Below are 56,445 nucleotides of genomic sequence, written 5' to 3'. Positions count from 1 at the left end.
GGACATGGTTTCCCCCGATTCGGCACTCCGGACGGCTGACTGGCGCCGTCGCATGTTCGACATATACGCCCAGGTGAGGCAGGCCGCAGAGGTCGGATCGCCGTCGTCGGCCCATGATCTTTGGCGCCGGGAACGCGATGAACTGTTCGGGTCCCACCCCGCCTCTCCGCTAAGCGACGAGGCTAAACGCCGGTTCAGCAGGCTCACGGTTGCACCCTACGATCCTGAGCTGCGCTGCGAAGCGGATATTGACGACGACGGCGCCGGGCAGCAGCTCGAGGTCCCCACCGGCACGGATGGGACTGTCTACTTCGAACGCCTCGGAACCGTTTCGACGCCGGTAGGCCGGCTGGCGCTGTGGCGCCTGGCCACATACGGAGGTGGATTGTTCCTCCCGCTGCGGGATGGGCTGGCCGGCAGGCCGGACGGCACCTACGGCGGCGGGCGGTACCTCCTGGACACGATCAAGGGCGCGCATCTCGGGGAAGGGCCGGGCGATTCCCTGATTCTGGATTTCAACTTTCTCTACAACCCCTCGTGCGCTTATGACGAAGCCTGGGCCTGTCCCCTGCCTGGTCCGGACAACCGGGTATCCGAACCCGTCTTTGCCGGAGAACTGTATGCCGAGTACTAGCTAGGGCTCCGGAGGCCACCTGTGCAGACCTTCCTTCCCTACGAAAGCTTCCGGCGCAGCGCCGAGGTGCTCGATTCTCCACGGCTGGGCAAGCAGCGCGTCGAGACCCTGCAGATTCTGAGGGCCCTGGTTCTTCCCGACTACGGCTGGCGAAACCACCCCGTCACCCGGATGTGGATGGGCTACGTTCCCGCGCTGGTGACCTACGGCCTGGCGATGACCGATGCGTGGACCGGCCGCGGATATGCCGATACAGTGCGCGGGCAGCTGGTCGAGTTCGCGCCGGACACCGACGGCGGTGACGCGCCTCCGCCTCCTTGGCTCGGCAATGAACGTCTTCACGAGAGCCACCGTTCGAACCTGCTGGCCAAGGATCCTGCGTTCTACGCAGATTTGTTCCCCGGCACTCCCCCGGGCCTGCCGTATGTGTGGCCGGATCCCGAGAAGCTGCTTCTGCCCGCTGAACCCGAAGCGGATTCCCTGTGGGTCGCGCGGACTGTTCCCGGGGATGACGGTCCCGTGATTGAGCTGCCCATGCTGTCCGCAGGCGGTAAGCCCGTGACGGGGAAGAAAGCCCGCCAGCTTGAGCGCTTCCTGGACGAAATGAACGACGGCGATGAAGTTGCCTTGCTGGGTCCGGACCGGACTGTTCTGGAGCTCGGGACCGTTGGGGAAGTTTCCCTCACAAATGACACTGCCCTCCGAACGGTCCAGGTATCCGGGCGCCTGCGCCGGTCCGATTTCGCTTATCCGGCCCTGCTGCAAGATCCCCGGACATTGTTCTCTGTGCCTCGGCCGGATGTTCCTGGGCACTAGCCCGGCCATCCCGTCAGCACGGCAGTATCCACGTACCAGCCGTCTCCGGTGAATGTTGCTTCCAGCAGCATGTGTCTGGAGTGGAGGTTCCCGGCAACCACGTCCGCTGATTTCCCTGCGCTGTCCCGGAAGACCATGACTTTCTGCCTAACCGACATTGTTGCCTGGCGGCGGTTTTCCGGGGTGAGGACAAAGGCTGACTCGAGCTTCTCCATCTCAACGAGTCCGCCTTCCACCCATCCCCCATTGGCGTATGTTTCCGGAATTCTCCCGTACATACCGCCGCAGACATCGCACTCAGGCGTCGTCACGGTCTTGAGCGGTGCGGCGTCTCCGGTTTGGTACGTATAGTCAACAAGCTCGAACCAATACTCGGCGAATGCCAGCAGCCCTTCCTTCGTATCCTGACGTGCCATCGCTGGAAACACCGGAAGCTCTACATTGGCTGCCGGACCCGCGCCGGAAGCCTGGCTGTAGGACGGAGTTGGTGTCGGCGTCGGGCTTGGTACTGCTGTTTCAGAGGCTGAGGCGCTGGCGTTCGGTGTTTCGGTTTCACCCGCCGCAGGCTGGAAGCTTGCCATAGAGCACCCACTCAACAAAGCCGTAAGCACGACGGCCCCACAGATTCGAAGGGCGGCCCTTCTGGATCCTCGACTGCGGTTTCGAATCCGCGCATTCTCCATAGCCATCTCCTGTAGTCCGTCCGCTGTTGTGGACTGAGGCTACGGCCACATCAGCAGGTGATTCGTCTTATCCACAGGGAGAATTCAGGAAAGTCAGCAGCCAATTCCGGCTGGGTTTACAAGGCAGTTGTCGGCGACACTGCGCGATTCCGACCGCCAGACACTGAGACCCTGGGCCGGAGACTCAACTTCCGCGCGTCCGTCCATCGGAATCATGGGTCCGCCGTTGACTGAGTATTCACCGGAGAAGAATGTCGTCACGCTCACGGGGAAATCGCCGGTCTGGGAATACATGTGGCTCGTCGCGGTCTGCTCACCCCAGCGCGCTTCTGGCAGAGGTCCGCCGGGAGTCGACACCGGACCATAGCTTGTGCCGTCGCCGTAGTTGAACGTGTACTCCGTCGGCTCCACCTCGATGCGGATGGACTGTCCCAGGAGTTCCATCTCGAAAACCTGGCTTGATGCTTCAACGTAGACGTTTGTGTGCGCGCCGATGAGCGTGTGGGGACTGGGCTGGACGCTCATGGTTCCCGGGGCGATTGGGGCTTCCTGGAAAGCCCTGAGGATCTCGCCCCGGAGTCGCTCCTGAAAGGCAGCTGGGTCTTCCGAGTAGATGCAGCTGGGGTTGGCTCCTAGGCGTGGCCAAGTAGTCGGGTCAGTAACTCTCAATCCGGAAAACCACCACACCAGTCGACCATCAGCGGCTGCTGTGCATGTTGCTGCCTGACTGAGGCATTCCAAGTCCCCGGAATTCCTGTCATCGAAGCATGCAGGTTCGAACCTATAACCATTGGGGTCTTCCGGAAGACCGACCTCAAGATTCGTCCACACCCCTGACTCATGCTGATGCCACTCACCTACTACGTTGCCATCATGGAAGGACGAGCCTCCTCCAGTCTTGTCCTCGCTAGAGTGAGCCGGCGTGGCCCAGGCCGAAACTACGAGTAGCGAAAAAATCAGCCCCAAGACAAAAATTCGATCGACCATTGCCGTGGGCCTTACATACTCGACAGCTGATCAACAGTCCACGCCTTATCCTGAAAGCTAGCTTCCAGGATTTGTACAACAGGTGCTTCGCTCCCAGGGTCTACCCCATATTCCTCCCCGTCGGGACCGAAGAACTCGATCGGTTCCTGTGTGAACTGAATAAGCACCTGATACAGATTATTTGGAGTAAGTACGTAGTCGCTGTGAACACTCCTGAAGTCGATCATGGCGCCGGCTATCCAATCATCATCGCGGTAACCACGCTCGACGACGTCGAAGTATCGGTTGCAGTCCGTACACGAGTCGCCGCTCACAGCCTTTATTGGTTCCAGATCCCCCGTCTCATACCCGTAATTCACAAGCTCATACCAATACCGCGCGAAAGCGATAAGCCCTTCCTTGGACTCGACCTTCGCCTCCTCGGGCATCACAGGCAACGGAACATTCTCCGCAGGACCCTCAGCAGAAGCAGGCTTGTACGTCGCAGAAGGCGTGGGAGTCGGACTCGGAGAAGCGCTAGGCGAACTGGAACTACTCGGAGACTGGGCAGCATCCGCATCAGGATCATCAGAGCCGGAACACGCAGACAGAGCCACAAGGGAGCCGGCAAGAACCAAAGAAACCGCAGCAAACCGGCGTCGAACACCAAGACTGGACATCAAAACCCCCGTGGTAGGCAAGGCAGCGTGCGGTAGATGCTACCCAAACTGCCGCAAAGCATACGGACTTATCCACAGCACGCCACAGCAAAAGGGCAAGAAGCCCAAAAAACTCAATCGGAACTGCGCAGGGACACCAGCATCCTTTTCACATCACGGAACTCATCAGAACCGGCATACGCCGCAGCCTTCTCCAAATGGGCCGAAACACCCGAACCCGCATCAGGAGGGACCACACCGGAAAACCGGCCACCGCTGGACTCAGTCAGCGTGAAGAAATCAAACAAACCACATGAAGCCTGCTCAGCAGTCGGAGGCGGAGCACTGACAACCGCATAGGTAACCATGGCTTCACCAGCTGACGGAGCAACAGAGTGGTACACAAAACGCTGGGAAGTGCCCTGGGCTGACTTCAGCTCCGGCATCGGCTGGGAATCGTACTCCGTATACGTGACAGGCTCCTGCATGCCCATACATACCTGATCGGTAATAATTCCGGTGTCGAGCCAGGCCATCAAATCGCCGTCGGCGTCGTAAACATGGTAGGAAACGCCGCCGGCAGGATCATTCGCCAACGCAGCAACTTCACGAACTGACCAGTCAGGAGGGTATTCAAACTCAAGGGAAGCCGAGTCAATTTTCTGGACAGACCAGGCCGGATCCGACGGCTGGGGAACAGCACAGGACTGAACAGCCAAGGCCGCCATTACAGCGCCTGCGAACAGGGTGTTACGGTATCTCACATCGGCTCCCGGAGGTTTCCGCGTGCTAAGCATCAATGCTACGCAGCCCCGCCAGCGCCGCCCATAGCACCCCGCGGTTTCCAAGCTCCGGCACGGCCCCAAACCGGCCCGGAAACACCAACGGTCCAGCTACCGTGCAGCGTCGCACGCTTCCCCTTTTTCCGCGCCTAAATGGCCCGACCCCTCGGAGGCTCCAATTACCGACATCACCGCAGAGCACGACGTCTACTTCGGCACACCGGAAGAAGGCACAGAGGCCGAAGACCTCCAGACAGCATCCCTGGCCGTCATTGAACGCGTTGAACACAGACCCAACGTTCGCAAGATCAAGGGCCGGCTGACCCTCATGGACACGGGCCTGACACCGCACCAGGCCATGGTGGAGGACCTGCTGTTCATCCGCCGGGTCCTGGACGACGCAGGAATCGACTACCTCCTGGTCCGCGGCAACGACCAGCGGCCGGTGATCGCAATCGACCTGCGCCTGCGGGACGACCTGCGCCGCGCCCTCGTGGAAGCCTGCAGGGACGAACCGTTCTACTCACGCAGCGTGGACACCGAAAAGTCCCGGACCGTGCTGGTGGCCGACGGCGAGCTGTCACCGCACGGGAAAACACGCATCATCCGGCTGTTCCGCCCGCGCGGCACCAGCGGAACCAACCTCGTCTTCGGCCCGTCCGCAGGTGTCCAGGTGGAGCTCTGGGAACTCGGCGAAAAGGAAATCACCCTCCCGGTAGAAAACTCCCTGACCCGGCGCACCCTGCCGGCCTCCGAAGTGGTGCGCGGAAGCGTAGACAAGCACGGCCTGGTCTGGCCGACCATCGAGAACATGTTCGCCGACCACGCCACGGACATCAGGTTCGACGTCGATCTGGTCTTCTCCTGGGTGGACGGAAGTTCCCCCGAATACCGGGCCCGGCGCGCTGCGCTGATGCAGGACGCAGTGGTCGGCGAAGGCGACGACCATGAAGCCCGCTACCGCCAGATCAACGAACTGAAGTACGCCCTGCGCTCGGTCTACATGTTCGCGCCGTGGATCCGCCGCATCTTCATCGCCTCGGACTCCCCCCGCCCTGACTGGCTGGCAGACCACCCCTCCGTCACGTTCGTACCGGCAACCGAGCATTTCCGCGACCCGTCCGTACTGCCCACCTTCAATTCACAGGCAGTCGAGTCCCAGCTCCAGCACATTCCCGGGCTGTCCGAACACTTCCTGTACTCCAACGACGACATGTTCTTCGGCCGCCCGGTAGGACCTGACCTGTTCTTCTCTCCCGGCGGAATCACCAAGTTCATCGAGGCCAGCACTCGCATCGGCCTCGGCGCCAACGATCCCGAACGCAGCGGCTTCGAAAACGCAGCACGGGTAAACCGCAGGCTGCTATGGGAGCGCTTCGGCCGGATCACCACCCGCCACCTCGAACACACCGCAGCACCCCTGCGTAAGAGTGTCCTGGTGGAAATGGAAGCAGTGTTCCCCGACGAGTTCGCCGCCACGGCAGCCAGCAAGTTCCGTGCCAAGGACAACATCTCCGTCACGAACTCGCTCTACCACTACTACGCGCTGCTCACGGGACGCGCCGTGACGCAGGAAACCGCCAAGGTGAAGTACGTGGACACCACGTCCTACCGGGGCCTGAAATCGATGGACCGGCTGCTGGCCAAGCGGAACAAGGACCTCTTCTGCCTCAACGACGGGTCCTTCCCCGAAGTCTCCACCGAAGAACGCACCGACCGGGTCACTGACTTCCTGGAGAAGTACTTCCCGATCAAGGCGCCCTGGGAGAACTAACAGGCAATAAAGTACGACGGCGGCACCAGGGTTTGGCTCGAAGACCCGGGTGCCGCCGTCGTGCGTTGGGCGCTACCCCAAAAAGCCCCGCAGCAGCCGCTCGGTGCCTTCCAGATGGGCGACGGCCGCAGCCTCGGCGGCATCCGCATCCCCGCGCAGCACGGCATCAACCAGTTCCCGGTGCTGTGCCTGGGAATGGTCCAGGTTGGCCTGCAGCAGCGGGATCCGGTCCAGCAGGTCACTGGCCTGGGCACGCACCTCGGCAACGGCAGCTACCAGCCGGGAAGACCCCGACAGCTCCGCAACAGCAATGTGGAACCGGGCATCCTTGGGACGGAACGTATCGGTGGCAGCGTGGTCCACTTCCTCCAGCGCGGCCAGCAGATGCCCACGGGCTGCGGGCGTCAGCGTGGCCTCAGCCGCGAGCCGTGCAGCAGCAGACTCCACCACCCTGCGGAACAGCAGTACGTCCTCCAAATCCCCCGCATCCCCCTGATTCGCAGGCACCGGCCGCTCCGGAAGAACCTCGGCGGCGAAGGTTCCGCCGTACCGTCCGCGCCGTGACACCAGATATCCCGCAGCCTGCAGATCTGCGAGCGCCTCGCGCAGAGTGGCCCGGGAGACACCCAGCTGGGCTGCCAGCTCGCGCTCGGGGGGAAGCCTGGTCCCGGCGCCGTAGATCCCGAGCTTGAGGTTCTCCAGGACCCGCTCCACGGTTTCTTCGAACGCGTTGCCGCGGCGCACCGGCCGCATGGGCAGCGCCCCGGCGTCGAACTGCGGCATATCCATGCGGGAAGTCTAAGGCCAAAGCCCTCAAATCAGGCCAATAAAAAACCTGCTGCAGCTCTTGACGTGCCCCCATATCCAGCGCCAGACTCTTCACCAACCTTCATGGACTGAAATCAGTCCATTGCGCCAAGTGCGCCTGCGTCTGGCTACACCAGCTTTTGCTCCACGTGGATTGTTCCTGCACCGTCCAATTCCAACGCACGAGGAAAACCGAGGAACCGGCATGGCAAAATCCCGGGTCGACTACACGAAAGTCGGCGCTAACTACATGAGCCAGCGGCAGCTCAAGCGCGGCGCGGCAGGCTGGATCCTGCTGGCAGGCCTGGGCGTCGCCTACGTGATTTCCGGAGACTTCTCCGGCTGGAACCTCGGCCTGGCACAGGGAGGCTGGGGCGGACTGCTCATCGCCTTCGTCCTGATGGGCATCATGTACACGTGCATGGTCTTCGGGCTGGCAGAGCTCTCCTCCACACTGCCAACCGCCGGGGCAGGCTACGGCTTCGCGCGGCGGGCGCTGGGACCGCTGGGCGGCTTCGCCACGGGCATGGCCGTGCTGATCGAATACGCCGTGGCCCCGGCTGCCATCGCCACCTTCATCGGCGGGTACATAGAAGCGCTGGGCCTGTTTGGTCTCACCAACTCCTGGCCGGTCTACCTTGTCACCTACGCGATCTTCATCGGCATCCATCTGCGCGGCGTGGGCGAAGCACTCAAGCTGATGTTCGTCATCACCGCCATCGCCGTCCTGGCGCTGGTCGCCACCGTGGTGGGCCTTGTACCCAAGTTCGACGCCGCCAATCTGTTCGACATTGTCCCCTCCGACGCCGCAGGCGCGAGTTCCTTCCTCCCCATGGGTATTGCCGGTGCCCTGGCCGCACTGGTCTACGGCATCTGGTTCTTCCTCGCCGTGGAGGGCGTCCCGCTGGCCGCCGAGGAGACTGAAGACCCCAAGCGGAACATGCCCCGCGGCATCATCGCAGCCATGGCAATCCTTCTGGTCTTCGGCGCACTCATGCTGGTGCTGGTTCCGGGAGCGGCAGGAGCCGAGGCCATGAGCACCTCGGATAATCCGCTTCCTGAAGCCCTGCGCATCGCCTACGGAGGCAACACCTTCCTGGCCGACTTCGTGAACTACGCAGGGCTGGCAGGTTTGGTGGCCAGCTTCTTCTCCATCATGTACGCCTACTCCCGGCAGCTTTTCGCGCTCTCCCGTGCCGGCTACCTGCCGCGCTGGATGTCCCTGACCACCCGCTGGCGCACCCCGTACATGGCGCTGATCGTCCCGGGCACCATCGGCTTCCTGCTCGCTGCGCTTACCGGTGACGGCGGTCTGCTGATCAATATCGCTGTCTTCGGCGCAACGGTGTCCTACGTGCTGCTGAACCTCTCCCACATTGTGCTCCGCCGGCGTGAACCCGACCTGCCCCGCGGCTACCGCACCCCGGGCGGAGTGGTCACCACCGGCGTCGCGCTGTTCCTGGCGGTAGTGGCCGTGGTGGCGACCTTCGTGGTGGATGTGCTGGCAGCGTCGATTACCGCGGGCATTTTCGTAGCCGCACTGGCCTACTTCTGGTTCTATAGCCGCCATCATCTGGTCGCCAGTGCCCCGGAGGAGGAATTCGCCCAGATCACCGAGGCCGAATCGGAAATCCGTTAGGAAACAACGTGGGAAGTGGACAGAGCATGAAGCAGCAGGAGCAGAAACTACCGCCCAACGGGCTGGACATCGAAGAACTGCGCGAACGCACCGAAGCGGGCACCATCGACACCGTGATCGTCGCCATCACCGACCATCTGGGCAGGCTGCAGGGCAAACGCTGCGGTGCGAAGTCCTTCCTGGAAGACGTCTACCCGCACGGAGCCGAGGGCTGCAACTACCTGCTCGCCGTGGATGTGGACATGAACACCATCGACGGCTACGAATCCTCCTCGTGGGAGAACGGCTATGGAGACCTGGTGATGCGCCCCGACATGGAAACGCTGCGCCTGGTGCCCTGGCTGCCCGGAACCGCCATTGTCCAGTGCGACGTGCTGCACACCGACGGCACTCCCCTGGCCCCGTCGCCGCGGCAGATCCTGCGCCGCCAACTGGACCGGCTGGAGGAACTTGGCTACCGGGCCTACATCGGCACCGAACTGGAGTTCATCCTCTTCGATGACAGCTACTCCTCCGCATGGGACCGCGAGTACACCGGCATGCAGGCCGCCAGCCGGTACAACGTGGACTATTCGCTGCTGGCCACTTCCCGGCTGGAACCGGTGCTGCGCGCCATCCGCACCGGCATGGAAGGCGCCGGCATGGTGGTTGAATCCTCCAAGGGCGAATGCAACTACGGGCAGCAGGAAGTCACCTTCCGCTTCGACGAAGCCATGCGCACCTGCGACAACCACGCGTTCTACAAGACCGGTGCCAAGGAAATCGCAGACCAGCAGGGCAAGAGCGTCACCTTTATGGCAAAATTCAACGAACGCGAAGGCAATTCCTGCCACATCCACTTCAGCCTCCGGGACCTCGACGGCGAACCGGTGTTTCCCGGCGACGGCGAGCACGGCTTCAGTCCCGTCATGGAACACTTCCTCGCCGGACAGCTGGCAGCACTGAAGGAACTGACCTACTTCCTGGCGCCGAACGTGAACTCCTACAAGCGGTTCGTGGAAGGCAGCTTCGCGCCCACCGCCATCGCATGGGGCCTGGACAACCGCAGCTGCGCGCTCCGAGTGGTGGGCCACGGTTCCGGAATGCGCAGCGAAAACCGGGTGGGCGGCGGGGACCTGAACCCCTATCTGGCAGCGGCAGCGCTAGTGGCAGCAGCCATCCACGGCCTTGAAAACCGGCTTCCGCTGGAACCGGTCACCGCCGGCAACGCCTACACCACCGGAGCCGACCGGCTGCCGACGACGCTGCGCGCCGCCCGTGATCTGCTGGCCCGCAGTGAGATGGCCCGCAAGGCCTTCGGCGACGACGTCGTCGCCCACTACGTGCACGCGGCCGACGTCGAGCTGGCCGCCTTCGAATCCGCCGTCACCGACTGGGAGCGCAAGCGTGGTTTTGAGCGGCTCTGAGGATCCCACGACCGACGACGGAGCGCGGCCGCTGATCGGAATCACCACCTACTACCAGGAAGCGGCCTGGGGCGTCTGGAGAGGTCCAGCAGCGCTGATTCCGGGAACCTATGTGGAGGCGGTCGCAGCAGCGGGCGGCGTCCCGGTGCTGCTGCCTCCGGTGGCAACGGACGTGCGCGTACTGGACCGGCTGGACGGGCTAATCACCGCCGGCGGCACCGACGTGGACCCGGCCGAGTACGGGCACGAGCGGCACCGGCTGACCGTCAGCCAGCCGCAGCGCGATGCCCATGATCTGGCCCTGACCAGGGCAGCCCTGGACCGGGGCCTGCCGCTGCTGGCGGTCTGCCGGGGAGCGCAGGTCCTGAACGTAGCGCTGGGCGGCACACTGATCCAGCACCTGCCCGACGTCCGCCCGGAAGCGAACTACCAGCCGTCCCCCGGTGTTTTTGGCGAAGTCGGGTTCACGACCACCCCGGGCAGCCTCATCGCGTCCCTGCTCGGTCCGCAGGCCAGCGCTCCCTGCTACCACCACCAGGGAATCGCCGAACTGGGGCATGGTCTGGTGGTCACGGCGGTGGCGCCGGAAGGCACCATCGAAGCGGTGGAACTGCCCGACGGCGGCAGCTGGGTGCTGGGAGTGCAGTTCCATCCCGAGCAGAATCCCGAAGACCTGCGGCTGTTTCGCGGACTCGTCGCTGCGGCCGCGCGGCACGCCGGTGCAGGCGGCAACGAAGGCCACGGACCCGGCCACAGAGGAGGCCGCGGCGATACTGTCCCGCACACGTCAAGGCAAGGAGCCCGCCGGTGAGCACGCCCATCCTGAACCCGGCCACGGAGGAGATCATCACCACCGTGGCCCCGCTGGACCTGGAGGCTGCCGATGCGGCGATCGCTGCGGCCGCGCGTGCCTTTGAAACCTGGCGGACCACCGGCCCCTCGGACCGTGCCCGCCTGCTGCGCCGCTTCGCAGCCGCCGTGGACGCGGACCTGGAGAACCTCGCGGCGCTTGAAGTGGCGAATGCCGGGCACACCCTGGGGAACGCACGGTGGGAAGCGGGCAACGTCCGGGACGTGCTGAACTACTACGCCGGCGCTCCGGAACGGCATACCGGGGCACAGATTCCGGTGGACGGCGGCATCGACGTCACGTTCCACGAGCCCCTGGGTGTGGTGGGCGTGATCGTCCCGTGGAACTTCCCCATGCCCATCGCCGGGTGGGGCTTCGCACCGGCACTGGCTGCTGGAAACACCGTGGTCCTCAAACCGGCTGAGCTGACGCCGCTGACCGCACTGCGGCTCGCGGAACTCGCGCTGGAGGCGGGCATCCCCGAGGGCGTGTTCCAGGTGCTGCCCGGCAAGGGATCGGTAATCGGCGAGCGCTTTGTCACCCATCCGGCTGTCCGCAAAGTCGTGTTCACCGGATCCACCGAAGTGGGCAAGCAGATCATGGCCGGCTGCTCTGCCCAGCTGAAGCGGGTGACCCTGGAGCTGGGCGGCAAGAGCGCCAACATCATCTTCGACGACGCCGACCTGGAACAGGCCGCCGCCGCAGTGCCGGGCGGCGCCTTCGACAACGCCGGCCAGGACTGCTGCGCCCGGTCCCGGGTCCTGGTGCAGGCCGGCGTGTACGAACGATTCCTGGAACTTCTCGAGCCCCACGTCACCGGGCTGAGGGTAGCCGACCCCCGGCAGCCGGACTCAGCCATGGGTCCGCTGATTTCTTCCGCACAGCGCGAGCGGGTGGCCGGATATGTGGCGGCAGACGACGTCGTGATCCAGGGCCGGGCGCCGGACGGTCCCGGCTTCTGGTTTCCGCCGACTGTCCTGGCCCCGGCCCCCGGCAGTCCGTCGCTGCGCGAGGAGATCTTCGGTCCGGTCCTGGCCGTTGTTCCGTTCACTGATGAGGAGGACGCCGTCCGGATCGCCAACGACTCGGCCTACGGGCTCTCCGGCTCAATCTGGACCCGGGACCTGGGACGTGCCCTGCGCACCTCACGCGGCGTCGAAGCCGGAAACCTCTCCGTGAACTCTCACTCATCCGTCCGCTACTGGACCCCGTTTGGCGGTTTCAAGCACTCGGGGCTCGGCCGGGAACTGGGCCCGGACGCCCTGGACGCGTTCACGGAGACCAAGAACGTCTTCATTGCCACCGGCCGGTAACGGTCCCACGAAGGGAAACACCATGTCAGAACAGGTCTCACCGGAACACCCCGCACCAGCACTGCGCAGGCTGGAAGGCCGCAGCGCCGTCATCACCGGCGGCGGCAGCGGCATCGGCCTCGCCACGGCCCGCCGGCTGGCAGTGGAAGGCGCGCACGTCGTCGTCGGGGACGTGGATCCGGTGGCCGGGAAGGCTGCCGCCCATGAAGTGGGCGGACTGTTCGTGCCCGTGGACGTCACGAACGAAGAAGAAGTGCGGCGGCTCTACGAGGCGACGCAGGAAACCTACGGCCGGGTGGACATTGCGTTCAACAACGCCGGGATCTCGCCGCCGGAGGACGCCTCCATCCTGGAGACGGGAATCGAGGCCTGGCGGCGGGTTCAGGAAGTAAACCTGACGTCGGTCTACTACTGCTGCAAGTACGCGCTGCCGCACATGCTCGCGGCCGGCAAGGGATCCATCATCAATACCGCCTCCTTCGTGGCGGTGATGGGAGCGGCCACCTCGCAGATTTCCTACAGCGCTTCCAAGGGCGGGGTGCTGGCGATGAGCCGGGAACTCGGCGTCGAATTCGCCCGCCAGGGGGTGCGGGTAAACGCACTGTGCCCCGGACCGGTAAACACGCCGCTGCTGCAGGAACTCTTTGCCAAGGACCCGGAGCGGGCGGCCCGCCGGCTGGTGCACATTCCCCTGGGACGGTTCGCCGAGCCGGAGGAACTGGCCGGTGCGGTCGCGTTCCTGGCCAGTGACGATTCGTCCTTCATCACGGCGTCAACCTTTATGGTGGACGGCGGCATCTCAGGCGCGTACGTGACTCCGGCCTAGCCGGGGCATTAACGCAGCAAACGGCGGCCGGCTGGACCGGCCGCCGTTTGCGCGTGACGCGAAGTATTAGCGGGTTACCACCACATGCTCGTTGGGCACGCAATGGGTCATGGTCAGGCCCTCAACGTTCCGCGGGCCGTTGCTGCCCAGGTTCTTCACCCGCTCCTGCTCCTCCTCGGTCAGGGTCTGGGTGGGCAGCGGACCAAGATCCTTGATCTCGGCCAGCCCGATGCCCAGGCCCTCGCCCACGCGGGCGCCGAGTTCGTCGTCGCACATGTAGAAGTGCCAGAGCATCCGTTCCTGTACCGGGCGGGCTGCCTGGGAGATGTTGTCGACGAAGTTCTTGACCAGATCGTCCTTCTCCCACTGTTCCATCAACTGGTAACGCTGCCCGGCCTGCAGGTAGTCATTGGTCCGCTCGATCCGGGCCCGGGTCAGGCGGCCTTCCAGCTCGGGACCGACCGCGGACGGACCCTGCTTTGGGGCCTCCTGGACGCCGCCGGTAATGCTCGGCTCATAGTTCACGTGCGGGTTCTGCCCCGGTGCCAGGTCCGTTCCGTAGGACATCTGCCCGCCGCGCTGGTTGGTGGCAACCTTCGCGTTCTTCGGAGAGTTGACCGGCAGCTGCAGATAGTTCGGGCCCACCCGGTAGCGCTGGGTGTCCGAGTAGCTGAAGGTGCGTCCGACCAGCATCTTGTCATCGGAGAACTCCAGGCCGTCCACCAGCACACCGGTGCCGAAGGAGATCTGTTCGTTCTCGTTGTGGTGGTCGGAAACGTTCCGGTTCAGCGTCATGATGCCCACGAGCTGCGGCACAAAGACCTCTTCGGGCCAGGTCTTGGTGTCATCGAGCGGATCGAAGTCCAGTTCCGGATGATCGTTGTCATCCATCATCTGCACGTACAGGTCCCACTGCGGATAGTCGCCCCGCTCAATGGCCTCGTAGAGGTCCTTGGAGGCGTGTCCCAGGTCGCCCGCCTGGATGTTCGCGGCGTCCTCTTCGGTCAGGGACTTCACGCCCTGCCGGGGCTGCCAGTGGTACTTCACCAGCTTTGACTCCCCATCGGCGTTGACCCAGCGGTAGGTGTTCACGCCGAAGCCCTGCATGTGCCGGTAATCCGCCGGGATGCCGCGCGGGCTGAAGAGGTTCACCAGCATGTGCATCGACTCAGGGGTCTGTGACATGAAGTCGAAGATCCGGGCCGGTTCCTGGCGGAAGGTCACGGGGTCCGGCTTCAGGGAATGGATGACGTCCGGGAACTTGATCGCGTCACGGATGAAGAAGACGCCCAGGTTGTTGCCCACCATGTCCCAGTTGCCGTCTTCGGTGTAGAACTTCACCGCGAAGCCGCGCGGATCCCGGGCAGCTTCGGACGAATCCCGGCCGCCGATCACCGTGGAGAACCGGATGGCGACGTCCGTCTTCTTGCCCGGCTCCGAGAAAAGCCTGGCACGGGTGTATTTGGAAATGGGTTCATCACCCCACTTGCCCGTTGCCTCGAACTCGCCGTAGGCCACGAACCCGCGGGCGTGGACCACGCGCTCCGGAATCCGTTCACGGTCGAAGTGGCTGATTTTCTCCAGGAACTGGTAATTCTCCAGGGTTGCCGGTCCGCGCGAACCCACCGTACGGGTGTTCTGGTTGTCCGAGACAGGATGGCCCTGCCGGGTGGTCAGGCTTTCCTGGGGCGAATACTTCTTGTCGCCCGTCATCATGCTCTCTCTCAGTCGAGGTCGTGCCGATTAGGTCAGCAAGCTTACCGTTTCCATGGTAGCGGCGCAGGTTGGGCAAGCCAGGCCGCTGCCGGAACAGGTGGCTGGCGGCACGGGGCCCGGGTTGGCAGACTGGAGGCATGACTACTGAAGAACGGCCTCCGGTTGTTGAGCTCACGGCAGAAGAAGCCTGGAAGTACGTCGAAAAGACCTACCACGGGCGAATCGCAGTCAGCGTGGGCAACCAGCCCGACATTTTCCCCATCAACTACTACGCGCACGACGGCGTGGTCCTGTTCCGGACGGCCCCCGGCACCAAACTGGCCGGCCTGACGATCAATTCCCACGTGGCGTTTGAAACCGACGGCATTCTGAGCGACGAAGCCTGGTCCGTCATCATCAAGGGCACCTGCCGGGAACTGGACCGCAGCGCAGAGATCGAAGAGGCTGAGCAGTTCCCGCTGAAGCCATGGGTGCGTACACCGAAGTACCGCTACGTCGAGCTCACTCCTGAATCGATCACCGGCCGGTTCTTCAACCTCGGCCCGGAACCGGATCCCGACGAACTCTAAACGAGACGGCAGAAACTGCTCATTTGAGGGCTGGAACGGGCAGTCTGCTATCTCGATGGCGTGGCTACACGTTGCTGAGCGTCCGGGCGTCCAGGATCCGCCGCCCTGCGGCTTCCAGCCGGCGGCGGGTCTCAGCTTCATCGACGCGTTCGCCGACTGTTTCGCTCTCTTCCAGCGGCACGACGGAGTGGACTACCGAGTCCTCGTAGACGTGGATCATGTTGAAGCCCTGCGCTGCGTCCTGGCCCCGGGTTCCGGGAGTAGCCAGGTCCTGGGTGTAACAGGTGGCCGAGGCCACTGATACCGGAATGCCCGCGAACGTCGTGAAGGTCGAATAGTGCAGGTGTCCGGCAATAACTGCCCGGACATCGGATCCTTCCAGGGCTGCGGCAAGATCGCGCTGATGGCGGAGTTCCACCAGGACTGTCAGATCCTGGACGCTGGGAACCGGCGGATGGTGCAGCGCCAGGATGGTGCCCTCCGGAGCCGGTGTCCGCAGCACTGAACGCAGCCAGGAAAGCTGGGAATCGCTGAGTTCACCGTGGTGGTATCCCGGCACGGTTGAATCCAGGGTCACTATGCGCAGGCCATTGACCTCGTACACGCGGTCCATCGGCGCCATGTCCGGGGCCTCGTCCAGCAGACGTTCCTTGAAGTGCTGCCGCTTGTCATGGTTGCCCATGACCCAGATGACCTTGGCGCCCATCTGCTCCGCCGCCGGCTCAACGATCGAGCGGAGTTCGTCATAGGCCTCCGGCTCGCCTTTGTCCGTCAGGTCGCCGGTGAAGACGATAGCTTCGGGTTTGCGCTCTGCCTCTGCCAGGCGTTCGAAGAGAGATATCAGCTTGGCCCGGCTGTCCACCGCTCCGTACAGCGGATCCGGTCCGGCCAGGAGGTGGGTGTCGCTCAGATGAAGGATGAAATGTCGCGGCCGGGGGTGCTCGGCCGGGAGGTAATCCATTGGTGACCTTCTCGTGTCGATGACGGGTTGCCCAGTACCTCTTTAATAAAAGCAGAAATCAGGCCTCCGGGGGCACTTTGCGTCGGCATGTTGATCCCGGGAACCGAATGTCCGACTGCCGGCCATAGACCGTTAACCCATGTCCGGGGCCGCCTCCGTATTCTTCGGTCCGCTTGGGCCACAGGCTCTTCCACACACTGGGGTGCCGCCGTAGGCTCGTGCGTGGAAACTGCCTACTTGAGTTAGGAACCACCATGAAACTCAGCCACATCCCGCTGCGGCTCACCACCGGCGCCTACATCCTGAACTCGGGCCTGAACAAGCGCAGCCTGGACGAGGAATCCGCGGCCGGGCTGCAGCATCTGGCCGGCAATGCCTTTCCGCAGGTCATGGACCTGGAGCCGGCACGGTTCGGCAAACTGCTCTGCGCTGCCGAAATCACCGTCGGCCTCACCCTGCTAACGCCCTTCATTCCCAGCCGGCTGGCGGGGCTGGTTCTTGGAGCGTTCTCCGGCGGGATGATGCGGATGTACCTCAAGACGCCGGACTTCACCGAGGAGGACGGCATCCGCCCCAGCGCTGCGGGGGTCCCGTTCGCGAAGGATATCTGGATGCTGGGGATCGCGGCTGCCCTGGTGCTGGACACCAAGAGCAAGACAAAGACCAAGACCAAGGTCGTCAAGGTGCCGACGCCGGTGAAGGCCACCGCGGCTGCTGCGGCGGTCAAGGCTGCGAAGGACATCAAGGAGTCCAAGGATTCCAAGTCGAAGAAAGACTAGTGCCTCCACACCGGGCGGTTAGCCCCGGCTGTGCAGGACTGTTATGCCACGGGTGCCGGTTCCCCCTGGTCCCCGGCCTCTGCGGTGATGGGAGTGTTCTTCGGCGCCCCGGCGCGGACGAACCTGGGCCCTTGCGGACCATACGCGTCAGCAGGCTCCGGGAACAGGGTGAGCACCAGCGGATAAAGCACGGCTGCCAGGCCCATGGAGACCGGAATGCTCAGGTCCACGCCCGCAGCGAGATTTCCCAGCGGGCCCACGAACTGCCCGGGCAGGTTCACGAACAGCAGTCCGGTCACGGCGGAGACTCCCCAGACACCCATGGCGCGCCAGTTCCAGCCCTTGTTGAACCAGTACCGGCCGCCGACCTGCCGGCGGTTGAATACCTGCAGTGAATCCGAGTGGTACCAGCCTCGGCGGGTGATGTAGCCGGTGATCATGATGATCATCCACGGCGCCGTGCACGTGACGATCAGCACCGCGAAGGTCGAGATGCTCTGGACAATGTTGAACGCGAACCGCCCCACGAAGATGAAGATGATCGCGAGCGTGCCAATGAATACGGTGGCCTGGACCCGGGAGAAGCGCGGGAAGACCGATGAGAAGTCCAGGCCGGTGCCGTAGAGCGCGGTGGTGCCGGTGGACATGCCGCCGATCAGTGCGATCAGGCAGACCGGAAGGAAATACCAGGCCGGGGAGATTTCGAGCAGCCCGCCCACGTAGTCGGAGCTTTCAAGGAACGCAGGTGCCTGGATTGCCACAACCGTGGCAGTGACCAGCCCAAAGAGGAACGGGATTATGGTTCCGATTTGGGCCAGGAACGCGGCAGCCATCACCTTGATCTTGGGGGTCTCTGCGGGGACGTAACGGGACCAGTCGCCCAGGAATGCGCCGAAGGAAACCGGGTTGGACATGGCGATCAGGGCCGCGCCGATGAAGGAGGGCCAGAACAGGGCGGCCGTCCCCGCGTCGGCGCCGGGGCCGAAGATGCCCGGGTAGGACGGGTCGAACGCTCCGGCGAAGGCAAAGATGCCGAGCAGGAAGAGGGCTGAGGCAGCGACCACCGCAATCTTGTTGACCCAGAGCATAAAGCGGTAGCCGTAGATGCAGACAGTCAGGATCAGGACGGCGAAGACCGCGTAGGCGATGCTGAGGGTGAAGACGTTGTTGGGCAGGCCCACCAGGCGGTTGGCGCCTCCCACCAGCGCATCCCCTGAGCTCCACACCGAGATGGAAAAGAACGCGAAGGCCGTCAGCAGGGAGAGGAAGGACCCCACGATCCGGCCATGAACGCCCAGGTGGGCAGAGGATGAGACGGCGTTGTTGGTGCCGTTGGTCGGACCGAAAACGGCCATGGGCGCCAGGACCAGCGCACCGGCAACCACCCCCAGGACCGTGGCCAGCACGGCGTCGCGGAAGGAGAGTCCGAAAATGATGGGAAACGACCCCAGCACCACGGTGGCGAAGGTGTTTGCTCCACCGAACGTCAGCCGGAACAGGTCGAGCGGGCGGGAAGTCCTTTCCGCGGCGGGGATCGGCTCAATGCCGTGGTGTTCGACGCGGGTGACCGGGGGTGCTGCTGCGCTCATCATGCCTCGGATTCGTTCAGGTGGAGGGTTCCGGCACCGGGGAGGGCTGCGGGAGCAGGTGTCGGATGGCCTACCAGCGAGTGGCACAACTAAACAACAAAAATTGCCTCACGGACAACATCACGTTCAGACCGAAACATCCGGGCGTCACAAATGCTTCATCAAAACAGCTGCGGAGGGCTTCAGCGATTGGAGTTCCTATGGAACGAGCACGATCCGGATTGGGTTTCCTTCTTTCGCATCCAGGAGCTTCACGGCCTTTTCCGCATCACTGAGCGGAAGGCGTGCGCTAATTGACCGGGCGAAGTCCAGGCGTCCCAGGCGCGTCAGCGAGACCAGCTGCGGAACATGATGCGCTTCCGAACCGTAGTGGCCAAGGACCTGCTTCCGCGCATAGGAGAACCCGGTACTGTCCCCGATGGTCACGGGCTTGCCGCTGAGGCCCACCAGCACCAGGCGGCCACGGACCCCAAGGCTTGCCAGCGCCTGGCTGCGCACGGCATCGACGCCGGCGAAGTCCAGGGCCGCGTCGAGTCCCCGGCCGCCGGTTGCCGATGCCACTGCCTCGGCGAAGTCCCCGGCCTGCGGATCCAGGGCCAGGTCTGCCCCGAGCTCCAGGGCGCGGGCACGTGCTTCAGGGATCGGGTCGACGGCAATGATGGGAGCCGCGCCCACCATCCGGAGGAGCTGGACGCCGTGGGCTCCCAGCCCTCCGATCCCCCAGACACCCACCGCTTCCCCGGCCCGAACCTCCGCGGTGGAGGCAATGGCCGCCCAGGGCGTGGAAACGGCGTCGGGAATGATGGAGGCCTGGTCAAACGGAATGTCGTTTCCCAGCGGAACACACACACCGGCGGGCACCACCAGGTACTCGGCCCACCCGCCGTCGTAGTCCACGCCCATGGTGAGGGTCACCCCGTTGTACTCATAACCTGCCTGCACCACCACCCGGTCCCCCGGTGCCAGGGAGGTCACTCCGGGGCCGGGCAAATCGATGGTTCCGGCGACTTCGTGGCCGAGGGTCACTTCGGCGCCCTTGAGGAACTTGGGCCGCAGCAGGCCCTGAATCAGGTGGACGTCCGAGAGGCAGACGCCTGCGGCTTCCACCTTTACCCGGACGAATCCCGGACCGGGATCCGGAACCGGGACTTCCCTGAGCGCGAAGGTGCCGGTTTCGACATTAAGCCGGCCGGCGATCATGGTGCGGGACGCATCTTCGGACATTTGCATACCCCCTTGATACTGGAAGTGCGGCGCGCTGCTGCGCACCGCACTTCCAGTATGTTCGGGCGGGCGACCCGCTCCAAAACGAACGCCTAGGCGTTCAGGACAACCTTCAGGGCGTCCGTTTCCGCGGCACGGGAGAACGTGTCGTAGGCGGTCATCATGTCGTTGAGCGGATACCGGTGGCTGATGAACTCCTCGGCCGGGAGCTTCCCCTCGGCCATGAGCTTCAGCAGCATGGACAGAGTGTCCGTGTTGACCAGGCCCATGCTGATGTCGATGTTCTCGATCCACAGCCGGTCCAGTTCTAGGCTCACCGGCTTGCCGTGAACACCCACATTCGCCACGTTGCCGCCGGGGCGGACAATCTCGGTGCACATCTCAAAGGTCCGCGGAATACCCACGGCCTCCACCGCAACATCCACGCCCCAGCCGTCTGTCTGGGACATGATCTGCTCTTTCCAGTCCGAGTCGCCGGAGTTCACCCCGTGGGTGGCTCCGAAGCGGCGGGCCTGGTCCACCCGGTTCTGGTCCAGGTCAACGGCGATGATCTTCGCCGCGCCGTACAGACCGGCGGTGGAAATCACGGCAAGGCCAACGGGCCCGGCACCGATGACTGCGACGACGTCGCCGGGCTTGGTCTGGCCGTACTGAACGCCCATCTCGAAGCCGGTGGGGAAAATGTCGCTCAGCAGCACACCGTGCTCGGCGGAGACACCCTCGGGAAGGATGTACATCGAGGTGTCCGCGTACGGAACCCGCACGTACTCCGCCTGGGTTCCATCGATCAGGTGCCCGAAGATCCAGCCGATTCCGGACTGGCCCTCCGAACCGGTGCAGTGTGAGTACAGCCCGTCCTTGCAGAAGCTGCAGGAGCCGTCCGCAGAGACACAGGAAAGGATGACCTTGTCCCCTGCCTTGAAGTTGGTAACGCCCGACCCCGTCTCGGTGACGGTGCCGACCCCTTCATGGCCGAGGATCCGGCCGGGTGTCACAGCGGGGACGTCGCCCTTGAGGATGTGCAGGTCCGTTCCGCAGATGGTGGTGGTGTCAATCTTGACGATCACGTCGCGGGGATCCTGGATCGTTGGATCCGGCACATCCTTCCAGGCTTTCTGTCCGGGGCCTTCGTAAACGAGTGCTTTCATGGTGTCCTCGTTCTGCTGGGGTCCGACCACTGGCAGGCGCGTACGCCTGTTCGGGAGACTTCCCTGTTCAGGCCCGTATCCTCCGGGCCCACCGTCGGACGCTACTTAAGCCTAGGCTCGCGGCCGGACGGGCGGAAGGCAGGAGGCGCTAGTCGCCGGCTACATAGAGCCATCGGCCGCCTTCCCGCACGAAGGTGCTGCGTTCGCGCTGCACACCGGCGGCACCGTCCTGGCGGTAATGGGCTTCAAAGGTAACGACGCCGGTCGAGTCCAGCGGCGAGCCGGCAACGCTGGAGAGGATGTCCAGCCGCCGCCAGGTCATTTCGGGCTCCAGTTCCACGTGGGCAGGACGGGAACTCGGGTGCCAGGTGCGCACAAGGTAGTCAGCGTCCCCCGTGACGAAAGCGGTATAGCGCGAACGCATCAGCGCCTCCGCTGTGGGGGCAGGAGAGGTACCGGCGTGGAAACGCCGGCAGCAGTGCCCGTAAGTGTCACCGCTCAGGCACGGACAGCGGTCAGTCTCGGATAACGCCGGAAAACTCATTTATCCAGTATGCGAGGTCCCAGGCATCCATGCCTAACACCGGCCCGTGTCCAGGCAGGAGTGTTTCCGCTCCTACTGCGGGCTTCCGGTGCTGGTCCCGCCGACCTGCCCGGGCTGCGGCTGCTGGTTCACCGAATCCGCAGCACCAACCCGGCCTGCGGCCAGCACGACGGCGACGGTCAGGACGGTCATTGCCAGGACTGCCAGCAGCGCACGTCCCGCCAGAACCGCCCGCCCGGGAGGCAGCGGGAAAACTGCCGCCGGTGCGGCCGCGGCACGGGCCGCACGCTCCGCCCGTGCGCCCGTCCGGGACCCAGCCCGGCCTGCTGCTCCGGCCCGGTCTGCCGCTCCGGCCCGGTCTGCCGCTCCGGCCAGGGCAACCCGTCCGATCGAGGGAGGGGTGGGCGGCGCAGCAGGGGTGTGGATGTCCGGATGGTCCGACTCATCCTTGGCGAGGTACGCCGCCGCGGCCCGCTCCATGGCAGGGGTACGGCCGTCGGGGAACGCGGCTCCAACGGCCGGCGCAGGGTCGGCAGGGACAGCGCGGTCGGCAGGGACGGGGCGGTCAGCACGGACGGCGCGGTCGGCGCGGTCGGCGGGGACAGCGCGGTCGGGACCGGTGGCCTGCGGGCCATCCGCGGCGCCGTCGGCCGTTGTCTCACCCGTCGCGTGGTCCAGCGGGGAATGCCCGGCAGACTGTGCCCGCTCTCCGGAGGCCGGGGGTGCGGCAGGAAGTACCCAGCGGTAGTCCAGCAGGGCAGCCGACACCTCGGCAGCGGTTGGCCTGGAGTCCGGATCCCGGGCAGTCATGCCCGCCAGCAGTGAAGGCCACTGGGGTCCCAGCGAACCGGGGATTTCAGGGTCCCGGCTCAGGCGCGCGACGGCGGCCTCGAGGGGACTGCCGCCGAACTCGATCCGTCCGGTGAGGCATTCGAGCAGCACGAGGCCCAGCGAGTAGATGTCCGAGGACGCCGAAGCCGAGCGGCCGGACGCCTGTTCGGGGCTGAGGTAGTTGGCTGTGCCGAGGGTGGCTCCCGTCGCCGTGTACCGTGCGCCGTCGATCATCCGGGCAATTCCGAAGTCGGTGAGCTTGGCACGCGGAGCCGTGCCCGCTATGGCCGGAGGCAGCAGGATGTTGGCGGGTTTCACGTCCCGGTGGATGACACCCCGGGCGTGGATGTAAGCCAGCGCACCGGCGAGTTCCGCCCCCACGTACGCAACGTCAACTGCAGGAACCGGGCTCTCCCGGAGCCGCTTGCGCAGGTCCGGGCCGTCCACCAGTTCCATGACCAGGAAAGCCCGCGGCTCTCCGTCCGGGCCGTCGTCCCGTCCGGCATCGTCCTTGCCGGCGTCGTACAGCGTGACCAGCCCGGGATGGGTGAGGGAAGCCAGAAGCCGCATCTCTGTTTCCTGCCGCCCGACGTCGTCGGGATCGACAGCACTGGCCCGGAAGAGCTTCACGGCGATGTCGCGGCCGAGAGCCTCGTCCAGTCCTCGATAGACGGTGGCCATGCCACCGTGGCCAATAGGTTCGATGAGTCGGTATCGGCCCGCAATCAGACGATTCAGGCCACCCGCTGCGCTGATTTCCATGCTGCAACCTTCTCTCGCCATTACAGCGTAACGGAGGGTTCTCAGCGCGTACCTGGGGTCCCGCTACATATTTTCGAACTGCGTTTTTCCCTCGTGGATGCCGGGGCAATACGCTAAACTGCCCTGCCGCGCTGGTGCGCGGCAGGGCAGTCTGAGGGTGCATCGATCAGGGTTTCCGGAACCGGCCGGAGGGCCGTTCCCGGGGCCGGACTATTCTCCGCCGAATACCGGCGCAAGAGCCTTCCAGGCCTGCTGCAGGCCCAGGATGATGAACAGCAGGGCAGTGATTCCCAGCGCGAGGTTTGTGTGCAGGCGGTTGGCCCATTCCTTCGGAATGCGCTTTCCGTTGAGCAGGCCCAGCAGCGTGACTGCGAGGAACGGCATGAACAGCGAGCCCAGCACGCCGTACGCCAGGATCAGGCCGATGGGCTGGCCCAGGGCGAACAGGATCATGGGCGGGAAGGTCAGCCACAGGACGTAGAACTTGAAGTACTTGCCGCCCACACGGGTGTCCGGGTGGCCGGATTCCTTGCCGCGCATGTTCCCCCAGAAGTCGGCGAACATCAGGGATACGCCGTTCCAGACGCCGATGATGGAGGAGAAGGACGCTGCCCAGAAACCTACCAGGAAGCCGGTGCCCACGAAGTCGCCGTATTCGAGCTTCAGGACGTCGTAGAGATCCAGCAGGCCCTTGTCTCCGGCGCTGAGGGTGATGCCTGCGGTGCGGACAACTTCAGCACCGACGATGAGCATGGCAATGACGAAGATGCCCGTCATGACGTACGCCATCGAGTTGTCGATGCGCATGACCTTCATCCACTTGGGCGTGTACCAGCCCTTTTCGCGCAGCCAGTAGCCGTAGGCCGCCAGCGTGATGGTGCCGCCGACGCCGCCGGCCAGTGCCAGCGTGTAGACGACGCCGCCCTCGGGGATCATCGGGACCAAGCCCTTGAACATCTCGGGGATGTTGGGCATGGCGATGATGGCCAGGCCCACAACGGTGACGAACATCAGGCCAACGAGGACGGCGGTGATCTTCTCGAAGGTTGCGTACTTGCCGAACCACACCATCACGAAGCCGGCCAGTCCCATCAGGATGGCCCAGGCCCACAGCGGCAGGAACGGGAAGACCGCTGCCAGCGGAAGGGCGGCGGATGACATGGCAGTGGCGCCGTAGACGAAGCCCCAGATCATGATGTACGGGCCGAAGTACCAGGTGGTCCAGCGGCCCAGGGAGCGCCAGCCCTCAAAGATGGTCTTGCCGGTGGCGAGCGTGAAACGGCCCGCTCCCTCAACCAGGATGATCTTCAGGATGACGCCGAGGATGACCGCCCAGAGCAGCCCGTAGCCGTAGCGGGAACCCGCCACCAGGGTGGCGACCATGTCTGCTGCGCCAACACCCGTGGCCGCAACCACGAGTCCGGGGCCAACAATTTTCCATTTGGCAGCTTTGCCGCCGTCATCATCGATCCGCTCTGAATGCGGTACTGCATCCGCGCGGGGAGTGTTTTCAGCCATCGGCCAGGAATTCCTAACTTGCGAGTGTCCGCGGCGCCAAGACAGCACGCGGCAGTGTGCCCGGCCTCACCCGGGACAATGAATTCTCTCACAGGGGTTGCGGTCAGCGGAATTCCGTGAATGGACTGACCGCTTGCGCCCCACAGGCCACAAAGGACTCAGGTTCGGGGGTGACGATGGTCAGCCTGCGCTGGATCGCCGTCGCCGCGAGCCATGATTTCAGGGTGCCTCGGGGGTCCTGGAGAGCCGGCTCCGGCAGCGTGCGCCAGAGCAGGGCGGTCTCGTGGTCCACGGGAAGAATGTTGGCCGTGAACCGCGCGGACAGTTCGCGCAGCCATGCCGGGGAACAGGACTCAAGCTCCCCCACGGTCAGCGCCGAAACGAACACCCGGAGGTGGCTTCGGCTGCGGAGGAAACTGACGACGGCGGGGTCCGGCGAATCGCTGCGGACCTCCGCCAGGACCGGGGTGTCCAGCAGCAGGCCCGAGGGTCCGCTCATACGGCCGCGGCCGGCTCGCCGAGGAGGAAGTTAACAAACGCCTCCCGGATGCTGACCAGGGCCTCATAATCCTGCAGGCTCACTGCGTTGAGGGATGCTGTAACGGGAATTGCTGGGGCATTATCCATGGCTGCGGCGCCGGGCGCCGGTCCTTTCGGCGTGCTCTTGCCTGGCACCGGTTGCCCTGGGGCGAGTGCAGGCCGCTTCTTCATCCGAACCACCCAACGAGCGTGGGGTTGGTATGCGGCCAAGTCGGAGCTTGGCGGCCGCAGTTCTTGAAGCTGTTAGGAGTATAGACAGATACACGCCGTTTTGTGCGCTGCGTTACGCCCGGCCGCGTGCCTAGCCGGAATAGGTTCCGTTGAAGCGCTCCGGAACCCACTCCAGGAAGATGTTCGCCGTGACCGGTCCTACTCCGGGGAACTCTTCCAGCCTGCGCCGAAGCTCCTCCGGGGAACCCGCGCCCTTCACCATGTCCTGGACCGATCCGTACTCCTTGAGGACTCCGGCCATGACGGCATGGAGTTCGTCGTCTTCCTTCCAGCGGTAATGGACGTAGCCGCCTTCGGTGAGCAGGCGCATCAGCTGGTCCCTGCTGATGCCTGCGAACTTTTCCGGGCTGGTGAGTCCGTTATCGATCAGCACGTGCCAGGTGCGCGCCGCTATGTCCTGCTGGATCCGCTTGCCAAACAGCAGGCTCGCCAGCAGCCAGCGGTACAGCTGGCCGGGAGCACCTGAGCTGAGGTCGATTCCAAGGTCTGCCGGAGTCATCTTCTTCTCGCTGGTAGCCATGCTGTTCAAAGTACGCCGGCGGCGCTGGACAGAGAACGCCTGCAGGACGAATTCCGGAGCCGGACGGCAGACCCGGACAGTGCCTTAAACACCGGATGCAGGACGGGTTCCGTCCTGCATCCGTGTCCAGCTGGCCCGTGAAAGGGCCGGAAGTCTTTGGTTAGACAGCCTGGATGTTTACCGCCTGGGGGCCCTTGGGTCCCTGTTCGGTATCGAAGCTAACCTTCTGGTTCTCTTCGAGGGAGCGGTAGCCGCTCGCGTTGATGGCGGAGTAGTGGGCGAAAACATCGGCGCTGCCGTCATCGGGCTCGATGAAGCCGAAGCCCTTTTCGGAGTTGAACCATTTCACGGTGCCTGTTGCCATTTTTAATCATCCTTCTGAGGCGAAACATCCCCGACCGTCGAGGAGTTTCCAGCTGAAGTGTCCCACGCAGCGTTGGACAAAAAAAGCGGCTGGCCCTGGATCCGGGTTTCGCCGCTTGAAGTTCAAAACGCTCAACACAACAACTGTGAGCCAGTATACACAGAGGTAACGGTCTGGTCACGGGGTTTCCATGCCCCCGTAGGGTGGAAGGATGGACTCCCCCATTCACCGTTACCTGCAGCGAATCCACGCCGAGATAGCCGACCTGAAGGACGGCAAACCGTACAGCTCGATTCCGGCGATGGCGAACGTCGATCCCAACAACTTCGGCATCGTCCTGGCCACTGCGGACGGGTATGTCTACGAGATCGGCGATACGCGCGAGGAGTTCAGCATCCAGTCCATCTCCAAGCCGTTCACCTACGGCCTGGCGCTGGCGGACCGCGGCATGGACGACGTCGACGCGAAGGTTGATGTTGAGCCGTCCGGGGATTCCTTCAACGAGATTTCCCTGGCCGAGGGTACCGGACGTCCGGCGAATGCAATGATCAATGCCGGCGCCCTGACGGCGACGTCCCTGGTGCGCGGGTCCGGCGGCAACTCGCGGTTCAAGCGGATACTCAACACGTATTCGGCTTTCGCCGGCCGCCAGCTCTCGGTCAGTGAACGGATCTACCAGTCCGAGCTCAGGTCAGGCCACCGCAACCATGCCCTGGCCTATCTGCTGCGCAGCTTCGACATCATTGAGTCCGATCCCACCCCGGTCATCGAGGACTACTTCCGCCAGTGCTCCGTCATGGTCAACACGCTGGACCTGGCCATGATGGCTGCGACCCTGGCCAACAGCGGCCGCAACCCGCTGACCAACGAGCAGGTCCTCGAGATCGCCCAGGTGGAGCGGGTGCTTTCGGTCATGGCGACCTGCGGCATGTACGACGACGCGGGTGCCTGGATGAGCAGCGTCGGCATGCCGGCGAAGTCCGGTGTAGCCGGCGGAACGATTGCGGTGCTTCCGGGCCAGATCGGACTGGCTGTCTACTCTCCGCCCCTGGACCAGCACGGCAGCAGCGTCCGCGGCGTCGCCGTCGCCCAGCGTCTTTCCAGCGACCTTGAACTCCATTTTGTCCGCGCCGGACGCACGGGCCGTTCCGCACTGCGCGGCTCCTACGACATCGGCACCACTCCCTCGGGCATCCGCCGGAGCGAGGAGGCAGCCAATGTGCTGCGCGCCAACATCACCCGGGCGCGGATCCTGGAGCTGAACGGCGACCTGCTCTTTGCCGGTGCCGAGGCCGTGGTGCGGGAACTCGCGTCCCTGGATGACGACGTCGAACTGGTGGTCCTGGACCTGCGCAGCGTGGACGAGGTTTCCGGGGTGGCGATGCGCATGTTCGCCGAAGCCGCCCAGATGCTCACCCAGGCCGGACGCAGCCTGGCGATCGTGGACTCCGAGGGCGCTGTGGCCGAGAGCCTGATGGAGGACGGACATGACATCCAGTCCTTCGCTACCCGTTCCGCCGCGGTGGAATGGTGCGAGGAGGAACTGTTGGAGCGTCACGCCGCTGGCCTGGTCCAGCCGGCACGCATCCTGCCCATGGACTCCCCCGCCCTTGCACCCATGGGCGAGGAGAGGGCGAAGGATGTGGCCGGACGGATGGAGAAGCTCACGTATAACGACGGCGAGGTCATCCGCCGGATCGGCCAGCGTTTCAGCGGTGTCTACTTCATTGCCTCCGGCCACGTGCAGACGCTCATGCCCGGTCCTGACGGGCACCGGGTCAAGCTGAACCGGCTGGGTGCCGGCATGACGTTCGGTGAAATGGCGCTTGGTGAGGACAAGCGGCAGGAAACAACGGTGAAGGCCGACGGCGCTGTGGAGGTCTGGCGGCTTCCGGCGGAGGAGATCTCCGGGATGGAAGAGAACGAGCCGGGTCTGGCCATGCAGTTCTGGCGCGCTCTCACCCAGGACGCCTATACCCGCGTGGAGCAGTACCTGCGCGAAACCGCCGTGCGCGTGCAGGATTAGGCCCCCTACAATTCCGCCCCAGCCGTCGAGAGGCCAGTTACGGCCCGTTTGAACGCTCAAACGAGCCGTAACTGGCCTCTCGAGGGGTTTTGGGATGGGTTAAACAAGAAGAGCAGGACGGTTTCCCGTCCTGCTCTTCTTTTTAGATGCCTGCCTTTGCGGCGGCGTCTAGGCTTCTGAAATTAGAGGCCCTGAATGTTCGTGGCCTGCGGACCCTTGGGGCCCTGCTCGGTGTCGAAAGAGACCTTCTGGTTCTCTTCGAGGGACTTGTAGCCGCTGGAGTTGATAGCGGAGTAGTGAGCGAAGACGTCGGCGCTGCCGTCGTCCGGCTCAATGAAGCCGAAGCCCTTTTCGGAGTTAAACCACTTCACGGTACCTGTAGCCATTTTAATATTCCTTCTGGATTGAAACACTTCCCGACTTTCGGGAGGTTTCAGTCGCGGTGTTCCTTTACCGCTTTTACAGAAAAGCGGCTAGCCCGTTTGGGTTTCGCCGCTTGAAATACAAAATGCGCAACACAACAACTGAGAAAGACTCTACACGGGATGCCCCCGAACACCTAATCGGAGTCCCGGGCCCGGGTGCAGCCCGGCATGTGCGGTCGGTCCGTGTACGGCTACTCCGGCCGCAGCAGCTCGCCCGGGATCCTGTCCCCGCCCACCACGCGGCGCAGCAATTCCCGGTCCACCAGCGCTCCCCTGCGCAGGACGCTGACGTCCCCGGTGGGTTCGAGCAGCACAAGCGCGACTTCGGAGAAGTTGCGGATTCCGGCCTGGCGCAGTTTAAAGTACAGCTCGTCGTTCTGGAGCCGGGCTTTTTTGAGGTTGTCCGCCATGATTTCTTCCCCGGCCATGAGCAGGACCGGCCTGCTGCTCAGGTACACACCCTGCCTGGTGCGCCGGAGGAACGCCTCCAGCCGCATCATCGTGAACAGGGTGACGAGTCCGATGACCCCGGCGGCCAGGGTGGGTGTGTACCCGAGGATGACCCGGCCCACGACGGCTCCCAGGGCAATGACGATCGCTTTGTCGAGGGTGGACCAGCTGGCCAGCGCCCGCTGCCCGAAGCCCCTGATTAAAAGGAAGAAGGCCAGATAGATTCCGAGGGCTGAAAGAACCACCCAGAGGGCTTCCACCGGTGTGATGCCAAGGCTGTACCACGGGTTGTTCGACACAGCAGGTCCTCCTCAGGCAGGCAGCGGCCCCCGGAACCTCGCGTGATGCTGTCTCAGATGGTAGTCCGCCGGCTTTTCTTCCGGGACCCGTCAGGCAAAGACCGAGGTTCCCGTGTGCTGACGAAGCAGTTCCCGCTGCTCTGAACTGACGCGCTGCAGTGCTCCGGTGGCAGCATCGACGAAGGCCAGGGTCGTTTCCGCCTTGATGCACGGCTTATTCGTGACCGGGTCTGATACCAGATAGGAGATGGCCATGCTGGCGCCCTTGACGGAGCTGAACCAGATATCCACGTCAGCAGGGATATTGCGGTATTCAAGCGGGGCGAGGTATTTGACCCGGTGCTCGGAGACGAGGGACTGGGTATTCGGCGGCACCATGTTGAAAAGCGGCACCGGCGGCTCAATTCCCGGCGCCCCGGTACCCCCGGGCGGACCGAACGCGAGGATCCTGGCTTCTTCCAGCATCCGGATCACTTCAACGTTGTTGATGTGGCCGTAGGCGTCCATATCGGACCAGCGCATCGGCACGTGAACCCGGATGACGTGGGCGGATGTTTCCATGCCTAGATTCTGGCACAGCCCTCCCCCACATCGAGACAGCAGAAACGGCCCGTATGAGGCTCCAAACGGGCAGTTTCTGTTCTCTCGGAGGGAGGGGACGAGGGGTTAGGCGGGGATGAGCTCCGCGGCCTCGGCCAGCAGGGTGAAGGAACGCAGGCGCTGCTCCAGGGTCGGAGCGTGGGTGGCGACGATCAGCTCATCAGCTGCTGCATGCTCGGCGAACCAGTCAAGGTACTGGCGGACTTCGCCCGGTGTTCCGACGGCGGAGTAGTGGCCCATCATTTTGATGTGCTGGCCTGCCGGAGACTCAAGCACCAGGTCTGCTTCCGCATCCGTGTAGGTGCGGTCCTTGCCCAGCAGCTGGGTGACCCGGCGGCGCTGGGACTGCTTGAAGATGGCGTCCGCTTCCTCGGTGGTGGGGGCAGCGAGGGCGTTGACGCCGGCAATGACGTACGGCTCGGCCAGCTGCTCGGAGGGCTGGAACTCGCGCCGGTACAGGGCGACGGCATCCTGCAGTGCCTGCGGCGCGAAGTGGGAGGCAAAGGAGTACGGCAGGCCCAGAGCGGCGGCCAGGCGGGCGCCGAAGAGCGAGGAGCCGAGGATGTAGAGCGGCACGTTGGTGCCCTTGCCCGGAATGGCGTCGATGCCCGGAATCAGGCTGTTGCCGGTGAGGTAGCCCTGCAGCTCCTGGACATCCCGCGGGAAACTGTCCGCTGACATGGGATCACGGCGCAGCGCCCGCATGGTCTTCTGGTCGCTGCCCGGCGCGCGGCCCAGCCCCAGGTCGATGCGTCCGGGGTACAGGGACTCCAGGGTGCCGAACTGCTCGGCGATGGTCAGCGGAGCGTGGTTGGGCAGCATGATGCCGCCGGCACCGAGCCGGATGGTGGAGGTGTTGGCGCCAATGTAGGAGATCAGCACGCTCGTGGCCGAGGACGCGATGGTAGGCATGTTGTGGTGCTCCGCGTACCAGACGCGGCGGTACCCCAGTTTCTCCGCGTGCTGGGCCAGAGCCAGGCTTTCCCGGAAGGAGTCGGCAGCAGTCCCGCCCTCTTCAATGGAGGCGAAGTCGAGGATGGAAAGCGGGTACGTCATGGGAAAGCCGGCCTTTCGTTGCGCTGAGTGGGCTTACCAGTGCAACCGAATGGAACCCGCGGTTATTTCAGGAGCGGCGGGCCAGGTATTCCGCGAGCCGGGAGAACGAGGAGTTCCAGCCGGTCTCGTGGCCGTCCCTGTCGTTTGAATCAGCGAACGGGCCCTGCGCAAAGGACATCTGCGTGCCGCCGTCGTGCGGTTCCAGGTCCACCGTAATCAGCGTAGTGCTGCTGGCCGGCGTTCCGTCCGGCTGTTCCCACCGCTGGGTCATCGACAAGTGGTCCGGCGGATCCAGCCGTTCGAGGGTTCCGCCCCACCACAGTTCGTCACCGGTGATGGTATTGACCATGCAGGCCTGGTACCGGCCGCCTTCACGGCTGTCCATGCTCACCCGGCCCTCCGGAACGATAAAGCCCTCCGGCCCCCACCAGTCCGTGACGTGGGAGAGGTCAGTCCAGGCCTTGTACACGGCATCGGGCTGCGCCCGTAGGCTGCGGACCATCCGCAGGTAGCTCCCCCTCCCGGAACCGGACTGTTCCGGTTCCGGTTGTTCCCGCTGTTCTGGCTCGTCCATGGTGGGTCCTTTCCCCGGGGACGCCGGTTAACAAGAGGCTCCGTTTCAAGTCTGCCGCCCGGCATGCGCCTCTGGGTACGCTGCCCGGCAGTTTTCCGCCTGCGGGGGTACGTTGGTCCGGACAGAAAGGGCAACGGATGGGAACGCTGCGGATTGGCACCTCGGGATGGACCTACAGCGACTGGCGCCATGAGCTCTATCCCCCGGGCGTCCCCGCCTCAAAGTGGCTGGAGTTCTACGCCGGCGAGTTCGACACCGTGGAGTTCAACGGCAGTTTCTACCGCTGGCCGCGCGAGGAGGCCTTTGCCCGCTACCGGGACCGGCTGCCGGAGGGTTTCGAGTTCTCCGTCAAGGCGTCCCGGGGGCTGACGCATGCCCGCAAGCTGCGCGACCCGCAGGTGTGGATTGACCGCATCATCCGCTGCTGGGAGGAGCTGGGATCCCGGGCCGGCGTTCTGCTGCTTCAGCTGCCGCCGGACTTTGAACGCGATGATGCCCGGCTCGATGCCGTACTCGGTGCCCTTCCGGAAACCATCAAGGTGGCCGTCGAATTCCGGCACGGTTCCTGGAACACCCCGGAGGTCTATGCCCTGCTGGCACGGCATAACGCGGCCTACTGCGTGATGAGCGGCGCCCAGCTGCCCTGCGTCCTGGAGGCAACAGCGGACTTCGTCTACGTGCGCCTTCACGGGCCGGACCAGCACACCCTCTACGCCGGGTCCTATCCGGAGCAGGACCTGCAGTGGTGGGCTAGTCGGTTCCGCGAGTGGCAGGCCGGCGGCCGGGACGTCTATGCCTACTTCAATAACGACGGCGGCGGCGCGGCGGTGCATAACGCCCGCCGGCTCAGGGAGCTGCTGACCTGAGGGAGCTGCTGGACTGAGGGAGCTGCTGGCCTGAGGGACGCTGGAAACAAGGGAAGAGGCGCCGCGGTTACCACCACGGCGCCTCTCCAGACTCCCTCGCGCTGTTGCCCTAGCGGGCCGCCAGCATCTTGGCCCGGCGGTGTGCCAGGACCTGGCCGCCAATGACCACCAGCAGGGAAATGATGAACATGGCCGAACCAATCACGTTGGCCTGCGCCGGGATGCCCCGGGTCGCGGCCACGTAAATGAACTTCGGGAACGTGTCCAGGTTGCCTGAGTTGAAGTTCGTGATGATGAAGTCATCAAAGCTCATCGCGAAGGCCAGCAGGGCAGCCGCCACGATGCCGGGCAGCAGCAGCGGGAAGGTGATCCGCCAGAACGCCTGGATCGGCGAGGCGTAGAGATCTCCGGCAGCTTCCTCCAGCTTCGGGTCGAGGCTCGCCACGCGGGCCTTGACCGTCACCACCACAAAGGAGATGCAGAAGATGGAGTGGGCGATGATGACGGTTCCCATGCCCAGCTCAGCCCCGATGTTCAGGAACTGTGCCAGCAGCGAGGCGCCGAGCACCACCTCGGGGGTGGCGAGCGGCAGGAAGATCAGCATGTTGGCCGTTGCGTTGAACTTGAACCGGTAACGGACCAGCCCGACGGCGATTGCCGTGCCCAGCGCCGTCGAAATCAGCGTTGCCGCGAGCCCTACCTGCAGGCTGTTGCCGAGTGCCTCGCAGACGCCGGGGGCACCGCAGGGGTTCTTCCAGTTATCCAGCGTGAACCCGCGCCAGGAAAGGTTGGTGCGTCCGGCGTCGTTGAAGGAGAAGGCGAAAACGTAAACGATCGGAACCAGGAGGAACAGGAATGCCAGTCCCCCGAACACCGGCACGAGCCAGCGGCCTAGTTTTTGTTTCATGTTTGGTTCCTTACATCAGTTCTTTGGTGCCGAAGCGCCGGACGTACAGGATCACCAGGAACAGGATCGCCAGCATCAGCAGGAAGGAGAGCGCAGAGGCTCCCGGGTAGTCGACCACCCGGAAGAACCGGGAGTCGATGACCTGGCCGATCATGGTGGTGTTCTGGTTGTTGCCCAGCAGGGCTGCATTCACGTAGTCGCCGGTGGCGGGGATGAATGTCAGCAGGGTTCCGGCCATGACGCCCGGCAGGGACAGCGGGAAGGTGATCTTGCGGAACGTGGTCCAGCCGTTCGCGTAGAGGTCCCCGCCGGCCTCGATCAGCCGGGTATCCAGGCGTTCCAGGTTGGCGTAGATGGGCAGGGTCATAAACGGCAGGAAGTTGTACGTCAGGCCGCAGATCACGGCGAATGCCGTAGCGGTGAGCCGTCCGTCCTCCGGCAGCAGGGACACCGCCCGCAGTACTGAAACCACCGGCCCTTCATCCGCCAGGATCTGCTTCCAGGCCTGGGTGCGAAGGATGAAGCTGGTGAAGAACGGGGCGATGATGAGTACCAGCAGGATGCCCTTGAGCAGCTTCCGCTCGCGCAGCCGTACAGCCACGAGATAGGCCATCGGGTAGCCGATAATCAGTGCAGCCACCGTGGCGATCAGGGCGAACCCAAACGAACGGAGCACTGCCGGCCAGTAGTTCTGCAGCACCACCACGTAGTTGCCGAATTCAAGCGCCGGAACGAACTGCCCGACGTCGGCGCCTTCCGGCTTGATGTACAGCGAGGTCGCCAGCAGGGAAAGCACCGGCATGGCAAAGAAGAGCAGCAGGAAGATGAATCCGGGAAGGATCAGCAGGTAGCCGATCCGCCCCCGGCGTTTGCTGGCCTCCTCCTCCGCAGCGCTGGTCCCGGTGCCGGTGGCCTTGCCTGCGGTGAGGAGCGCCATTAGAGGCCGTCCTCTCCGGCGCCGGCCTCCCGGTCCTCGCTTCCGCTGAGGCCAAAGGCGTGTTCCGGATCCCAGGCAAGGCGCACCCGGTCCCCGTCGTGAAAGAGTGCTCCGCCGTGGTTCTGCGCGAAGACACCGACGGTGCCGATGCCCTCGGCGTCGACCAGGTATTCGGTGCTGGCGCCGGTGAAGGAGGCATCGAGCACCACCCCGCGGATCGAACCCGGCGCAGCCGCGGCCGTGTCGGCCTCCATCCGCAGCTTCTCCGGGCGGATGCCTACCAGGATCTTGCCCGTATGGTCCGTGGCGCGGTCCTTGAGCAGCGTCAGGGAGTTGCCCGCGACGTCGATCTGCAGGTACTGCCCCGCGTTCCCGGTGACCACGGCCGGCATGAGGTTGGACTTGCCCAGGAAGTTCGCGACAAAAGCGGTTCGCGGAAGTTCGTACAGTTCCTGCGGCGGGCCCATCTGCTCAACCTGGCCGTGGTTCATCACGGCCACGGTGTCGGCCATGGTCATGGCCTCCTCCTGGTCGTGGGTGACGTGGACGAAGGACAGGCCGACTTCCGTCTGGATCTTCTTCAGTTCAACCTGCATCTGCCGGCGGAGCTTCATGTCCAGCGCACCGAGCGGCTCGTCCAGGAGCAGCACGGCGGGCCGGTTGACGACGGCGCGGGCCAGGGCCACGCGCTGCTGCTGGCCGCCGGAGAGCTGCGCCGGACGGCGCGAGCCGAGGTGCGCCAGCTCCACCAGTTCGAGTGCTGCCTTGGCCTGGGCCTCGGCGTCGCGGATCTTGCGGCGCTTGAGCCCAAAGGCAACGTTGTCCAGCACACTCATGTGCGGGAACAGCGCGTAGTTCTGGAATACCGTATTAACCGGACGCTGGTACGGGCTGGTGCCGGTGATGTCCTTGCCGCCGATGGAGATGGTGCCGGCCGTGGGCTGTTCCAGGCCGGCGATCATCCGCAGCGTGGTTGTCTTGCCGCAGCCCGAGGGCCCCAGCAGCGCGAAGAAGGAACCGGACGGAATCACCAGGTCCAGGTTGTCCACGGCGGTGAACTCCGTGAAGCGCTTGGTGACGCCGGAGAGGACAAGGTCTGCGCCCGTGCCAGTGCTTGCGCCGGGCTCCCGGGAAAGTTCGGTGGTGCTCATGTATCAGTTTCCGATCGCGGTCTGGAAGCGGTCGTTGAAGTCCGTCTCTTCTTCGGGGGTCAGCGTGCGGACCACGTGTGCGTTGGCGAGGTACTCATCCGTGGGGAAGATCAGCGGGTTCTCCACCAGCTCCGGATCGATGGCTTCCATGGCCTCGCGGGCGCCTTCAACGGGGCAGATGTAGTTCACGTACGCCGCAACCGTGGCCGCATTCACGGGATCGTAGTAGTAGTCCATGAGCTTCTCGGCGTTGGCCTTGTGGGTGGCACCGATCGGCACCAGGAGGTTGTCCGACCACAGCGTGCCGCCGGCTTCAGGAAGGGCGAACTCCCACTTGTCGCCCTCTTCGAAGTTCAGCTGCGTAATGTCGCCGGACCAGCCGATGACGGCAAGTGCGTCGCCGGAAATCAGGTCTTCCTTGTACGAGTTGCCCTTGACCTGGCGAATCTGTCCGTCGGCGATCTGCTTGGACAGGACGTCCAGGGCGTTCTCGAACTCGTCCTCACCCCAGTCGCCGGTGATGTCCACGCCGTTGTCCATCATGAGCAGGCCCATGGTGTCCAGCATTTCGTCGAGGACCTCGACGCGGCCCTTGAGTTCAGGCTGCCAGAGATCGGAGACGGACTTCAGGCCCTTGGGGAATGCCTCCTTGTTCCAGACGATTCCGCCGAAGCCGGACTGCCAGGTGAGGGAGTGCTTGCGTCCGGGATCGAAGTCCACGTTCTTCAGGCTCGGGAGCAGGTTCTTGGAATTGGGGATATTGGCCAGATCCAGTTCCTGGGTGTAGCCCAGGCGGATCAGGCGCCCGGCCATCCAGTCGGTGAGGGTCACAATGTCCTGGCCAATGTCCTGGCCGGCCGAGAGCTGGCCCTGGACCTTACCGAAGTAGGAGTCGTTTCCGTCCACGTCTTCGGAGTAGTTGGCCTTGATACCGGTGGCCGCGCTGAAGGCGTCGAGCGAGGGATAGGTCCGGGTTGAGTCGTCGTAGTCCAGGTACAGGGTCCAGTTGGCCCAATTCACGGTCTTTTCAGAATCGGACACGTCCGTTGCCGGACTCGGCTTCGAAGAGGCCCCGCCGCCGCCGGTTCCTCCGCCGGTGCCGCAGGCAGCAAGCATGCCGGCAAGCGAGAGCCCGCCGGCCCCCATGAGCAGCTTCCGCCGGGACATCTGGGCGTTGACGATACTCCGTAGCATCGGATCGTTCACGGGGCGCTTCGACATGTGGGGCTCCTTGCTGGCACTACTGCACTGCGGACGGGTGTTGATGATTGATAGTGCCAGACCGAAATCCGTCGCGACAAGGTTTTCGTTGTAAAAGTTTTGTTACACAACGGTTTCCAAAAAATATGGCAAAGGTCAGCACGCTTTCCGTTCTGAAAAGCCTTGATTTCGCACGAAATAAAAGATTGAATGGCTAACACTCACGCAGTCTGAGCTCTCGAATCCGCACCTGGAGGTGGCTAAAACCATGGAATCCGCTTCTGGGAATCATTCCGTCGACGACATCTCCAAGGCGATCATTGAGCAGCTTCAGGAGGACGGACGCCGTTCCTACGCCGCGATCGGAAAGGCCGTTGGCCTGTCCGAGGCGGCCGTGCGGCAACGGGTCCAGAAACTGACAGACAGCGGCGTCATGCAGATCGTTGCGGTGACCGATCCCCTGCAGCTGGGCTTTCCCCGGCAGGCGATGCTGGGCATCCGCGTGAACGATGACGTCCTGGCAGTAGCCGACCGGATCTCAGCCATTGATCAGGTGGACTACTGCGTTGTCACGGCCGGCTCGTTCGATCTGCTGGCCGAAGTGGTGTGTGAAAACGACCAGGACCTCATGCTCCTGGTGAACCGGTTCCGCAGCATTCCCGGCGTTTCAACCACCGAAACCTTTATGTACCTATCCCTGCGCAAGCAGGCCTACAACTGGGGCACCAGATGACCGAAACCACTGTCCAGCCTTCAACTTCTTCGTCAACAACGCCGCGCGGAACGGACCGCCAGGAGGCAGCCCGCAGGAACCTGTGGATGCACATGGCCCGCCACTCGGGAATTGCCGCCGGTGGAAATGTACCGATTATTACGCGCGGCAAAGGCCACCACATTTATGACGACCGCGGCCATGAGCTCATTGACGGCCTGGCCGGTCTCTTCACCGTGCAGGTTGGCCACGGCCGCGAAGAACTGGCCGAGGCAGCCGCCCGCCAGGCCCGCGAACTGAGCTTTATGCCGCTGTGGTCCTACGCCCATCCCCCGGCCATCGACCTGGCCGAGCGCCTCGCCGCGGAGGCCCCCGGCGACCTGAACCGCGTCTTCTTCACCAGCGGCGGCGGCGACTCCGTCGAGTCCGCCTGGAAGCTGGCGAAGCAGTACTTCAAGCTCACCGGCCGGCCCACCAAGCACAAGGTCATCTCACGCGCCGTGGCTTATCACGGCACCCCGCAGGGCGCCCTGTCCATCACGGGTATCCCGGACATGAAGTCCGCCTTCGAGCCCCTTGTCCCGGGCGCTTTCCGCGTGCCGAACACCAACCAGTACCGGGCACCGGAAGGTCTCGAAGATCCCGAGGCCTTCGGCCGCTGGGCCGCCGACCGCATCGGCGAAGCCATTGAATTCGAAGGCCCGGATACCGTCGCCGCCGTGTTCCTCGAGCCGGTGCAGAACTCCGGCGGCTGCTTCCCGCCGCCCCCCGGATACTTCAAGCGCGTGCGCGAGATCTGCGACCAGTACGACGTCCTGCTGGTCTCGGATGAGACGATCTGTGCCTTCGGCCGCGTCGGTTCGATGTTCGCTTCGATCGACTTCGACTACGTGCCGGACATCATCACCTGTGCCAAGGGCATCACCAGCGGCTACGCGCCGCTGGGCGCGATGATCGCCTCGGATCGGCTGTTCGAACCGTTCGCCAAGGGCGACACCACGTTCTACCACGGCTACACCTTCGGCGGGCACCCGGTCTCCGCCGCCGTCGCCATGGCGAACCTGGACATCTTCGAGGCCGAAGACCTCAACAACCGCGTGAAGACCAACGCCCCGGCTTTCCGGGCGACGCTGGAGAAGCTGAAGGACCTGCCGATCGTGGGCGACGTCCGCGGCGAGGGCTACTTCTACGGCATCGAACTGGTCAAGGACAAGGCAACCAAGGAGACCTTCTCCGCAGACGAGTCCGAGCGCCTGCTGCGCGGGTACATTTCCACCGCACTGTACGACGCTGGCCTCTACTGCCGCGCGGACGACCGCGGAGACCCCGTCATCCAGCTCGCGCCGCCGCTGACCATCGGCCAGCCCGAGTTCGACCAGATCGAATCAATCCTGCGCTCCGTCCTCACGGAAGGACTGAACCACCTCTGATGAGCATTTCCACAGCCCCGGTAAACGGAAACGTTTCCTTCTGGTACGCGGACACCGGCCTTCCGGATCCGCGTCCCGGACTGGACGGGAACCGCGAGGCGGACGTCGCCGTCGTCGGTGCCGGTTACACGGGGCTGTGGACCGCTTATTACCTGAAGAAGGCCCGCCCGGAGCTGTCCGTGGTGGTGCTCGAATCCCGTTTCGCGGGGTTCGGGGCCTCCGGACGCAACGGCGGCTGGCTGACCAACTCGATCACGGGCGGGCGCAGCCAGTACGTGAAGTCGCACGGCCGCGCCGTCGTCGGGCGGTTCCAGGAACTGCTCAACGAAACCGTTGATGAAGTGATTGCCGCTGCCGCTGCCGAAGGCATAGATGCTGCGGTGGCCAAGGGCGGGGAACTGAACGTTGCCCGCAACGAAGCGCAGCTGGGACGGCTTCGTGCCTGGGCGGAGGAGGAAGCAGCCTGGCCTGAGGCCGGAACCCGCCTGCTCGACGCCGCCGAAACCGCCGAGCGGATCCACGTTGCCGGTGCGCTGGCCAGCATCCACCACCCGCACTGCGCCCGCATCCATCCGGCCCGCCTGGTGCGCGGACTGGCTGCCGCCGTCGAGGGCCTTGGTGCTCCCATTTATGAGGGGACCACGGTGACGGATATCCAGCCCGGACGTGCCGTGACCGACCGCGGAACAGTCAGCGCGAAGTACGTCCTGCGCGCCACCGAGGGCTTCACCGCGAACCTGCGCGGACACCACCGCGAATGGCTGCCGATGAACTCCTCCATGATCGCCACCGAGCCGCTCCCGGAATCCGTCTGGCAGCAGATCGGCTGGGACTCAATGGACACCGTTGCGGACATGGCCCACGCCTACATGTACGCCCAGCGCACCGCTGACGGCCGCATCGCTCTGGGCGGACGCGGCGTGCCCTACCGCTTCGGTTCCCGCACCGATACCGACGGCGCCACCCAGCCGGAAACGATCGCCAGCCTTACCGCGCTGCTGCAGGACATGTTCCCGGCAGCGGCCGATGCGCGGATCGAGCATGCCTGGGCCGGAGTCCTGGGGGTTCCGCGGGACTGGAAAGCCACCGTGGGCCTGGATCCGAAGACCGGGCTGGGCTGGGCCGGCGGATATGTGGGCACCGGCGTGGCTGCCACGAACCTTGCCGCACGCACTCTGCGGGACCTGATCCTGGATCCCGGCAGCGAACTCACGCGCATGCCCTGGGTAAACCGGAAGGTCCGCCGGTGGGAACCTGAACCGCTGCGCTGGATCGCGGTGAAGGCCATGTACGCCGCGTACTACGCTGCCGACCGCGCCGAACGCAATGGCCGGAGCACGACGTCGCCCATCGCCAAGATGGCTGACCGGGTCTCCGGGCGTTAGGAGCGGCGACCGCGGGTGTCCTTGAGTTCAATCTCCACGAACGCGAACTCGGTGTCCGTCTTGTTGATGACGTTGTGCTCGCTGCCTGCCTTGCGGGCGTAGGACTCCCCCACCACCAGGTCCAGGGTTGCCGGACCGTCCGCGGTTTCGTAGCTCATATGGCCGGCCGCAGTGGGAACCACCACGTAATCCATCTCATGGACATGCCAGCCGGTCTGCGTGCCGGGAGGGAAACACCACTGGGTGACCCGCACGCGGTCGTTGTCGATCTGCACGGTGGCTGCTGCCTGCCCGTAGTCCAAAGAGGCTGATGAGGTCATGCGTCGAACCTACCCCGGCCGGAACCCTGCCCCGGATCACGCGCGCGTTTGTTACCGGGCCGCCCTCAGCCCGCTGGCGACAGGGACTGCAGCTGGCGCAGCAGCACAGCCACGTGCAGTGAAGTGCGGGACTCCGGGTCATCCAGCGAGACCCCCAGCCGGGACTCGAGCTTCTGCAGCCGGGCGTACAGCGTGGGACGGCTGAGGTAGCCGCTGCGGGCCAGCGCCGTCTTGTTTCCGCCGCACTCCAGGAAGCGCTGCAGCAGGGCGAGGTCGTCCGCCGCTTCAATCCCGCGCAGTTCCGCCTCCGCAAAGGAAACCGCCCTCGGATCCTCCCGGAGCAGCGCCAGCAGCCCCCGAAGCCGGACGTCGGTGGACCGGAAATACCGGTTGGCACCGGCAGCGAGCGTCCCGGCTGTCTGCGCAACGTGGGCTGCCTCATCCAGGCCGGCAGCGGCGTCGGACAGGCGGGTGCGGGCGCGTCCCACGCCGGCGGTCCAGCGCAGCTCGCCCGCTGCCGCCGAGGTCCGGGCGGCAAGATCCCCGCAGATGCGCTCCAGCAGGCTGTCCTCAAGCATCCTGGCCGGCAGCGCCAGCAGCACAGCCACCTGGCCGGTCTGCAGTGCGGCGGCGAGTGCGCTGTTCCGGGTCGCAGCCAGCACGGCGTCGAGCATTTCCAGCAGGGCGCGCTCCCTGCGCTGCATGGACATTGGATCCTTGCCGGAGCCGGGATCCAGGTGCAGGACGAGCGGCAGGTATGCCGGGGACGGCTTCAGCCCCAGCGCCGAGGCGCGGGTGAGTGCCTCGTCCTCCTCCTGCGGCCGGGAACCGCGCAGTTCATGGATCAGCCCGGCCTGGGCCTGCTGGGCCAAACCGGCCTGGTCACGTTCGGCGAGGCGGTTGATGGACAGCGCCTGGCCGGCGCGTTCTAGGACCATGGCCGCTTCCGCCGCTGCAGCGGGGACCTGCGGCGCCCCGGGAAGCACCAGCCGGCCCCACTGTGCGCTGCCCAGGCCCACCGGGGTCTGCAGCCAGCGCTCGTCACCGGCGACCTTTGTTTCCCGGTATCCGTGAACCGCCCGCGAGCGCCGCTGCCAGTCACGGAGCAGTTCCTGAGCGGGCAGGCCGACGGCGGCAAACGCCACCACCAGGTGCGAGCTGTCCTCCAGGACCACCGGAGCGTTGAGCAGCGCGGCGGTGCGGTCCACAATCTCCTGCACGCCGGCGCTTTGCACGCTGAGCATGGTGAAGACTTCATGGACCTGCCGGGCCTTTTCAACCTGCTCGAGCTGGCCGGCCACAATCCTGCGGTGCACCACCTCAGTGACTTCCACGAAACGGACCGTGCGGTGCAGCCGGATGACGGGAAGGGCAGGACCGCCGCCGGGAACCGCCCGGCGTGCGCCGGCGGCCAGCGCTGCGGCAGCCTCCGGGCGGTCCCCCGGAATCTCGACGACGACGCCGGCCACCCCCGCGGCCTGCAGCCCCGCCAGGTATTCGGCTGCCTGGTCTGCCGAGTCCCCGAAGGCAAGGCCCGTGGTCAGCACCAGTTCCCCGCCCTCGAGCAGGTCCGCGAGGCTGCGCAGTTCAGCAACGTGCACCCAGCGCACCGGCACGCCCAGCGAATCATGTCCGGTGAGGATTTCGGGGTCCCCGGCCCGGACGACGTCGAGGTCCAGGACGGTGCTCAGCTGCAGGCTCATGCTGGGAGTCTAGGCAAACCGGCTCCACCGCGGCCGACAGATCGTAAAGATTCCGGATTATTTCCTGACACCTTGGCAATGTTCGGAAGCCGCTCGCTGGTCTTGAATGGTGTCCAGCCCCACCATCTACGCCAAGGAGCAGAACGTGCAGACCACGCAGCACTGGATCAACGGCGCCTTCACGGCACCGGCAGACACCCGCCTCGCCAACGTGACCAACCCGGCCACCGGCAAGACCACCTCCCAGGTTGCCCTGGCCAGTGAGGAAACCGTCAACGAAGCCGTTGCAGCCGCGGCCGCGGCCTTCCCGGCCTGGCGCGACACCTCCCTGGCCCGCCGGGTGCAGATCCTGTTCAACTTCCGCGAACTGCTCAACGCCCGCAAGCCCGAACTCGCAGCAATCATCACCGCCGAGCACGGCAAGGTCCTCGACGACGCACTGGGCGAAATCAGCCGCGGCCAGGAAGTCGTCGAATTCGCCTGCGGCATCCCGCACCTGCTCAAGGGCGGCTTCACGGAGAACGCCTCCACCAAGGTGGACGTGCACTCCATCCGCCAGCCGGTTGGACCCGCAGCCATCATCAGCCCGTTCAACTTCCCGGCCATGGTTCCCATGTGGTTCTTCCCGGTCGCGATTGCCACCGGCAACACCGTGGTGGTCAAGCCCAGCGAGAAGGACCCGACGGCGGTCAACTGGATCGCCGAGCTCTGGAAGGAAGCCGGCCTGCCGGACGGCGTCTTCAATGTGGTCCACGGCGACAAGGTTGCGGTGGACACCCTGCTGCACCACCCGGACATCAAGTCCGTGTCCTTCGTTGGATCCACCCCGATCGCGCAGTACGTCTACCGCGAAGGCACCGCCAGCGGAAAGCGCGTCCAGGCCCTGGGCGGCGCCAAGAACCACATGATCGTCCTGCCCGACGCCGATCTGGACCTGGCTGCCGACGCCGCGGTCAACGCCGGCTTCGGTTCCGCCGGCGAGCGCTGCATGGCCATCTCAGCCCTGGTCGCCGTCGGACCCGTCGGTGACGAGCTCGTTGCCAAGATCGCCGAGCGCACCCGCACCCTGCGCATTGGCGACGGCCTGCGCGGCACCGACATGGGCCCGTTGGTCACCTCCGCCCACCGCGACAAGGTGGCAAGCTACATCGACGCCGGCGAAGCCGCCGGAGCGACCGTCGTCCTGGACGGACGCAAGGTGGAAGCGGACGCCGACGGCGAGGGCTTCTTCCTCGGCCCGACCCTGTTCGACCACGTCACCCCGGACATGTCCATCTACACCGACGAAATCTTCGGCCCCGTGCTCTCCGTGGTCCGCGCCGAAAGCTACGACGAAGCGCTTGCCCTGATCAACGCCAACCAGTACGGCAACGGCACCGCGATCTTCACCAACGACGGCGGTGCCGCCCGACGCTTCCAGAACGAAGTCCAGGTGGGCATGGTCGGCATCAACGTTCCGATTCCCGTTCCCATGGCGTACTACTCCTTCGGCGGCTGGAAGAACTCGCTCTTCGGCGATTCCCATGCCCACGGCACCGAGGGCGTGCACTTCTTCACCCGCGGCAAGGTTGTCACCACCCGCTGGCTCGACCCGAGCCACGGCGGCCTGAACCTCGGCTTCCCGCAGAACGCCTAAGTCCCAGGAAGGATCCGATCATGAGCACAACCGCCGAACCGGCAGTCACCGAAGAGGAACTGGCCGCAGGACGCCGCGCCTGGGAACTGGACCGCAAGCACGTGTTCCATTCCTGGTCCGCACAGAAGCAGATCAACCCGATGACCATCACCCGTGCCGAAGGGTCCTGGGTCTGGGACGGGGAAGGCCGGAAGCTGCTGGACTTCTCCTCCCAGCTGGTCAACACCAACATTGGCCACCAGCACCCCAAGGTGGTGGCGGCGATCCAGGAGCAGGCCGGCAAGCTGTGCACCGTTGCCCCGCAGTACGTCAACGATGCCCGGTCCGAAGCGGCACGGCTGATCTCCGAGCTGACCCCGGGGAACCTGGACACAGTGTTCTTCACGAACGGCGGCGCCGACGCGATTGAGCACGCCATCCGGATGGCACGCCTGCACACCGGCCGCTATAAGGTGCTCTCCGCCTACCGCTCCTATCACGGCGGCACGGCACTGGCAGTAAACGTCACGGGTGACCCGCGCCGGATCCCCAACGACTACGGCACCTCCGGAACCGTGCACTTCCACATTCCGTTCCTGTACCGCAGCCAGTTCCACGCCGCCACACAGGAAGAGGAAGTCCAGCGTGCGCTGGAACACCTGGAACAGCTCATCCTGCTCGAGGGCCCGGGAGCCTTCGCAGCCCTGGTGCTTGAGTCCATCCCGGGAACCGCCGGCATCATGATTCCCCCGCCCGGCTACCTTGCCGGTGTCAGGGAACTGACCCGCAAGTACGGAATCATGTTCATTGCCGACGAGGTCATGGCCGGCTTTGGCCGGTCCGGCAAGTGGTTCGCCGTAGAGCATGCGGACGGCGTGGAGCCCGACCTGCTCACCTTCGCCAAGGGCGTGAACTCCGGCTACGTGCCGCTGGGCGGCGTGGCCATCTCGGATGAGATCGCGGCCACGTTCGCCAATTCGCCCTACCCCGGCGGGCTGACCTACTCCGGACACCCGCTGGCCTGTGCCGCTGCCGTGGCCACGATCAACGCCATGCGCGAGGAAGGCATGGTTGAAAACGCAGCCCGGCTCGGCGAGACCGTCTTTGGACCGGGCCTGGCAGAACTGGCGCAGAAGCACCCCAGCGTGGGCGAAGTCCGCGGAACGGGTGCCTTCTGGGCCATCGAGTTCGTCAAGAACCGCGAAACCCGCGAACCGCTGGCACCGTACGGCGGCTCCAGCCCGGCGATGAATGAACTGATCGCCGCGAGCAAGGAACGCGGGCTCCTCCCGTTCGCGAACTTCAACCGCATCCATGTGGTGCCGCCGCTGAACATCACCGAGGAAGACGCCCGCACCGGGCTTGGCATCCTCGACGAAGTCATGGCGATCGCTGACGGCTACACCGAGTAGCACCCAGCCCCGCGGCACGCGTCCGGCAGCGGGATCCCTGCGGATCCCGCTGCCGGTTTTGCGCAGGGAATGCGGCCAATACTGACCGGATGCGAATCCGTGGAACCGCGGTGTTTCGCGCCCGTAAACAGTTGCACCAACTTCACCCTCACCGTTGACAAGCCTGCGGGGCTCCCGTTTTATAAGAACAGTCGTTACCAGTGAATGGCATTCATTTAAATGCCGGGTCCGGAATAGCGCTGGGCTAGACCGAAAACGACCAAAAGTGGAATTACGAGGTTTTTGTGCCACAGATCGAATGGATTTTCCATTCCGGCGCGGTCTTTGACGGCCGGCGCCTGGTTCCCGGAGCCACTGCCGTGGCCGTGTCCGGCGGCGCCGTCTCAGCCGTGGGGACGGACGCAGAGCTAAGGGCCCTGGCGGGGCCCGCCACCGAGACGGAGGACCTGGCCGGACGGCTGGTCACCCCGGGCTTCACCGATGCCCACATCCACGCCGCCTACGCCGGCGTGGAACGCCTGGGCTGCGACCTGGCCGAGCTCAGCGGCGCCGAAGCCTGCCTGGCGCGGATCGCCGAGCACGCCCGCCGGCCGGCCGCGGCGGACAACCCGGAAGGCTGGGTTACCGGCGGCGGCTGGTACAAAGGCGACTTTCCCGGCGGTTACCCGGACCGGCACATCCTCGACGCCGTCGCTCCCCACCGTCCCGTCTACCTGATCAACCGCGACCACCACAGTGCCTGGGTGAACACCCGCGCCCTGGAACTGGCGGGCATCGATGCCTCGACCCCTGATCCTGCCGATGGGCGCATCGAGCGCGGTCCGGACGGATTCCCGTCCGGAACCCTGCATGAGGGGGCCATGGACCTGGTGGCCCGTGTACTGCCTCCGGTCACCGGCCAGCTGCTCGCTGACGGCATCCTCCACGCCCAGGACCACCTCTTCTCCATGGGCGTCACCGGCTGGCAGGAAGCGATCCTGGGCAGTTACGGCGGCTACCCTGACGCGTCGGCGGCATACCGTTCCCTTGCCGGGGCCGGAACCCTCAAAGGCCGGGCCACCGGTGCGCTCTGGGTCCCCCGGGACACCACCGTGGACTCCGTTCCGGCACTCGTTCAGGAGTTCAGGGAACGCCGTGCAGCCAACGCCGCCGCCGGTTTTCCCACCACGAGCGCCAAAATCATGGTGGACGGGGTTCCGGAGAACTACACCGCCGCCATGCTGGATCCCTACCTGCGTCCCTGTGCCTGTGCGGGTGATGCCCCGGCGGATGAGCGCGGCCTGCTCTACCTCTCCCCCGAAGTCCTCACGGCTGTCTCCATTGCCCTGGACGCCGCCGGTTTCGACCTGCACCTGCACGTGATCGGAGACCGGGCAGTCCGTACCGGGCTCGACGCCGTTGCCGCCGCACGGGCCGCCAACCCGGGCTCGGCGGGCCGGCACCACATGGCCCACCTGCAGATCATCCATCCCGGCGACATCGGCCGGTTTGCCGACCTGGACGTCACGGTGAATGCCCAGGCACTGTGGGCCTGCAACGACGACCAGATGCGCGAGCTCACCGTTCCGCTGCTCGGTGACGAACGTGCCGGCTGGCAGTACCCGTTCGCTGGGCTGGAGGCGGCGGGTGCCCGGCTGGCCATGGGATCCGACTGGCCCGTCTCCAGCCCGGATCCCTGGCAGGCGATCCATGTGGCCGTCAACCGGTCCCATCCTGACTATCCGGATGCCCCGCCGCTGCTCCCCGCCCAGGCGCTGACCCTGAACAGCGCCCTGGCCGCCTATACCTCCGGATCCGCCTGGCTGAACCGTGCCGCCGGCGGGACCCTTGTGCCGGGCGCTCCGGCTGACCTGGCCGTGCACTCGGCCAACCCCTTCGAGCTGGACCCGGCTGAGCTGTCCTCGCTTCAAAGCGAGATTGTCCTGGCCGCCGGAGAACCCGTCTTTATCCGTTCCACCGCCGATACCGGCGCAGCAGTACTTCAAAGGACCGCACCATGATGACCGTTTACGACCTCGCCGAGAACCAGTACGGGAGACCGCGTGCTGCAAAGGCCCTCGCCGGAGCCGCCCGGGAAGCCTACTGGCTGGATGACCCGGACCGGCCCGCCGCGCTGCCGGCCTTTTCCGGTGCCGCTGAGACTGACCTCGCCGTCGTAGGCGGCGGCTATACCGGACTGTGGACCGCACTGATGGCCAAGGAACGGAACCCGGACCGGCGCGTAGTGCTGCTGGAGGGTTCCCGCATTGCCTGGGCAGCGTCGGGCCGCAACGGCGGGTTCTGCGAATCCTCCCTGACCCACGGCGAAGCGAACGGGATCAAGCACCTGCCGGACGAAGCCGAGCACCTGGACCGGCTGGGCCGCGAAAACCTGCGCGAAATCGCCGAGACAGTGGAGCGGTACGGCATCGACTGCGGCTTCGAGCTCACCGGCAGCCTTTCCGTGGCCACCGAGGAGCACCAGGTCCAGTGGCTGGCCGAGGAAGCCGACCCCGCGAACCCGGACCTGGTGTTCCTGGACCGGGAAGCAGTGCGCAAGGAAGTCGACTCCCCGCTGTACCTCGCGGGCCTCTGGGACCGAACCGGCACCGCGCTGGTGAACCCGGCCCGGCTGGCCTGGGGCCTGCAGCGCGCAGCCCTTGAAGCCGGCGTCGAGATTTTCGAGAACACTCCGGTACGGGACCTTGAAAACGCCGGCGGCAAAGTCCGTGTCCTGACAGACGGCGGAACACTCACGGCCGCCCGCGTGGCCCTTGCCACCAACGTCTTTCCTTCGCTGCTCAAGCGCACCCGGCTGTTCACCGTACCGGTCTACGACTATGCACTCATGACCGAGCCGCTGACCCCGAAACAGCTGTCCGAAATTGGCTGGCACAACCGGCAGGGACTCAGCGACCTGAACAACCGGTTCCACTACTACCGGCTGACCACGGACCGCGACGGCGCTGCACGCATCCTCTTCGGGGGCTACGACGCGGTCTACAACTACGGGCGCAGCATGAAGCCGGAGTACGAGCACCGGCAGGCCACCTACGAACGGCTCGCCGCACACTTTGCCGCCACGTTCCCCCAGCTCGCCGACCTGCGCTTCAGCCATGCCTGGGGCGGAGCGATCGACACGTGCAGCCGCTTCTTCGCCTTCTTCAGCACCGCCTACGGGGACAAGGTTGCGTACTCCGCCGGCTACACCGGCCTGGGAGTGGGTGCCACCCGTTTCGGCGCCAACGTCATGCTGGACCTGCTGAGTGGCGAAAAGACTGAACGGACGGAACTGAAGATGGTCAAACGCAAACCGCTCCCCTTCCCACCCGAACCGGTGGCCTGGCTGGGCGTGAAGATCACCACCGCGGCCATGGTCCGGGCCGACCGCCGGCAGGGCCGTCGCGGCCCGTGGCTGAAGGTCATGGACGCAGTAGGGATGGGGTTCGATTCATGAGCACCCTCACCTCGCTGCCCGCCGGCGTTCCCGTGCAGCCCGAAGCCCTGGAACTTGTCCGTGAGCCGGTCCCCGCCGAGGCCATCGCGTCCGGGACCCCGGCCACCGGGCTGCACCCGCTGGGCAGTTTCGGCGGAGTCAGCCTGGGCATCTGGGAAATGACCGAAGGCGGCATGTACGACACCGAAGCAGACGAGGTCTTCCTGGTCCTCTCCGGATCTGCGACGGTCGAGTTCCTTGCCGAGGACGGCACTGCAGAGTCCGCGGCAGAGCTCACCCCGCACACCCTCATGCGCCTCGCCGCCGGAACCCGCACCCGCTGGACGGTCACCGAAACGCTCCGCAAGGTCTACCTCACCTCCTAGCCGGGCACTTCCTGCCCGCCCGCCACCAGCACCGCACACCACTTTCACGGAGTTAGAAATGCACCAGTTTTCCGAAGGACACCTCTTCATCAACGGCAGCTACCGGCAGGGCCGGGGCGAGGAAGCCAAACGGATCAATCCGGCCACAGGCGAAACCGCCGAAACGCTGCGCTACGCAGACGCCGAGGACGTCAACGACGCCGTAGCCGCCGCCAAGGCCGCGTTCCCGGGCTGGTCACGCCGCACCCCGGGTGAGCGGTCTGAGGCAATGCTGGCGCTGGCCGCCGAGCTGGACAAACGCTCCGCCGAACTGGCCGAACTGGAGACCGCCCAGACCGGCAAGTCCATTCGGATGTCCACGGAGTTCGATGTGCCGGGCACCGTTGACAACGTGTCCTTCTTCGCCGGGGCCGCCCGCCAGCTCCACGGCCTGGCCGCGGGCGAATACGGCGCCGGCGGGACCTCCATGATCCGCCGCGAAGCGATCGGCGTGATCGGTTCAATTTCGCCGTGGAACTACCCGCTGCAGATGGCCGGATGGAAGATCCTTCCCGCCATCGCCGCGGGCAACACCATCGTGCTCAAGCCCAGCGAACTCACTCCGGGCACTTCCCTGATCTTCGCCGAGGCTGCCGCTACGGCAGGGATTCCCGACGGCGTCATCAACGTTGTCACCGGATCCGGTCCCGTGGCGGGCGAGGCCCTGGTGACCCACCCCGACGTCGTGATGACCTCCTTCACCGGATCCACCGCCGTCGGGCGCCGGATCATGGCCATGGCGGCGCAGACAGCCAAGCGGGTCCACCTGGAGCTTGGCGGCAAGGCACCGTTCCTGGTATTCGACGACGCCGACCTCGAAGCAGCCGCCCACGGCGCGGTAGCCGGGGCGATCATCAACGGCGGGCAGGACTGCACCGCCGCGACCCGCGCCTACATCCAGGCTCCGCTGTTCGAGGCCTTCACCGCACGGGTCGCCGAACTCATGGACGCCGTCGTCGTGGGCGATCCCACCGACCCGGACACCGACCTGGGCTCGCTGATCAGCCACGCCCACCGGGACAAGGTGGCCGGGTTCGTGAACCGGGCCCGCGAATCCGGTGCCCGGATCCTGGCCGGCGGCGAAGCCCCGGGCGGCGACCTCGCAGCAGGCGCGTACTACCGTCCCACCCTCATCACCGGCGCCGCGCAGGACTCCGAAATTGTGCAGGACGAGATCTTCGGTCCAGTGCTCACTGCCCTGCCGTTCGATACCGACGACGAGGGCATTGCCCTGGCGAACGACACCCCCTACGGACTGGCGGCCTCCGCCTGGACCCGTGACCTGAACCGGTCGCTGCGGGCCAGCGCGGAAATTGCGGCCGGCTGCGTCTGGGTCAACGACCACATTCCGATCGTGTCCGAAATGCCGCACGGAGGCTACAAGGCTTCCGGCTTCGGCAAGGACATGTCCGTGTACTCCTTCGAGGAATACACCAACGTCAAGCACGTGATGATGAGCCGCGACGCTGCCGCCCACAAGGAATGGCAGGACACGGTCTTCAAGGAGCGCTGACCCCACAAGGAAAAAGCAGCGCCGCCTACCGCACCCCTTTCCCGGAGGTTTCCCATGATAGAAATCACCCGTACCGGTGCGCTGCGCTCACCGGCCGCCACCACGGCGTCGAGGTCCAGGCCGTCTGTCCGGGTGGGGGTGGTCCAGCACCGATGGCAGCCGGACCCGGAGGCGCTCCGGGCCGAGCTCAATGACGGGATTGCCCGGGCAGCGGACCAGGGGGCCGAGGCCGTGTTCCTGCCCGAGCTGACCCTGTCCCGCTACCCGGCTGACACCGTGCCGGACGGCGGCCCTGAAGAACCGGCAGAGGACCTGACCGGCGGGCCGACCTTCGCGTTCGCGGCGGAGGCCGCCCGCCGGCACGACGTCTGCGTCCATGCCTCGCTGTTTGAACGGGCAGACGGGCCGGACGGCCTGGGCCTGAACACGGCAATCCTGGTCTCCCCCGAGGGCCAGCTGCTGGGCCGGACCCGGAAGCTGCACATCCCGGTGTCGGAGGGTTATCACGAAGACCGGTACTTCCGGCCCGGTCCGGTGGCCGGGGACGCGTACCCGGTGCATACGGTGGCGGAGCTCGACGGCGCCCGGCTTGGCCTGCCCACCTGCTGGGACCAGTGGTTCCCGGAGCTCGCCCGGCTCTACGCACTGGCCGGAGCCGAGGTGCTGGTCTATCCCACAGCCATTGGCTCGGAACCGGACTTCCCGGATTTCGACACCCAGCCGCTGTGGCAAAAAGTGATTGTGGGAAACGCGATCGCCAACGGGCTGTTCATGGTGGTGCCGAACCGCTGGGGCAACGAGGGAAACCTCAGCTTCTACGGCTCCTCTTTCATCTGCGACCCGTACGGGCGCATCCTGGTGCAGGCCCCTCGGGATGAGTCAGCAGTGCTGGTGGCGGACCTTGAACTCGACCAGCGTTCCCATTGGCTGGAGCTCTTTCCCTTCCTGGAGTCCCGCCGGCCGGACACCTACGGCGCGCTGGCGGAAGAGCCGGTGCCGCCGTCCGGCCCGGGTTCCGCACGCCCAGAACTGCAGATGGCGCGCGACGGAGCCGGTTCCTAGATACCCAGGGATGCCAGGTTCTGTTTCAGGGTCTCCGCGGAGTCCTGCAGCAGCTGCTCTTCGCGCTCGTCCAAGGGCATCTCCAGCATCTTGTACACGCCGCCGGAGCCCACGATAGAGGGCAGGGACAGCGCGACGCCGGAGAGGCCGTGAACCCCGCGCAGCAGGGCCGAGACCGGCAGGACGGCGTTTTCCGCCTGGAAGACGGCTTCCACGATCCTGACTCCGGCCAGGCCGATCGCATAGTTCGTGGCACCCTTGCCCTCGATCACCTTGTACGCCGCGTTGACGACGTCGTCGGTTATGGAGGCAAGGACTTCATCCGTGAAGACCTGGCGGCCGCTGATGGTCCATTCACGGATCGGGACTGGTCCAATGGTGGCGCTGGACCAGACCGGGAACTCGCTGTCCCCGTGCTCGCCGATGATGGTGGCGTGCACGCTGCTCATCAGCACGTGCGCCATCCGCGCCACCAGCAGCCGCAGCCGTGAGGTGTCCAGCACGGTTCCGGAGGAGAAGATCCGGTTCGGCGGCAGCCCGGTGATCTTCTGCGCCGCCACGGTCAGCACATCACACGGGTTGGTGACCAGGATGTAGACCGCCTCGGGCGCCTGTTCCATCAGCGCCGGCATCAGGGTTTCCATGATGCGCACGTTGGCAGCGGCCAGGTCCAGCCTGCTCTGCCCCGGCTTCTGCCTCGCCCCGGCGGTCACGACGATGACGTCGGACCCGGCCATTGCTTCAATGCGGCCTCCGCCCGCCACGGTGTTGGCACCGGTGAACTGGGTGCCGTGGGAGAGGTCCAGCGCTTCTGCTTCGGCACGCGTTCCGTCGATGTCATAGATGACGATTTCCCGGGCTGCCTCGCGGATGAGGGCTGCATAGGCCAGCGCAGTGCCCACGCTTCCCGCCCCGACGACCCCGAGCTTGGTGACTGGTCTGGTGGTGATGTTGGCCATTGCTAAGTGCCCCGCTCACGGTAGGAGGATCCCCCTACAAGGCACTATAGATTCCCCGTTCCGGCGACGGAACGGTTGCCCTGATGCGCCCGGGTTCAGTCCGCAAAACGGCGCAGGAAGGACTGCTTTGAACGCCGGATGTGGGCCCGTATCAGGGCCTCCGCTTCTGCCGCGCTGCCGGCGTCGACCGCCGCCAGGATCGGGTGGTGCTCAGACCAGGAGTCCCGTCCGCGGAACCCTACGTCAGAGGCGTAGAGCCACTCGATCTTGCCGGCCAGCTGGGCCAGCAGCGCCTGCAGGGACGCACTGCCTGCCAGCTCTGCGATGCCTGAGTGGAAGGCAAGATTCAGTTCCGGCAGTGCGTCCAGCCGCCCTTCGGCGGCAGCCGCGTCGCCCGACGCCAGGACCTCCCCCAGCCGGCGGCGTGCGGTCCACCACGCGGGATCCGGTGCGCCGGCGGACGCCTGCCGCGCAGCACGCTCTGCCGCGCGCCGCGCCGTCGCGCCTTCAACCGCTTCCCGGACATCGAACAGGTCCCCGGCTTCCCCGGGTTCCAGGCGGGCGACCCGGGACCCTGCGTAGGGCCGGGATTCGACGAACCCCTCGGCTGCGAGCGCCCTCAGCGCCTCCCGGACCGGAACCCTGGACGAGCCGTAGCGTGCGGCCAGGGCGGCTTCGGTGATCTTGGCTCCCGCCGCCAGTTCGCCGCGGATGATGTCCTGCCGGATCCGTACGCTGATGCTCCGTTCGCCCGGTGTCTCAGCGGCCTGCGGCATAGCCCTGTGCCCCGCGCGGATTGGCGGCGGCCATCAGCACGCCGGTCTGCGGATCCCGCACGACGGCGGAGAGCCGCCCCAGCGCCCAGTCCCCTGCCCGGGTGATGACGTGTCCGCGGTCTGCCAGCGCTTCGATGACCTCGGTGCCCAGCCGGTCTTCAACGACGGCGCCGCCCGGTGTCCAGGTACGGGGCCAGAAGGAGCCCGGCAGGGATGTGGTGTGGAACGCCGGGGCGTCGATGGCCTGCTGCGGGGTGTAGCCGCCGACGATGGTGCGCAGCAGGTAAAGCAGCTGCCACTGGTCCTGCTGGTCCCCGCCGGGTGAGCCGAGGGCCGCCACCGGCTGTCCGTCCTTGAGGACGAGCGTGGGCGTCAGCGTGGTCCGCGGCCGCTTCCCGGCCTGCAGCGTGGACGGCGCTCCGTCTTCCAGCCAGGTCATCTGCAGCCGGGTTCCCAGGCAGAAGCCGAGTTCCGGGATTGCCGGGGAGGACTGCAGCCAGCCGCCGGACGGAGTCACGGAAACCATGTTGCCCCAGCGGTCCACCACATCCACGTGACAGGTATCGCCGCGGGTTTCCCCGGTAGGCGAGACGGTTGGTTCACCCGTTCCGTCTCCGGCCGCATCGGCGTCGCCCGCCAGTGCCGGGGGCACATACTCGGTGCGCAGCGGAGGCTGGAACGGCGTGTGGCCGGGGACGGTCCCGGGCCGGAAATCCAGCGAAGCCAGCGGGGTGATCTGTTCCCGGCGCTGCGCCGCGTACTGTTCACTCAGCAGGTACTCCAGCGGCACGTGGCTGTCCCCGTAGTACGCCTCGCGGTCGGCGATTGCGAGTTTCTGCGCCTCCAGGATCGTGTGGATGCCCAGCTCGGTGGAAGGGTCCAGGTATTCATCGGCGAAACCGTCCAGGATCGCCAGGGTCTGCAGCAGCGCCGGACCCTGGCCCCAGGGCCCGGTCTTGGCGATGGTGTAGCCGCGGAACTCAAACGTGACAGCCGGTTCATAGCCGGCCTCGGAAGCCGCGAAGTCCGCCTCGGTGATCACTCCGGCATGGTCTGTTCCGGAGGAGTGGCGGTGCGGTTTGGCGGCGAAGTCTGCGGCAGCCCGGGCGACGAAGCCCGTGCTCCATTCCCGGCGGGCGGCGTCGATCCGTTCTTCACGGCTGCCGGCACCGTCCCCGGCTTCGGCGAGCCGCCGGAGCACGGCGGCATAGGCCGGGTTGGTGATCATTTCACCTTCGGCCGGCGGGCGGCCTTCCGGCATCCACAGCTGGGCCGAGGTGGGCCAGTGTTCCTGGAACAGCCGGGCAACCTGTCCAACGGTCCGGCCCACCTGGGCCAGTACCGGGTGACCGTCACTGGCATAGCCGGCTGCGTAGGCCAGTACATCTCCCAGTTCCCAGGTGCCGTGGTCGCGCAGCAGCAGCAGCCAGGCGTCGACGGCGGCCGGAACGGCAGCGGCGAGGGCCCCGGACCCGGGGACCAGCTCCAGGCCTTCGGCCAGGAAGTGTTCGCGGGTGGCTGCGGACGGTGCGCTTCCCTGTCCCATCAGGACCACCGGCTCGGCCGGGTTCTCCGCCGTGGCGAAGACTCCGGTGAGGTCACCGCCGGGACCGTTCAGGTGCGGCTCCACAACGTGCAGGACGAATCCTGCCGCTGCGGCGGCGTCGAAGGCGTTTCCGCCCCGTTCAAGTACTGACTGCGCGGCGGCGGTGGCGAGCCAGTGCGTGGAAGCGCTCATCCCGAACGTCCCCTGCAGGGTGGGCCTGGTAGTAAAGGTGCAGGGTTCAGTGAAGGACATGGCTTCGCTTTCGTTATGCGGTCGGAGATGCGACGCGTTGAACCCATATTGAATACAAAAGTCACGTCTCTGTTCGTTTCGTATACATTAGGCGGGATCGCCGAGGAAAGGGAAGCCCATGAAACGCCTCAATGTCGTGCCCACTGACCGGGTGCATCTCTGGTTGATGCTGGCGCTGACCTTTTCCACCGGGGTGATTGACGCCGTTGGCTACCTGGGCCTGGACAACGTCTTCACTGGCAACATGACCGGCAACGTGGTGCTGCTGGGCATGGCCTTCGCAGGGGGCGCAGACCTGCCGGTCCTCCGTCCCGCCCTGGCGCTGGTGTTCTTTATGCTCGGCGCCGCGCTGGCCGGGCGGATGCTGCGCCGCGGACCGGAAGGCTGGTCCTGGCGGGTGTCTGTGGCTGTGATGGTCGTTGCCGGATGGATTACCCTTCTTGCTGTCTTCACCGCTGTGGTGGACGTACAGGCCAATGAAGTCCTGGGCAGCATCACCACCTCTTCAATGGCTACGGCCATGGGAATCCAGGCGGCCACTGCCAAACGGCTGAAGGTCGCTGAGATCACCACTGTCGTCGTCACCTCCACCATCACCGGGCTGGCATCGGATTCGCGGCTGGCCGGCGGAGACAGCAAGTTCTGGGTCCGCCGTGCCCTGGCCATCTCGCTGATCCTGGCCGGAGCCGTGGCCGGGGCCGCTGCCCTCAACGTGGGCCTGTGGCTGGGCCTGGCACTCTCTGCCCTGATCTCAACGGCGGTGGCTGTGTTCGGCTATGTGCGCCACCACCGCGAAAGCCGGGCTGCGCTCCCCTAACCCCCGAGATTGCAGAAACTGCCCGAAAGAGGGGGGCGGATTCTGGGGGTGGTTGCAACACCTTGGGTTGTTAGGTGCTTAGAAGTAGATCACGTAAACGCTCGGCTGGGCTGTCCCAGTCGAGCGTTTTACGTGGGCGTCCGTTGAGCTTCTGGGCCACG

53 protein-coding genes and 1 riboswitch are annotated in these 56,445 nt (G+C 65.3%); of the genes, 23 read left to right on the top strand and 30 right to left on the bottom strand.

The features are described from left to right. Positions 1-4: 4 nt before the first annotated feature. Both NGB94_RS09655 and NGB94_RS09650 read left to right on the top strand, forming a co-directional pair. The gene (locus NGB94_RS09655) at positions 5-634 is read left to right on the top strand and encodes a DUF1684 domain-containing protein (protein ID WP_325790409.1); all 630 of its coding nucleotides are present in this window, start codon (positions 5-7) and stop codon (positions 632-634) included. Positions 635-655: 21 nt separating this feature from the next. After that, positions 656-1,450: an MSMEG_6728 family protein gene (locus tag NGB94_RS09650; protein ID WP_325790408.1), complete on the top strand. Its 795-nt coding sequence runs from the start codon at positions 656-658 to the stop codon at positions 1,448-1,450. Here NGB94_RS09650 and NGB94_RS09645 read toward each other — a convergent pair. The 4 genes from NGB94_RS09645 to NGB94_RS09630 form a co-directional block, all read right to left on the bottom strand. Next, entirely contained in the window at positions 1,447-2,031 is a 585-nt protein-coding gene (locus NGB94_RS09645) for a DUF6318 family protein (RefSeq protein ID WP_325790497.1), read from the bottom strand. The two genes, NGB94_RS09650 and NGB94_RS09645, sit on opposite strands and share 4 nt — an antisense overlap. 195 nt (positions 2,032-2,226) lie before the next feature. After that, positions 2,227-2,658, bottom strand: coding sequence for a hypothetical protein (locus NGB94_RS09640; protein ID WP_325790407.1), 432 nt, complete (start codon positions 2,656-2,658; stop codon positions 2,227-2,229). A gap of 473 nt (positions 2,659-3,131) precedes the next feature. Continuing rightward, on the bottom strand, positions 3,132-3,779 hold the full coding sequence (locus NGB94_RS09635; protein ID WP_325790406.1) for a DUF6318 family protein: 648 nt from the start codon (positions 3,777-3,779) through the stop codon (positions 3,132-3,134). A 113-nt stretch (positions 3,780-3,892) separates the two neighbouring features. Continuing rightward, positions 3,893-4,486: a hypothetical protein gene (locus NGB94_RS09630; protein ID WP_325790405.1), complete on the bottom strand. Its 594-nt coding sequence runs from the start codon at positions 4,484-4,486 to the stop codon at positions 3,893-3,895. 241 nt (positions 4,487-4,727) lie between these two features. On the opposite strand from NGB94_RS09630, the gene NGB94_RS09625 reads away from it, so the two are divergent. Continuing rightward, a complete protein-coding gene (locus tag NGB94_RS09625) occupies positions 4,728-6,314 on the top strand; it encodes a stealth family protein (protein WP_418910639.1) in 1,587 nt (528 codons plus the stop codon). Between the two features lie 72 nt (positions 6,315-6,386). Here NGB94_RS09625 and NGB94_RS09620 read toward each other — a convergent pair whose 3' ends face one another. Beyond that, a complete protein-coding gene (locus tag NGB94_RS09620) occupies positions 6,387-7,103 on the bottom strand; it encodes a FadR/GntR family transcriptional regulator (RefSeq protein WP_325790403.1) in 717 nt (238 codons plus the stop codon). A 223-nt stretch (positions 7,104-7,326) separates the two neighbouring features. Between NGB94_RS09620 and eat the strand changes: the two genes are divergently transcribed. From eat to NGB94_RS09595, 5 genes are read left to right on the top strand one after another with little or no spacing between them, the layout of a single operon-like run. After that, positions 7,327-8,760: an ethanolamine permease gene (eat, locus tag NGB94_RS09615; RefSeq protein ID WP_325790402.1), complete on the top strand. Its 1,434-nt coding sequence runs from the start codon at positions 7,327-7,329 to the stop codon at positions 8,758-8,760. A 26-nt stretch (positions 8,761-8,786) separates the two neighbouring features. Then, complete coding sequence (locus NGB94_RS09610) at positions 8,787-10,166, top strand: glutamine synthetase family protein (protein WP_325790401.1); 1,380 nt, start codon at positions 8,787-8,789, stop codon at positions 10,164-10,166. Beyond that, positions 10,153-10,977: a gamma-glutamyl-gamma-aminobutyrate hydrolase family protein gene (locus tag NGB94_RS09605; RefSeq protein WP_325790400.1), complete on the top strand. Its 825-nt coding sequence runs from the start codon at positions 10,153-10,155 to the stop codon at positions 10,975-10,977. The genes NGB94_RS09610 and NGB94_RS09605 overlap by 14 nt, the downstream gene beginning before the upstream one ends. Then, entirely contained in the window at positions 10,974-12,329 is a 1,356-nt protein-coding gene (locus tag NGB94_RS09600) for an aldehyde dehydrogenase family protein (protein ID WP_325790399.1), read from the top strand. Before NGB94_RS09605 ends, NGB94_RS09600 begins: the two co-directional genes overlap by 4 nt. A gap of 22 nt (positions 12,330-12,351) precedes the next feature. After that, a complete protein-coding gene (locus tag NGB94_RS09595; protein WP_325790398.1) occupies positions 12,352-13,155 on the top strand; it encodes a 3-oxoacyl-ACP reductase in 804 nt (267 codons plus the stop codon). Between the two features lie 66 nt (positions 13,156-13,221). Here NGB94_RS09595 and NGB94_RS09590 read toward each other — a convergent pair whose 3' ends face one another. Beyond that, the gene (locus NGB94_RS09590) at positions 13,222-14,868 is read right to left on the bottom strand and encodes a catalase (protein WP_325790397.1); all 1,647 of its coding nucleotides are present in this window, start codon (positions 14,866-14,868) and stop codon (positions 13,222-13,224) included. A 140-nt stretch (positions 14,869-15,008) separates the two neighbouring features. Here NGB94_RS09590 and NGB94_RS09585 point away from each other — a divergent pair, with 140 nt between their 5' ends. Further along, entirely contained in the window at positions 15,009-15,440 is a 432-nt protein-coding gene (locus NGB94_RS09585) for a pyridoxamine 5'-phosphate oxidase family protein (protein WP_325790396.1), read from the top strand. Between the two features lie 64 nt (positions 15,441-15,504). Here the strand turns inward: NGB94_RS09585 and NGB94_RS09580 are convergent, their stop codons facing one another. Continuing rightward, positions 15,505-16,401: a phosphodiesterase gene (locus NGB94_RS09580; protein WP_325790395.1), complete on the bottom strand. Its 897-nt coding sequence runs from the start codon at positions 16,399-16,401 to the stop codon at positions 15,505-15,507. A gap of 254 nt (positions 16,402-16,655) precedes the next feature. Between NGB94_RS09580 and NGB94_RS09575 the strand changes: the two genes are divergently transcribed. Further along, complete coding sequence (locus tag NGB94_RS09575) at positions 16,656-17,180, top strand: hypothetical protein (RefSeq protein WP_325790394.1); 525 nt, start codon at positions 16,656-16,658, stop codon at positions 17,178-17,180. A 41-nt stretch (positions 17,181-17,221) separates the two neighbouring features. Here the strand turns inward: NGB94_RS09575 and NGB94_RS09570 are convergent, their stop codons facing one another. The 9 genes from NGB94_RS09570 to NGB94_RS09530 form a co-directional block, all read right to left on the bottom strand. Next, positions 17,222-18,772: a purine-cytosine permease family protein gene (locus NGB94_RS09570; RefSeq protein ID WP_325790393.1), complete on the bottom strand. Its 1,551-nt coding sequence runs from the start codon at positions 18,770-18,772 to the stop codon at positions 17,222-17,224. A 195-nt stretch (positions 18,773-18,967) separates the two neighbouring features. Continuing rightward, on the bottom strand, positions 18,968-19,993 hold the full coding sequence (locus NGB94_RS09565; protein WP_325790392.1) for a zinc-binding dehydrogenase: 1,026 nt from the start codon (positions 19,991-19,993) through the stop codon (positions 18,968-18,970). A gap of 92 nt (positions 19,994-20,085) precedes the next feature. Beyond that, positions 20,086-21,141, bottom strand: coding sequence for a zinc-dependent alcohol dehydrogenase family protein (locus NGB94_RS09560; RefSeq protein WP_325790391.1), 1,056 nt, complete (start codon positions 21,139-21,141; stop codon positions 20,086-20,088). 148 nt (positions 21,142-21,289) lie between these two features. Beyond that, the gene (locus tag NGB94_RS09555) at positions 21,290-21,685 is read right to left on the bottom strand and encodes a YchJ family protein (RefSeq protein WP_325790390.1); all 396 of its coding nucleotides are present in this window, start codon (positions 21,683-21,685) and stop codon (positions 21,290-21,292) included. A gap of 72 nt (positions 21,686-21,757) precedes the next feature. After that, positions 21,758-23,197: a protein kinase domain-containing protein gene (locus NGB94_RS09550; protein ID WP_418910632.1), complete on the bottom strand. Its 1,440-nt coding sequence runs from the start codon at positions 23,195-23,197 to the stop codon at positions 21,758-21,760. Positions 23,198-23,488: 291 nt separating this feature from the next. Beyond that, positions 23,489-24,796 (bottom strand): Nramp family divalent metal transporter, encoded by a 1,308-nt coding sequence (locus NGB94_RS09545; RefSeq protein ID WP_325790388.1) that lies wholly within the window; start codon positions 24,794-24,796, stop codon positions 23,489-23,491. 103 nt (positions 24,797-24,899) lie between these two features. Beyond that, on the bottom strand, positions 24,900-25,295 hold the full coding sequence (locus NGB94_RS09540) for a hypothetical protein (RefSeq protein WP_325790387.1): 396 nt from the start codon (positions 25,293-25,295) through the stop codon (positions 24,900-24,902). 156 nt (positions 25,296-25,451) lie between these two features. Continuing rightward, a riboswitch (SAM riboswitch) is annotated at positions 25,452-25,576 on the bottom strand. Positions 25,577-25,637: 61 nt separating this feature from the next. Further along, positions 25,638-26,087 carry a hypothetical protein gene (locus tag NGB94_RS09535; RefSeq protein WP_325790386.1) on the bottom strand — a complete coding sequence of 150 codons (450 nt, stop codon included), beginning with the start codon at positions 26,085-26,087 and terminating at the stop codon, positions 25,638-25,640. Positions 26,088-26,247: 160 nt separating this feature from the next. Further along, positions 26,248-26,451, bottom strand: coding sequence for a cold-shock protein (locus tag NGB94_RS09530; RefSeq protein ID WP_066298618.1), 204 nt, complete (start codon positions 26,449-26,451; stop codon positions 26,248-26,250). Positions 26,452-26,662: 211 nt separating this feature from the next. Between NGB94_RS09530 and glsA the strand changes: the two genes are divergently transcribed. Beyond that, on the top strand, positions 26,663-28,477 hold the full coding sequence (gene glsA, locus NGB94_RS09525) for a glutaminase A (protein WP_325790385.1): 1,815 nt from the start codon (positions 26,663-26,665) through the stop codon (positions 28,475-28,477). 182 nt (positions 28,478-28,659) lie between these two features. Here the strand turns inward: glsA and NGB94_RS09520 are convergent, their stop codons facing one another. From NGB94_RS09520 to NGB94_RS09500, 5 genes are all read right to left on the bottom strand, one after another. Beyond that, positions 28,660-28,863: a cold-shock protein gene (locus tag NGB94_RS09520; RefSeq protein WP_055240158.1), complete on the bottom strand. Its 204-nt coding sequence runs from the start codon at positions 28,861-28,863 to the stop codon at positions 28,660-28,662. A 230-nt stretch (positions 28,864-29,093) separates the two neighbouring features. Further along, positions 29,094-29,651 (bottom strand): DUF421 domain-containing protein, encoded by a 558-nt coding sequence (locus tag NGB94_RS09515; protein ID WP_325790384.1) that lies wholly within the window; start codon positions 29,649-29,651, stop codon positions 29,094-29,096. Positions 29,652-29,741: 90 nt separating this feature from the next. Beyond that, positions 29,742-30,212, bottom strand: a complete 471-nt coding sequence (locus NGB94_RS09510) for an acyl-CoA thioesterase (RefSeq protein ID WP_325790383.1) — start codon at positions 30,210-30,212, stop codon at positions 29,742-29,744. Positions 30,213-30,317: 105 nt separating this feature from the next. After that, positions 30,318-31,307 (bottom strand): LLM class flavin-dependent oxidoreductase, encoded by a 990-nt coding sequence (locus NGB94_RS09505; RefSeq protein WP_325790382.1) that lies wholly within the window; start codon positions 31,305-31,307, stop codon positions 30,318-30,320. Between the two features lie 67 nt (positions 31,308-31,374). Next, on the bottom strand, positions 31,375-31,881 hold the full coding sequence (locus NGB94_RS09500; protein WP_325790381.1) for an SRPBCC domain-containing protein: 507 nt from the start codon (positions 31,879-31,881) through the stop codon (positions 31,375-31,377). A gap of 137 nt (positions 31,882-32,018) precedes the next feature. Between NGB94_RS09500 and NGB94_RS09495 the strand changes: the two genes are divergently transcribed. Further along, positions 32,019-32,747, top strand: coding sequence for a DUF72 domain-containing protein (locus NGB94_RS09495; RefSeq protein WP_325790380.1), 729 nt, complete (start codon positions 32,019-32,021; stop codon positions 32,745-32,747). 109 nt (positions 32,748-32,856) lie between these two features. On the opposite strand, the gene NGB94_RS09490 is transcribed toward NGB94_RS09495, so the two are convergent. The 4 genes from NGB94_RS09490 to NGB94_RS09475 are packed head-to-tail and all read right to left on the bottom strand — an operon-like array spanning position 32,857 to position 36,963. After that, entirely contained in the window at positions 32,857-33,654 is a 798-nt protein-coding gene (locus NGB94_RS09490) for an ABC transporter permease (protein ID WP_325790379.1), read from the bottom strand. Positions 33,655-33,664: 10 nt separating this feature from the next. Next, positions 33,665-34,591 carry an ABC transporter permease gene (locus tag NGB94_RS09485; RefSeq protein WP_325790378.1) on the bottom strand — a complete coding sequence of 309 codons (927 nt, stop codon included), beginning with the start codon at positions 34,589-34,591 and terminating at the stop codon, positions 33,665-33,667. Further along, a complete protein-coding gene (locus NGB94_RS09480; RefSeq protein ID WP_325790377.1) occupies positions 34,591-35,742 on the bottom strand; it encodes an ABC transporter ATP-binding protein in 1,152 nt (383 codons plus the stop codon). Before NGB94_RS09480 ends, NGB94_RS09485 begins: the two co-directional genes overlap by 1 nt. 3 nt (positions 35,743-35,745) lie before the next feature. Next, positions 35,746-36,963, bottom strand: coding sequence for a spermidine/putrescine ABC transporter substrate-binding protein (locus NGB94_RS09475; RefSeq protein WP_325790376.1), 1,218 nt, complete (start codon positions 36,961-36,963; stop codon positions 35,746-35,748). A 247-nt stretch (positions 36,964-37,210) separates the two neighbouring features. Between NGB94_RS09475 and NGB94_RS09470 the strand changes: the two genes are divergently transcribed. The 3 genes from NGB94_RS09470 to NGB94_RS09460 are packed head-to-tail and all read left to right on the top strand — an operon-like array spanning position 37,211 to position 40,469. After that, positions 37,211-37,675 (top strand): Lrp/AsnC family transcriptional regulator, encoded by a 465-nt coding sequence (locus NGB94_RS09470; protein ID WP_154578621.1) that lies wholly within the window; start codon positions 37,211-37,213, stop codon positions 37,673-37,675. Beyond that, a complete protein-coding gene (locus NGB94_RS09465; protein WP_325790375.1) occupies positions 37,672-39,084 on the top strand; it encodes an aspartate aminotransferase family protein in 1,413 nt (470 codons plus the stop codon). The genes NGB94_RS09470 and NGB94_RS09465 overlap by 4 nt, the downstream gene beginning before the upstream one ends. Continuing rightward, a complete protein-coding gene (locus tag NGB94_RS09460) occupies positions 39,084-40,469 on the top strand; it encodes an FAD-dependent oxidoreductase (protein WP_325790374.1) in 1,386 nt (461 codons plus the stop codon). The genes NGB94_RS09465 and NGB94_RS09460 overlap by 1 nt, the downstream gene beginning before the upstream one ends. Here the strand turns inward: NGB94_RS09460 and NGB94_RS09455 are convergent. After that, the gene (locus NGB94_RS09455) at positions 40,466-40,789 is read right to left on the bottom strand and encodes a cupin domain-containing protein (protein ID WP_325790373.1); all 324 of its coding nucleotides are present in this window, start codon (positions 40,787-40,789) and stop codon (positions 40,466-40,468) included. The genes NGB94_RS09460 and NGB94_RS09455 overlap by 4 nt on opposite strands. 65 nt (positions 40,790-40,854) lie before the next feature. Further along, positions 40,855-42,492 (bottom strand): PucR family transcriptional regulator, encoded by a 1,638-nt coding sequence (locus NGB94_RS09450; protein ID WP_325790372.1) that lies wholly within the window; start codon positions 42,490-42,492, stop codon positions 40,855-40,857. 145 nt (positions 42,493-42,637) lie between these two features. Here NGB94_RS09450 and NGB94_RS09445 point away from each other — a divergent pair, with 145 nt between their 5' ends. The 7 genes from NGB94_RS09445 to NGB94_RS09415 all read left to right on the top strand — a co-directional run bounded on the left by NGB94_RS09445 (position 42,638) and on the right by NGB94_RS09415 (position 51,934). After that, positions 42,638-44,128, top strand: a complete 1,491-nt coding sequence (locus NGB94_RS09445) for a CoA-acylating methylmalonate-semialdehyde dehydrogenase (RefSeq protein ID WP_325790496.1) — start codon at positions 42,638-42,640, stop codon at positions 44,126-44,128. 20 nt (positions 44,129-44,148) lie between these two features. After that, positions 44,149-45,519 (top strand): aspartate aminotransferase family protein, encoded by a 1,371-nt coding sequence (locus NGB94_RS09440; RefSeq protein ID WP_325790371.1) that lies wholly within the window; start codon positions 44,149-44,151, stop codon positions 45,517-45,519. Between the two features lie 284 nt (positions 45,520-45,803). Continuing rightward, on the top strand, positions 45,804-47,519 hold the full coding sequence (locus NGB94_RS09435) for an amidohydrolase (protein ID WP_325790370.1): 1,716 nt from the start codon (positions 45,804-45,806) through the stop codon (positions 47,517-47,519). After that, the gene (locus tag NGB94_RS09430; protein WP_418910631.1) at positions 47,516-48,955 is read left to right on the top strand and encodes an NAD(P)/FAD-dependent oxidoreductase; all 1,440 of its coding nucleotides are present in this window, start codon (positions 47,516-47,518) and stop codon (positions 48,953-48,955) included. The genes NGB94_RS09435 and NGB94_RS09430 overlap by 4 nt, the downstream gene beginning before the upstream one ends. Further along, a complete protein-coding gene (locus tag NGB94_RS09425) occupies positions 48,952-49,320 on the top strand; it encodes a cupin domain-containing protein (RefSeq protein WP_325790369.1) in 369 nt (122 codons plus the stop codon). The genes NGB94_RS09430 and NGB94_RS09425 overlap by 4 nt, the downstream gene beginning before the upstream one ends. Before the next feature lie 58 nt (positions 49,321-49,378). Continuing rightward, positions 49,379-50,872: a gamma-aminobutyraldehyde dehydrogenase gene (locus tag NGB94_RS09420; protein ID WP_325790368.1), complete on the top strand. Its 1,494-nt coding sequence runs from the start codon at positions 49,379-49,381 to the stop codon at positions 50,870-50,872. Positions 50,873-50,926: 54 nt separating this feature from the next. Continuing rightward, the gene (locus NGB94_RS09415) at positions 50,927-51,934 is read left to right on the top strand and encodes a nitrilase-related carbon-nitrogen hydrolase (RefSeq protein WP_325790367.1); all 1,008 of its coding nucleotides are present in this window, start codon (positions 50,927-50,929) and stop codon (positions 51,932-51,934) included. Here NGB94_RS09415 and NGB94_RS09410 read toward each other — a convergent pair. The 3 genes from NGB94_RS09410 to NGB94_RS09400 all read right to left on the bottom strand — a co-directional run bounded on the left by NGB94_RS09410 (position 51,931) and on the right by NGB94_RS09400 (position 55,467). Continuing rightward, the gene (locus NGB94_RS09410; protein ID WP_325790366.1) at positions 51,931-52,893 is read right to left on the bottom strand and encodes an L-lactate dehydrogenase; all 963 of its coding nucleotides are present in this window, start codon (positions 52,891-52,893) and stop codon (positions 51,931-51,933) included. The two genes, NGB94_RS09415 and NGB94_RS09410, sit on opposite strands and share 4 nt — an antisense overlap. A gap of 95 nt (positions 52,894-52,988) precedes the next feature. Beyond that, positions 52,989-53,669 carry a GntR family transcriptional regulator gene (locus NGB94_RS09405; protein WP_325790365.1) on the bottom strand — a complete coding sequence of 227 codons (681 nt, stop codon included), beginning with the start codon at positions 53,667-53,669 and terminating at the stop codon, positions 52,989-52,991. Then, entirely contained in the window at positions 53,653-55,467 is a 1,815-nt protein-coding gene (locus tag NGB94_RS09400) for a gamma-glutamyltransferase family protein (protein ID WP_325790363.1), read from the bottom strand. Before NGB94_RS09400 ends, NGB94_RS09405 begins: the two co-directional genes overlap by 17 nt. Positions 55,468-55,585: 118 nt before the next feature. On the opposite strand from NGB94_RS09400, the gene NGB94_RS09395 reads away from it, so the two are divergent. Further along, positions 55,586-56,284: a YoaK family protein gene (locus NGB94_RS09395; RefSeq protein ID WP_325790362.1), complete on the top strand. Its 699-nt coding sequence runs from the start codon at positions 55,586-55,588 to the stop codon at positions 56,282-56,284. The last annotated feature ends 161 nt before the right edge of the window (positions 56,285-56,445 follow it).

Origin of the sequence: Arthrobacter koreensis, assembly GCF_035792275.1 — a bacterium.
In the GTDB taxonomy this organism is placed as follows: domain Bacteria; phylum Actinomycetota; class Actinomycetes; order Actinomycetales; family Micrococcaceae; genus Arthrobacter_B; species Arthrobacter_B koreensis_A.
Note: the sequence above shows the minus strand (reverse complement) of the source record. Positions and strands in the feature narration are given on the sequence as shown.

Coding starts and splice junctions, on each gene's coding strand:
- NGB94_RS09455 (WP_325790373.1), bottom strand. CDS start 40,789: ATGACCTCATCAGCCTCTTTGGACTACGGGCAGGCAGCAGCCACCGTG.
- NGB94_RS09500 (WP_325790381.1), bottom strand. CDS start 31,881: ATGGACGAGCCAGAACAGCGGGAACAACCGGAACCGGAACAGTCCGGT.
- NGB94_RS09450 (WP_325790372.1), bottom strand. CDS start 42,492: ATGAGCCTGCAGCTGAGCACCGTCCTGGACCTCGACGTCGTCCGGGCC.
- NGB94_RS09630 (WP_325790405.1), bottom strand. CDS start 4,486: ATGGCGGCCTTGGCTGTTCAGTCCTGTGCTGTTCCCCAGCCGTCGGAT.
- eat (WP_325790402.1), top strand. CDS start 7,327: ATGGCAAAATCCCGGGTCGACTACACGAAAGTCGGCGCTAACTACATG.
- NGB94_RS09510 (WP_325790383.1), bottom strand. CDS start 30,212: ATGGAAACATCCGCCCACGTCATCCGGGTTCACGTGCCGATGCGCTGG.
- NGB94_RS09540 (WP_325790387.1), bottom strand. CDS start 25,295: ATGAGCGGACCCTCGGGCCTGCTGCTGGACACCCCGGTCCTGGCGGAG.
- NGB94_RS09485 (WP_325790378.1), bottom strand. CDS start 34,591: ATGGCGCTCCTCACCGCAGGCAAGGCCACCGGCACCGGGACCAGCGCT.
- NGB94_RS09570 (WP_325790393.1), bottom strand. CDS start 18,772: ATGATGAGCGCAGCAGCACCCCCGGTCACCCGCGTCGAACACCACGGC.
- NGB94_RS09430 (WP_418910631.1), top strand. CDS start 47,516: ATGATGACCGTTTACGACCTCGCCGAGAACCAGTACGGGAGACCGCGT.
- NGB94_RS09475 (WP_325790376.1), bottom strand. CDS start 36,963: ATGTCGAAGCGCCCCGTGAACGATCCGATGCTACGGAGTATCGTCAAC.
- NGB94_RS09555 (WP_325790390.1), bottom strand. CDS start 21,685: ATGAGTTTTCCGGCGTTATCCGAGACTGACCGCTGTCCGTGCCTGAGC.
- NGB94_RS09495 (WP_325790380.1), top strand. CDS start 32,019: ATGGGAACGCTGCGGATTGGCACCTCGGGATGGACCTACAGCGACTGG.
- NGB94_RS09425 (WP_325790369.1), top strand. CDS start 48,952: ATGAGCACCCTCACCTCGCTGCCCGCCGGCGTTCCCGTGCAGCCCGAA.
- NGB94_RS09640 (WP_325790407.1), bottom strand. CDS start 2,658: ATGAGCGTCCAGCCCAGTCCCCACACGCTCATCGGCGCGCACACAAAC.
- NGB94_RS09610 (WP_325790401.1), top strand. CDS start 8,787: ATGAAGCAGCAGGAGCAGAAACTACCGCCCAACGGGCTGGACATCGAA.
- NGB94_RS09565 (WP_325790392.1), bottom strand. CDS start 19,993: ATGTCCGAAGATGCGTCCCGCACCATGATCGCCGGCCGGCTTAATGTC.
- NGB94_RS09560 (WP_325790391.1), bottom strand. CDS start 21,141: ATGAAAGCACTCGTTTACGAAGGCCCCGGACAGAAAGCCTGGAAGGAT.
- NGB94_RS09470 (WP_154578621.1), top strand. CDS start 37,211: ATGGAATCCGCTTCTGGGAATCATTCCGTCGACGACATCTCCAAGGCG.
- NGB94_RS09520 (WP_055240158.1), bottom strand. CDS start 28,863: ATGGCTACAGGTACCGTGAAGTGGTTTAACTCCGAAAAGGGCTTCGGC.
- glsA (WP_325790385.1), top strand. CDS start 26,663: ATGGACTCCCCCATTCACCGTTACCTGCAGCGAATCCACGCCGAGATA.
- NGB94_RS09410 (WP_325790366.1), bottom strand. CDS start 52,893: ATGGCCAACATCACCACCAGACCAGTCACCAAGCTCGGGGTCGTCGGG.
- NGB94_RS09595 (WP_325790398.1), top strand. CDS start 12,352: ATGTCAGAACAGGTCTCACCGGAACACCCCGCACCAGCACTGCGCAGG.
- NGB94_RS09590 (WP_325790397.1), bottom strand. CDS start 14,868: ATGACGGGCGACAAGAAGTATTCGCCCCAGGAAAGCCTGACCACCCGG.
- NGB94_RS09490 (WP_325790379.1), bottom strand. CDS start 33,654: ATGAAACAAAAACTAGGCCGCTGGCTCGTGCCGGTGTTCGGGGGACTG.
- NGB94_RS09530 (WP_066298618.1), bottom strand. CDS start 26,451: ATGGCAACAGGCACCGTGAAATGGTTCAACTCCGAAAAGGGCTTCGGC.
- NGB94_RS09535 (WP_325790386.1), bottom strand. CDS start 26,087: ATGGCTACCAGCGAGAAGAAGATGACTCCGGCAGACCTTGGAATCGAC.
- NGB94_RS09420 (WP_325790368.1), top strand. CDS start 49,379: ATGCACCAGTTTTCCGAAGGACACCTCTTCATCAACGGCAGCTACCGG.
- NGB94_RS09545 (WP_325790388.1), bottom strand. CDS start 24,796: ATGGCTGAAAACACTCCCCGCGCGGATGCAGTACCGCATTCAGAGCGG.
- NGB94_RS09440 (WP_325790371.1), top strand. CDS start 44,149: ATGAGCACAACCGCCGAACCGGCAGTCACCGAAGAGGAACTGGCCGCA.
- NGB94_RS09645 (WP_325790497.1), bottom strand. CDS start 2,031: ATGGCAAGCTTCCAGCCTGCGGCGGGTGAAACCGAAACACCGAACGCC.
- NGB94_RS09655 (WP_325790409.1), top strand. CDS start 5: ATGGTTTCCCCCGATTCGGCACTCCGGACGGCTGACTGGCGCCGTCGC.
- NGB94_RS09550 (WP_418910632.1), bottom strand. CDS start 23,197: ATGGCCACCGTCTATCGAGGACTGGACGAGGCTCTCGGCCGCGACATC.
- NGB94_RS09575 (WP_325790394.1), top strand. CDS start 16,656: ATGAAACTCAGCCACATCCCGCTGCGGCTCACCACCGGCGCCTACATC.
- NGB94_RS09395 (WP_325790362.1), top strand. CDS start 55,586: ATGAAACGCCTCAATGTCGTGCCCACTGACCGGGTGCATCTCTGGTTG.
- NGB94_RS09635 (WP_325790406.1), bottom strand. CDS start 3,779: ATGTCCAGTCTTGGTGTTCGACGCCGGTTTGCTGCGGTTTCTTTGGTT.
- NGB94_RS09620 (WP_325790403.1), bottom strand. CDS start 7,103: ATGGATATGCCGCAGTTCGACGCCGGGGCGCTGCCCATGCGGCCGGTG.
- NGB94_RS09480 (WP_325790377.1), bottom strand. CDS start 35,742: ATGAGCACCACCGAACTTTCCCGGGAGCCCGGCGCAAGCACTGGCACG.
- NGB94_RS09405 (WP_325790365.1), bottom strand. CDS start 53,669: ATGCCGCAGGCCGCTGAGACACCGGGCGAACGGAGCATCAGCGTACGG.
- NGB94_RS09460 (WP_325790374.1), top strand. CDS start 39,084: ATGAGCATTTCCACAGCCCCGGTAAACGGAAACGTTTCCTTCTGGTAC.
- NGB94_RS09505 (WP_325790382.1), bottom strand. CDS start 31,307: ATGACGTACCCGCTTTCCATCCTCGACTTCGCCTCCATTGAAGAGGGC.
- NGB94_RS09585 (WP_325790396.1), top strand. CDS start 15,009: ATGACTACTGAAGAACGGCCTCCGGTTGTTGAGCTCACGGCAGAAGAA.
- NGB94_RS09400 (WP_325790363.1), bottom strand. CDS start 55,467: ATGTCCTTCACTGAACCCTGCACCTTTACTACCAGGCCCACCCTGCAG.
- NGB94_RS09415 (WP_325790367.1), top strand. CDS start 50,927: ATGATAGAAATCACCCGTACCGGTGCGCTGCGCTCACCGGCCGCCACC.
- NGB94_RS09465 (WP_325790375.1), top strand. CDS start 37,672: ATGACCGAAACCACTGTCCAGCCTTCAACTTCTTCGTCAACAACGCCG.
- NGB94_RS09580 (WP_325790395.1), bottom strand. CDS start 16,401: ATGGATTACCTCCCGGCCGAGCACCCCCGGCCGCGACATTTCATCCTT.